Annotated in this window: 64 protein-coding genes and 1 pseudogene (1 of these 65 cut by a window edge); 20 read left to right on the top strand and 45 right to left on the bottom strand. The window is 67.6% G+C overall.

Annotation, left to right across the window (positions count from 1 at the left end; translation table 11 throughout):
• The 4 genes from N788_RS12600 to N788_RS12585 form a co-directional block, all read left to right on the top strand.
• Positions 1-333, top strand: the 3' portion of a protein-coding gene (locus N788_RS12600; RefSeq protein ID WP_051924644.1) for a DUF502 domain-containing protein. The gene continues 321 nt to the left of window position 1, outside the view; 333 of the gene's 654 nt are visible here — the last part of the coding sequence; the start codon falls outside the window, past its left edge; its stop codon occupies positions 331-333.
• A 173-nt stretch (positions 334-506) separates the two neighbouring features.
• Positions 507-1,049: a signal peptidase I gene (lepB, locus tag N788_RS12595; protein WP_084696044.1), complete on the top strand. Its 543-nt coding sequence runs from the start codon at positions 507-509 to the stop codon at positions 1,047-1,049.
• A gap of 89 nt (positions 1,050-1,138) precedes the next feature.
• Complete coding sequence (locus N788_RS12590) at positions 1,139-1,603, top strand: YybH family protein (protein ID WP_034225648.1); 465 nt, start codon at positions 1,139-1,141, stop codon at positions 1,601-1,603.
• A gap of 34 nt (positions 1,604-1,637) precedes the next feature.
• Entirely contained in the window at positions 1,638-2,072 is a 435-nt protein-coding gene (locus tag N788_RS12585; RefSeq protein WP_034225646.1) for a DUF1801 domain-containing protein, read from the top strand.
• A gap of 1 nt (position 2,073) precedes the next feature.
• Here N788_RS12585 and N788_RS12580 read toward each other — a convergent pair whose 3' ends face one another.
• From N788_RS12580 to N788_RS12570, 3 genes are all read right to left on the bottom strand, one after another.
• The gene (locus N788_RS12580) at positions 2,074-2,853 is read right to left on the bottom strand and encodes a DUF2189 domain-containing protein (protein WP_051924643.1); all 780 of its coding nucleotides are present in this window, start codon (positions 2,851-2,853) and stop codon (positions 2,074-2,076) included.
• A 7-nt stretch (positions 2,854-2,860) separates the two neighbouring features.
• A complete protein-coding gene (locus tag N788_RS12575) occupies positions 2,861-4,246 on the bottom strand; it encodes an MBL fold metallo-hydrolase RNA specificity domain-containing protein (protein WP_034225644.1) in 1,386 nt (461 codons plus the stop codon).
• A gap of 177 nt (positions 4,247-4,423) precedes the next feature.
• Positions 4,424-6,490 (bottom strand): S46 family peptidase, encoded by a 2,067-nt coding sequence (locus N788_RS12570; protein ID WP_211250730.1) that lies wholly within the window; start codon positions 6,488-6,490, stop codon positions 4,424-4,426.
• A 167-nt stretch (positions 6,491-6,657) separates the two neighbouring features.
• On the opposite strand from N788_RS12570, the gene N788_RS12565 reads away from it, so the two are divergent.
• From N788_RS12565 to N788_RS12555, 3 genes are all read left to right on the top strand, one after another.
• Positions 6,658-7,809 (top strand): autotransporter outer membrane beta-barrel domain-containing protein, encoded by a 1,152-nt coding sequence (locus N788_RS12565; RefSeq protein ID WP_084696042.1) that lies wholly within the window; start codon positions 6,658-6,660, stop codon positions 7,807-7,809.
• Between the two features lie 92 nt (positions 7,810-7,901).
• Positions 7,902-8,939 carry an L-threonine 3-dehydrogenase gene (tdh, locus tag N788_RS12560; RefSeq protein WP_211250727.1) on the top strand — a complete coding sequence of 346 codons (1,038 nt, stop codon included), beginning with the start codon at positions 7,902-7,904 and terminating at the stop codon, positions 8,937-8,939.
• 37 nt (positions 8,940-8,976) lie between these two features.
• Positions 8,977-10,359 (top strand): hypothetical protein, encoded by a 1,383-nt coding sequence (locus N788_RS12555; RefSeq protein ID WP_034225637.1) that lies wholly within the window; start codon positions 8,977-8,979, stop codon positions 10,357-10,359.
• A 53-nt stretch (positions 10,360-10,412) separates the two neighbouring features.
• Here the strand turns inward: N788_RS12555 and N788_RS12550 are convergent, their stop codons facing one another.
• Positions 10,413-11,141, bottom strand: a complete 729-nt coding sequence (locus N788_RS12550; protein ID WP_034225635.1) for a TorF family putative porin — start codon at positions 11,139-11,141, stop codon at positions 10,413-10,415.
• Between the two features lie 112 nt (positions 11,142-11,253).
• Between N788_RS12550 and kbl the strand changes: the two genes are divergently transcribed.
• Positions 11,254-12,453 carry a glycine C-acetyltransferase gene (gene kbl, locus N788_RS12545; protein ID WP_034225633.1) on the top strand — a complete coding sequence of 400 codons (1,200 nt, stop codon included), beginning with the start codon at positions 11,254-11,256 and terminating at the stop codon, positions 12,451-12,453.
• Between the two features lie 17 nt (positions 12,454-12,470).
• On the opposite strand, the gene N788_RS12540 is transcribed toward kbl, so the two are convergent.
• Positions 12,471-12,971 carry a GNAT family N-acetyltransferase gene (locus N788_RS12540; RefSeq protein ID WP_034225631.1) on the bottom strand — a complete coding sequence of 167 codons (501 nt, stop codon included), beginning with the start codon at positions 12,969-12,971 and terminating at the stop codon, positions 12,471-12,473.
• Positions 12,972-12,973: 2 nt separating this feature from the next.
• Positions 12,974-13,732: a pseudouridine synthase gene (locus N788_RS12535; RefSeq protein ID WP_051924642.1), complete on the bottom strand. Its 759-nt coding sequence runs from the start codon at positions 13,730-13,732 to the stop codon at positions 12,974-12,976.
• 88 nt (positions 13,733-13,820) lie between these two features.
• On the opposite strand from N788_RS12535, the gene N788_RS12530 reads away from it, so the two are divergent.
• From N788_RS12530 to N788_RS12500, 7 genes are read left to right on the top strand one after another with little or no spacing between them, the layout of a single operon-like run.
• Entirely contained in the window at positions 13,821-14,783 is a 963-nt protein-coding gene (locus N788_RS12530; RefSeq protein WP_051924641.1) for an acyl-CoA desaturase, read from the top strand.
• Complete coding sequence (locus N788_RS12525) at positions 14,780-16,024, top strand: NAD(P)/FAD-dependent oxidoreductase (RefSeq protein WP_034225629.1); 1,245 nt, start codon at positions 14,780-14,782, stop codon at positions 16,022-16,024. The genes N788_RS12530 and N788_RS12525 overlap by 4 nt, the downstream gene beginning before the upstream one ends.
• A complete protein-coding gene (locus tag N788_RS12520) occupies positions 16,015-16,788 on the top strand; it encodes a DUF1365 domain-containing protein (RefSeq protein ID WP_034225627.1) in 774 nt (257 codons plus the stop codon). Before N788_RS12525 ends, N788_RS12520 begins: the two co-directional genes overlap by 10 nt.
• A complete protein-coding gene (locus N788_RS12515; RefSeq protein WP_034225625.1) occupies positions 16,785-18,062 on the top strand; it encodes an SAM-dependent methyltransferase in 1,278 nt (425 codons plus the stop codon). The genes N788_RS12520 and N788_RS12515 overlap by 4 nt, the downstream gene beginning before the upstream one ends.
• A complete protein-coding gene (locus N788_RS12510) occupies positions 18,063-18,626 on the top strand; it encodes a DUF2878 domain-containing protein (protein WP_034225624.1) in 564 nt (187 codons plus the stop codon).
• The gene (locus N788_RS12505; protein WP_034225622.1) at positions 18,623-19,417 is read left to right on the top strand and encodes a DUF1295 domain-containing protein; all 795 of its coding nucleotides are present in this window, start codon (positions 18,623-18,625) and stop codon (positions 19,415-19,417) included. The genes N788_RS12510 and N788_RS12505 overlap by 4 nt, the downstream gene beginning before the upstream one ends.
• 4 nt (positions 19,418-19,421) lie before the next feature.
• On the top strand, positions 19,422-20,453 hold the full coding sequence (locus N788_RS12500; RefSeq protein WP_034225620.1) for an SAM-dependent methyltransferase: 1,032 nt from the start codon (positions 19,422-19,424) through the stop codon (positions 20,451-20,453).
• Positions 20,454-20,460: 7 nt separating this feature from the next.
• Here N788_RS12500 and N788_RS14085 read toward each other — a convergent pair whose 3' ends face one another.
• The 3 genes from N788_RS14085 to N788_RS12485 all read right to left on the bottom strand — a co-directional run bounded on the left by N788_RS14085 (position 20,461) and on the right by N788_RS12485 (position 23,736).
• The gene (locus tag N788_RS14085; protein WP_051924640.1) at positions 20,461-20,922 is read right to left on the bottom strand and encodes an HAD family hydrolase; all 462 of its coding nucleotides are present in this window, start codon (positions 20,920-20,922) and stop codon (positions 20,461-20,463) included.
• Between the two features lie 143 nt (positions 20,923-21,065).
• On the bottom strand, positions 21,066-22,136 hold the full coding sequence (locus N788_RS12490) for an OmpA family protein (RefSeq protein WP_034225810.1): 1,071 nt from the start codon (positions 22,134-22,136) through the stop codon (positions 21,066-21,068).
• Positions 22,137-22,287: 151 nt separating this feature from the next.
• Entirely contained in the window at positions 22,288-23,736 is a 1,449-nt protein-coding gene (locus tag N788_RS12485) for a bifunctional 2-methylcitrate dehydratase/aconitate hydratase (protein WP_034225618.1), read from the bottom strand.
• A 162-nt stretch (positions 23,737-23,898) separates the two neighbouring features.
• Between N788_RS12485 and N788_RS12480 the strand changes: the two genes are divergently transcribed.
• Together N788_RS12480 and N788_RS12475 are read left to right on the top strand one after the other, a co-directional pair.
• Positions 23,899-25,926, top strand: coding sequence for an NADPH-dependent 2,4-dienoyl-CoA reductase (locus tag N788_RS12480; protein WP_034225616.1), 2,028 nt, complete (start codon positions 23,899-23,901; stop codon positions 25,924-25,926).
• 310 nt (positions 25,927-26,236) lie between these two features.
• Positions 26,237-26,695, top strand: a pseudogene (locus tag N788_RS12475) (cell wall hydrolase); the annotation flags it as partial.
• Between the two features lie 129 nt (positions 26,696-26,824).
• Here the strand turns inward: N788_RS12475 and prpC are convergent.
• The 5 genes from prpC to N788_RS12450 all read right to left on the bottom strand — a co-directional run bounded on the left by prpC (position 26,825) and on the right by N788_RS12450 (position 31,728).
• Complete coding sequence (prpC, locus tag N788_RS12470; protein ID WP_034225614.1) at positions 26,825-27,973, bottom strand: bifunctional 2-methylcitrate synthase/citrate synthase; 1,149 nt, start codon at positions 27,971-27,973, stop codon at positions 26,825-26,827.
• A gap of 15 nt (positions 27,974-27,988) precedes the next feature.
• A complete protein-coding gene (gene prpB / locus N788_RS12465; protein ID WP_034225612.1) occupies positions 27,989-28,876 on the bottom strand; it encodes a methylisocitrate lyase in 888 nt (295 codons plus the stop codon).
• 52 nt (positions 28,877-28,928) lie between these two features.
• Complete coding sequence (locus tag N788_RS12460) at positions 28,929-29,912, bottom strand: malate dehydrogenase (RefSeq protein ID WP_034225610.1); 984 nt, start codon at positions 29,910-29,912, stop codon at positions 28,929-28,931.
• Positions 29,913-29,922: 10 nt separating this feature from the next.
• Complete coding sequence (locus N788_RS12455) at positions 29,923-31,122, bottom strand: aminotransferase class I/II-fold pyridoxal phosphate-dependent enzyme (RefSeq protein ID WP_034225608.1); 1,200 nt, start codon at positions 31,120-31,122, stop codon at positions 29,923-29,925.
• 99 nt (positions 31,123-31,221) lie between these two features.
• Positions 31,222-31,728: a peptidylprolyl isomerase gene (locus N788_RS12450; RefSeq protein ID WP_034225806.1), complete on the bottom strand. Its 507-nt coding sequence runs from the start codon at positions 31,726-31,728 to the stop codon at positions 31,222-31,224.
• 159 nt (positions 31,729-31,887) lie between these two features.
• On the opposite strand from N788_RS12450, the gene typA reads away from it, so the two are divergent.
• Positions 31,888-33,729, top strand: coding sequence for a translational GTPase TypA (gene typA / locus N788_RS12445; protein ID WP_034225606.1), 1,842 nt, complete (start codon positions 31,888-31,890; stop codon positions 33,727-33,729).
• Positions 33,730-33,761: 32 nt separating this feature from the next.
• Here the strand turns inward: typA and yczR are convergent, their stop codons facing one another.
• Positions 33,762-35,216, bottom strand: a complete 1,455-nt coding sequence (gene yczR / locus N788_RS12440; RefSeq protein ID WP_034225605.1) for a MocR-like transcription factor YczR — start codon at positions 35,214-35,216, stop codon at positions 33,762-33,764.
• Between the two features lie 60 nt (positions 35,217-35,276).
• Between yczR and yczE the strand changes: the two genes are divergently transcribed.
• Together yczE and N788_RS12430 are read left to right on the top strand one after the other, a co-directional pair.
• Complete coding sequence (yczE, locus tag N788_RS12435; protein WP_051924638.1) at positions 35,277-35,972, top strand: membrane protein YczE; 696 nt, start codon at positions 35,277-35,279, stop codon at positions 35,970-35,972.
• On the top strand, positions 35,969-36,829 hold the full coding sequence (locus N788_RS12430; RefSeq protein ID WP_034225603.1) for a PhzF family phenazine biosynthesis protein: 861 nt from the start codon (positions 35,969-35,971) through the stop codon (positions 36,827-36,829). The genes yczE and N788_RS12430 overlap by 4 nt, the downstream gene beginning before the upstream one ends.
• Here the strand turns inward: N788_RS12430 and N788_RS12425 are convergent.
• The 30 genes from N788_RS12425 to N788_RS12280 form a co-directional block, all read right to left on the bottom strand.
• The gene (locus N788_RS12425) at positions 36,819-38,213 is read right to left on the bottom strand and encodes a class II 3-deoxy-7-phosphoheptulonate synthase (protein ID WP_034225601.1); all 1,395 of its coding nucleotides are present in this window, start codon (positions 38,211-38,213) and stop codon (positions 36,819-36,821) included. The genes N788_RS12430 and N788_RS12425 overlap by 11 nt on opposite strands.
• A 93-nt stretch (positions 38,214-38,306) precedes the next feature.
• The gene (locus tag N788_RS12420) at positions 38,307-38,816 is read right to left on the bottom strand and encodes a disulfide bond formation protein B (protein ID WP_034225600.1); all 510 of its coding nucleotides are present in this window, start codon (positions 38,814-38,816) and stop codon (positions 38,307-38,309) included.
• 145 nt (positions 38,817-38,961) lie between these two features.
• A complete protein-coding gene (gene rplQ, locus N788_RS12415; RefSeq protein ID WP_034225599.1) occupies positions 38,962-39,345 on the bottom strand; it encodes a 50S ribosomal protein L17 in 384 nt (127 codons plus the stop codon).
• Between the two features lie 30 nt (positions 39,346-39,375).
• Entirely contained in the window at positions 39,376-40,371 is a 996-nt protein-coding gene (locus N788_RS12410) for a DNA-directed RNA polymerase subunit alpha (RefSeq protein WP_034225597.1), read from the bottom strand.
• Positions 40,372-40,394: 23 nt separating this feature from the next.
• The gene (gene rpsD, locus N788_RS12405; protein ID WP_034225595.1) at positions 40,395-41,024 is read right to left on the bottom strand and encodes a 30S ribosomal protein S4; all 630 of its coding nucleotides are present in this window, start codon (positions 41,022-41,024) and stop codon (positions 40,395-40,397) included.
• Between the two features lie 21 nt (positions 41,025-41,045).
• A complete protein-coding gene (gene rpsK, locus N788_RS12400; RefSeq protein WP_034225593.1) occupies positions 41,046-41,435 on the bottom strand; it encodes a 30S ribosomal protein S11 in 390 nt (129 codons plus the stop codon).
• Between the two features lie 12 nt (positions 41,436-41,447).
• Positions 41,448-41,804 carry a 30S ribosomal protein S13 gene (gene rpsM, locus N788_RS12395; RefSeq protein WP_034225591.1) on the bottom strand — a complete coding sequence of 119 codons (357 nt, stop codon included), beginning with the start codon at positions 41,802-41,804 and terminating at the stop codon, positions 41,448-41,450.
• A 251-nt stretch (positions 41,805-42,055) separates the two neighbouring features.
• On the bottom strand, positions 42,056-43,426 hold the full coding sequence (gene secY / locus N788_RS12390) for a preprotein translocase subunit SecY (RefSeq protein WP_034225589.1): 1,371 nt from the start codon (positions 43,424-43,426) through the stop codon (positions 42,056-42,058).
• A gap of 4 nt (positions 43,427-43,430) precedes the next feature.
• Positions 43,431-43,868, bottom strand: a complete 438-nt coding sequence (gene rplO / locus N788_RS12385; RefSeq protein ID WP_034225587.1) for a 50S ribosomal protein L15 — start codon at positions 43,866-43,868, stop codon at positions 43,431-43,433.
• A gap of 20 nt (positions 43,869-43,888) precedes the next feature.
• A complete protein-coding gene (gene rpmD / locus N788_RS12380) occupies positions 43,889-44,071 on the bottom strand; it encodes a 50S ribosomal protein L30 (RefSeq protein WP_034225585.1) in 183 nt (60 codons plus the stop codon).
• Positions 44,064-44,585, bottom strand: coding sequence for a 30S ribosomal protein S5 (rpsE, locus tag N788_RS12375; protein WP_051924637.1), 522 nt, complete (start codon positions 44,583-44,585; stop codon positions 44,064-44,066). Before rpsE ends, rpmD begins: the two co-directional genes overlap by 8 nt.
• A gap of 89 nt (positions 44,586-44,674) precedes the next feature.
• Positions 44,675-45,028: a 50S ribosomal protein L18 gene (rplR, locus tag N788_RS12370; RefSeq protein ID WP_034225583.1), complete on the bottom strand. Its 354-nt coding sequence runs from the start codon at positions 45,026-45,028 to the stop codon at positions 44,675-44,677.
• A gap of 32 nt (positions 45,029-45,060) precedes the next feature.
• Positions 45,061-45,588, bottom strand: a complete 528-nt coding sequence (rplF, locus tag N788_RS12365) for a 50S ribosomal protein L6 (protein ID WP_034225581.1) — start codon at positions 45,586-45,588, stop codon at positions 45,061-45,063.
• Between the two features lie 12 nt (positions 45,589-45,600).
• Entirely contained in the window at positions 45,601-45,996 is a 396-nt protein-coding gene (rpsH, locus tag N788_RS12360) for a 30S ribosomal protein S8 (protein WP_034225579.1), read from the bottom strand.
• Positions 45,997-46,064: 68 nt separating this feature from the next.
• Positions 46,065-46,370, bottom strand: a complete 306-nt coding sequence (gene rpsN, locus N788_RS12355; protein ID WP_034225578.1) for a 30S ribosomal protein S14 — start codon at positions 46,368-46,370, stop codon at positions 46,065-46,067.
• A 16-nt stretch (positions 46,371-46,386) separates the two neighbouring features.
• Positions 46,387-46,926 (bottom strand): 50S ribosomal protein L5, encoded by a 540-nt coding sequence (gene rplE, locus N788_RS12350; protein ID WP_034225577.1) that lies wholly within the window; start codon positions 46,924-46,926, stop codon positions 46,387-46,389.
• An 11-nt stretch (positions 46,927-46,937) separates the two neighbouring features.
• The gene (rplX, locus tag N788_RS12345) at positions 46,938-47,252 is read right to left on the bottom strand and encodes a 50S ribosomal protein L24 (protein ID WP_034225575.1); all 315 of its coding nucleotides are present in this window, start codon (positions 47,250-47,252) and stop codon (positions 46,938-46,940) included.
• A 14-nt stretch (positions 47,253-47,266) separates the two neighbouring features.
• A complete protein-coding gene (gene rplN, locus N788_RS12340; RefSeq protein WP_034225573.1) occupies positions 47,267-47,635 on the bottom strand; it encodes a 50S ribosomal protein L14 in 369 nt (122 codons plus the stop codon).
• 13 nt (positions 47,636-47,648) lie between these two features.
• Positions 47,649-47,912: a 30S ribosomal protein S17 gene (gene rpsQ / locus N788_RS12335; protein ID WP_034225571.1), complete on the bottom strand. Its 264-nt coding sequence runs from the start codon at positions 47,910-47,912 to the stop codon at positions 47,649-47,651.
• Between the two features lie 9 nt (positions 47,913-47,921).
• Positions 47,922-48,107, bottom strand: a complete 186-nt coding sequence (gene rpmC / locus N788_RS12330; RefSeq protein WP_034225569.1) for a 50S ribosomal protein L29 — start codon at positions 48,105-48,107, stop codon at positions 47,922-47,924.
• A 1-nt stretch (position 48,108) separates the two neighbouring features.
• Positions 48,109-48,522, bottom strand: coding sequence for a 50S ribosomal protein L16 (rplP, locus tag N788_RS12325; protein ID WP_034225567.1), 414 nt, complete (start codon positions 48,520-48,522; stop codon positions 48,109-48,111).
• Positions 48,523-48,528: 6 nt separating this feature from the next.
• Positions 48,529-49,230: a 30S ribosomal protein S3 gene (rpsC, locus tag N788_RS12320; protein WP_034225566.1), complete on the bottom strand. Its 702-nt coding sequence runs from the start codon at positions 49,228-49,230 to the stop codon at positions 48,529-48,531.
• Positions 49,231-49,246: 16 nt separating this feature from the next.
• A complete protein-coding gene (rplV, locus tag N788_RS12315; RefSeq protein ID WP_034225565.1) occupies positions 49,247-49,582 on the bottom strand; it encodes a 50S ribosomal protein L22 in 336 nt (111 codons plus the stop codon).
• Positions 49,583-49,594: 12 nt separating this feature from the next.
• Positions 49,595-49,864, bottom strand: a complete 270-nt coding sequence (gene rpsS, locus N788_RS12310) for a 30S ribosomal protein S19 (RefSeq protein ID WP_034225563.1) — start codon at positions 49,862-49,864, stop codon at positions 49,595-49,597.
• Positions 49,865-49,870: 6 nt separating this feature from the next.
• On the bottom strand, positions 49,871-50,698 hold the full coding sequence (gene rplB, locus N788_RS12305; protein ID WP_034225561.1) for a 50S ribosomal protein L2: 828 nt from the start codon (positions 50,696-50,698) through the stop codon (positions 49,871-49,873).
• Positions 50,699-50,709: 11 nt separating this feature from the next.
• Entirely contained in the window at positions 50,710-51,006 is a 297-nt protein-coding gene (gene rplW / locus N788_RS12300) for a 50S ribosomal protein L23 (protein WP_034225559.1), read from the bottom strand.
• Positions 51,003-51,605: a 50S ribosomal protein L4 gene (gene rplD, locus N788_RS12295; protein ID WP_034225557.1), complete on the bottom strand. Its 603-nt coding sequence runs from the start codon at positions 51,603-51,605 to the stop codon at positions 51,003-51,005. The genes rplW and rplD overlap by 4 nt, the downstream gene beginning before the upstream one ends.
• A gap of 11 nt (positions 51,606-51,616) precedes the next feature.
• Positions 51,617-52,264: a 50S ribosomal protein L3 gene (gene rplC / locus N788_RS12290; RefSeq protein ID WP_034225555.1), complete on the bottom strand. Its 648-nt coding sequence runs from the start codon at positions 52,262-52,264 to the stop codon at positions 51,617-51,619.
• Between the two features lie 10 nt (positions 52,265-52,274).
• A complete protein-coding gene (gene rpsJ, locus N788_RS12285) occupies positions 52,275-52,586 on the bottom strand; it encodes a 30S ribosomal protein S10 (RefSeq protein ID WP_022968186.1) in 312 nt (103 codons plus the stop codon).
• Positions 52,587-52,837: 251 nt separating this feature from the next.
• Positions 52,838-53,017: EF-Tu C-terminal domain-related protein (locus N788_RS12280; RefSeq protein ID WP_034225553.1), on the bottom strand; the 180-nt coding region annotated here is incomplete at its 5' end.

Below are 53,017 nucleotides of genomic sequence, written 5' to 3'. Positions count from 1 at the left end.
GTCTACGGCAGCGCGCGCAAGCTGCTGGACCTGCTGCAGACCAAGCCCGACGGCACCCAGCGGGTGGTGCTCATCGATTTCCCGCACCGCGAAATGAAGTGCGTTGGCTTCGTCACCCGCGTGATCCGCGAACGGGGAACCGGCCGCGAGCTGGCCGCGGTCTACGTGCCGACCACGCCCAACCCGACCTCGGGTTACCTGGAAATCGTGCCGGTGGACCGGCTCACGCCCACCGACTGGACGGTGGACGAGGCGATGGCCTTCATCATCTCCGGCGGCGCCGTCAGTCCGCAGGAAATGCCTTTCGATCCTCCGGCGCCGCCGGAACGGTGAACAGGGCCAGCCCGAACGGACCGACCAGCAGGCAGTCCGCCAGGTAGCCCAACGCAGCACTCCTACCCGGACGAGGTAACCCGCCCCATGCGCCATCGCCATCGTCACGCCCCCGCTTGCGTCCGGGTGTTCGTTTCGCCCCAGGCCCGCCCAGCGCGCTGCCGGGGCCGGGCATGAGCGCCCGGCGCCGGCGCTGGCCGCGACGGCTGTTGGCCGTGTTCGGGGTCGCGGCGCTTTGCATCGCCGCCGCCTGGGCCATCAATCCCTTCGACACCGCGGCCCGCGACCTCGGCGCCCGGCTCTGGGGCCGGCTGGCGATGCCCGTGCCGGATGCGGGCATGACGCCGACCTTGCCGGTGGGCTATGAACTGGTCGTGGATACCCGGGCCTACGGTCGCCGGGTGCCGGCGTCCGGCGACCTGCTGGTCTACCTGCACGACGGCCAGCCCCGGGTCGGTCGCGTGGTGGCCGGACCGGGGCAATCGGTGGCGCTGCGACTGGGCGACCTGTTCGTCAACGGCGCGCTGCAGCCACCCGTCGAGGGCCTGGACCTGGAAACCGGCGCAGGCCGCGGACGTGAGCTCGAAGACACGCCGGTGCCGCCCGGACACGTGTTCGTGCTCGGTGACGCCCGCGACCAGGCCACCGACAGCCGCCACCACGGCCCGGTGCCCCGCAAACGATGGGTCGGCAAAGTGGTGGCGGTGCGCAGATAGCGCCGCCGCGCGGCCGGCGTGACTTGTGGCCGGCGTGGCCACGACCGGGACCCGCCATGCTGGGCCCTCCACCCGTCCGGAGCCGCCTGATGCGCCCTGCCCTTGCCCTGCCCCTGCTGCTGCTCGCCACGGCCTGCGCCACCACGCAGGCGCCTGCGCCGTCCACGGCGCCCGACACCGACGCGCTGGCGCGCGAGGTGGCCGCCGCCGAAACCGCGTTCGCCCGAAGCATGGCCGAACGCGACTTCGAAACCTTCGCCAGCCACATCGCCGACGACGCCATCTTCCAGCCGGGTCCGGCGACCCTGCGCGGCAAACCCGCCATCCTCGCCGCCTGGTCGAAATATTTCGAAGGCCCCGAGGCTCCCTTCTCGTGGAAACCGGAAACCGTGGTGGTGCTCGACAGCGGCCAGCTCGCGCAGTCCAAGGGCCCGGTCTTCAACCCCGCCGGCGAGCCGATCCTCGAGTTCCGCTCGACCTGGCGCCGCGAGGCCGACGGGGAGTGGAAGGTGGTGTTCGACGACGGAACCTGCCTGTGCCCGCGGGGCGGCTAGACTGCCGGCGACCCTCCAACGGCAGGCACGCCACATGGCCCGAACCGAAAACAAGACCCAGCCCACGCACGCCGACGTGGATGCCTTCCTCGACGCCGTCGCCGATCCACAGCGCCGCGAGGACTGCCGGCGCATCCGTGCCCTGATGCAGGAAGCCACCGGTGCGCCGGCGGAAATGTGGGGGCCATCGATCATCGGTTTCGGCCGCTACCGCTACCGCTACGAGAGCGGGCGCGAGGGTGAGTGGATGCTGACCGGGTTTTCGCCGCGCAAGAACGACCTGACGCTTTACATCATGCCGGGCTTCGACCGTTTCGAAACCCTGTTGGCCAAGCTTGGCAAGCACAAGACCGGAAAGAGCTGCCTGTACGTGAAACGATTGGCCGACGTCGACCTGCACGTGCTCGAACAGATCGTGCGCGAGTCGGTGGCGGCCATGGCGCCACGGCGCATCGACCAGGCGGGCTAGCTCAGTCCAGCCGCGGCCAGGCGGATGCGTCCAGGGTTTCGCGATAGGCGTGCCAGGTGGCGTAGGCCAGCCACGGCATCACCAGCACCAGGCCGGCGAAGGCCGTCGCGAAGCCCAGGGCGGTCAGCAATGCGATCCACAGCGCCCACTGCGTCGCCACCCACTTGTTCCGTAGCACGGCGTTCACGCTCGAAACCCCGGCGGTGACCATGTCGACCTCGCGGTCGGCGATCATCGGCAGCGAAAACGCGGCGATGGCGAAGGTGAAGACCGCGAACACCGAGCCGGCGGCGGAGCCGATCAGCAGGAATTCGATCCAGGTACGCAGGTCGTCGCGCTCGATCGGCACCAGTGCATTGACCATCATGCCGGCGCGCGACCAGAGCATCAGCACGATGCCCTGCGCCAGCGCGAACACGCCGGCCTGCCCCACCACCCGTCGCGCCAGCACGAAGGAATCACGCAGCCGTGGTTGGCGCCCGGCCTCGAGTTCACGACTCACGCAATACAGGCCAACGCCGAGCAAGGGGGCGATGAACACGAAGCCGGAGACCAGCGCCGCCAGCAGGGCGAACCGGCCCAGGCTCCAGGCCAGGGCCGAGATCAACAGGCTGACCACCAAGACCACCCCGCCGAACACCAGGCTCAGGCCGGGCGCCCGCCGGTAATCGCGCCAGCCGGCCCGAAGCCAGCGCAAGGGGGCGCCGTGGTCGAGCGTGCTGCAGGGCACGGCGAACGGGCGCGCCTCGGCATCGGGACGCTGGCCGGGATCGTTTGCCAAGCGTGCCTCAGACCTCGCGGGTCTGTTCCGGGCGCGCCAGCTCGACCCGGGCATCGAGCTTTTTCTCCATCGCCCTGGCCAGCGCCTCGCGGGCGTCGTCTTCGCCGTGCACCAGCACGACCGGCGGCCGCCCTTCGATACCGGCGTACCAGTCCATCAGGCCGGTCTGCCCGGCGTGCGCAGACAGGCCGCCGACGGTGTGGCGCACGGCATTGACCTGGTAGTCCTCGCCGAAGATGCGCACGCTCCCGGCACCGTCGACCAGCCGCCGGCCCAGCGTGCCGCGGGCCTGGTAACCCACGAACATGATGTGCGACTGCTTGCGGCCCAGGTGCTGGCGCAGGTGATGGCGCACCCGGCCGCCGTTGCACATGCCCGAACCGGCGATGATGATCGCGCCGCCGCAGACATTGTTGATGGCCTGCGACTGGGCGACTTCGGCCGTGAGATGCAGGTTGGGCATCTTGAAAGGATGCGGGCGGCCCTTCCAGACGGCCTGGGCGTCCTCGTCGAACAGGCGTTCGTGGCGACCGTAGACGTCGACGACCTTCATGGCCATGGGGCTGTCGAGGAATATCTTCCAGCGCGCCATCTTCCATTCGTCCCACTGGCGCGCGAACCAGTAGAGCAGTTCCTGGCTGCGGCCCACGGCGAAGGCCGGGATGATGACATTGCCCCGGTCGGCCCAGGCGTGTTCGAGCACGTCGCGGATTTCGTCGAGCGTGGCCTGGCGTTCGCGGTGTTCGCGGCCGCCATAGGTGGACTCGAGCAAGACGAGGTCGGCCCCGGGCACGGGCACGGGATCGCGCAGGATGGGCGTGCCGCGCGGGCCGATGTCGCCGGAAAAAGCCAGCACGCGCCGGCCACCGGGTTCGTCGGCGGCCAATTCGACCGAGGCCGAGCCCAGGATGTGGCCGGCGTCGCGCAGGGTGACGGTGACGCCGCCGAGTATTTCCCGGGGCTGTTGGTAGTCGATGCCGCGGACCTGCTTGAGCACGGCGGCGACGTCGCCCTGGGTGAACAGCGGCTTGTGGTTGGTCTTGCCGTCGCGACGGTGGCGGTTGTCGCGGTCGGCGTCCATCTGGGCGAGGTTGGCGGAATCCTCGAGCATGACCTTGAGCAGGTCGGCGGTGGCATGCTGGGTCCAGATGGGACCCCGGTAGCCGCGCCGGACCAACAGCGGCAAGCGGCCACTGTGGTCGATATGGGCATGGCTGAGCACGACGGCGTCGATGTCGCCGACCTCGAACGGAAACGGATCCTCGTTGCGACGCTCGTCTTCGTCGCTGCCCTGGATCATGCCGCAGTCGAGCAGCACCCGATGGCCATTGGCTTCGACTTCGTGGCACGACCCGGTGACCTCGCCGGCGGCACCATGGAAACGAACGCGCATGTCGTTCTCCTTCGTCCTGCCCCCAACTCTAAACCAATCCCGCCGGCCGCCAGAACCCACCTGCATTCGCCCTGTGGAAGGGGCTTCAGTCCCGAATCTCCTGAAAAGAAAACGGCGCGGGGTACGCGCCGTTTTCCGGGACTGCGTTTCGGGACTGAAGTCCCTCCCCCAAGGGGATCAGCGCGCGCCCATTTCCTCGAGCAGATGATGGGCCGGATAGACCTTGTCCATGATCCAGAGCATGTAGCGGTGGTCCACCGAGATCATGCGGGTCATCGCCGGGTCGAACACCCAGTTCGAGCTCACCGATTCCCAGTTGCCGTCGAAGGCCAGGCCCACCAGCTCGCCCTTGCCATTGAGCACCGGCGACCCCGAGTTGCCGCCCGTGATGTCCAGGTCGGACAGGAAGTTCACCGGCACCGCCGCCTTCTCTTCCTCGCTCATCGCCGCGATCACATCAAGCTGCGCCTTGGGCGCGTCGAACGGATCTTCGTTCGTCGCCTTCGCGACCAGGCCGTCGAGCGAAGTGAAGGGCGTGTAGTACACACCATCCTTCGGCGCATAACCCATCACGTTGCCGTAGGTGATGCGCAGGCTCAGGTTCGCGTCCGGATACACGCCCTTGCCCTGGCCGCGCTTGTAACCCTGCACCGCAGCGAGGTAGACCGGACGGTAGCGGTTCTGGTCGCCCGCACGCGCATCGCTACGGTCTTCCATCGCCTTCATCGCCGGGTAGAGCGCCACGGCCAGCGACATCAGCGGATCGTCCATCGCCTCGATCGCCGCCTGGTCGGCGGTCAGCAGCGCCAGGCGTTCGTCGGTGCCCGCCAGCCGCGTGCCGGCGTAGGTGCGGTCCAGCGCGCGCCCAATGGCGGCCTGGTCGTTGCCGCCGAGCCAGCTGTCGATCGCCTCGATCCGCTGGTCGGCCGGCAGCTGGATGTACTCGGCCAGCCAGTAGGCCATCAGCTGCTTTTCCATCGCCGGGTGGTAGCGACGCTCGAGCTGGCGGATGGCGCCCTCGATGCGCGGCAGGTCACGCTGCTGGTAACCCGGGCTGCGTTCGGCATCGGGCTTGGCCGACTCGATCGCCAGGCGGTGCAGCATGCGCAGGTTGCCCAGCAATCCGCCGCCGGCCAGCTGGCCGACGATCAGGTCGCGATCGCGCGTTTCGCGGGTTTCGGCGGCCAGCTCCACCAGGCGCGCGTGCGCGGCCAGGCCGGCCTGGCCTTCGTCGCCCTGTTCACGCAGCCAGGCCAGCACGGCCTGTTCTTCGGCGCGTTTGGTGGCGGCGGCATCGATGCGCTCGAAGCCCTCGAGCTGGCCCTGCCAGTTCTTCATCGCGTTCTGGTAGCCACGGATCTGGCTGGCGTACTTCACCTCGATGTCGGCATCGTCCTTGCCGGCCGCCTCGATGATCCCCACCAGGTTCTGCAGGTGCTGGCCGACCTTGGGGTACTGCCAGTCGGCCACGGCCTGGAATTCGTCGTAGAGCGCGTAGCGGCTGGTGCTGCCCGGGTAACCGGCGACCATCACGAAGTCGCCCTTCTCCAGGCCTTCGGGCGCCAGCTTCAGGTGCTGTTTCGGCTCATAGGGAACGTTGTCTTCCGAGTACGCCGCCGGCTTGCCGTCCTTGCCGACGTAGGCGCGATAGAAAGCAAAGTCGCCGGTGTGGCGCGGCCACATCCAGTTGTCGATTTCGCCGCCGTAGTTGCCGATCGCACGCGGCGGCGCGTAGACCAGGCGCACGTCCTTGATCTCGACCTGGCGGAACAGGCGGTAGGTCTGGCCGCTGAAGAAGCTGTAGAGGGTGCAGCGGTAAGCTTCGCCTTCCTCGCACTGGGCGATGAGCTGCTTCTGGATGTCCTCAAGTGCCTTGTTGCGCTCGATGCCGCCGAGGTCGCCGGCGGCGCCGGTCACCTGGTCGGTGACGTCGGTGATGCGATCCATCACGTAGACCCGGGCGTTCGGGCCCGCCGACAGCTCGTCGGTACGCTTGGCGGCGGTGAAGCCGACCTCCATCAGGTTGTTTTCTGCGCTGGAGTTGAGCTGGATGGCGCCGTAGGCGCAGTGGTGGTTGGTGACCACCAGGCCTTCCGGCGAGACGAACGAGGCCGTGCAGTTACCCAGCGCCACCACCGCGCCCATCGGGTCGCCGGTCAGGTTGGCCAACTGCTCGGGCGCCAGCTCAAGGCCGGCTTCCTTCAGCGGACCGGCGATTTCCGGCAACTGCTGCGGGACCCACATGCCCTCGCGGGCCTGGACCGAAAAAGAGAGCGCCAGGGCGGCGGCCAGAATCGTCACTCGCATACGTTTGACCTCATGGGGGCGAAACCCCAAGCGTAGCAGCGGCGGCGCCGGCAGACAGCGGGGTGCGGCGTAGACTTTCGGCAGGGGACACGGGAGGCGTGGATATGCGTGCAAGGACCTGGATCGTGGCTTTTTGCCTGGCAATGGCGGGCCTGGCCGCAACGGCGCGCGCCCAGTCGCCCGACGATGCCCTCGCCAACCTCTGGACCACGCTGTGCCTGGGCGCGGCCCCCGGCAGCGAACTGGCCGCGCGCTGCACCGAAATCGCCAATGGCGGCCCGGGCAGTCGCGACAGTTCGGCCTCGGGCAACTTCCTGGGCGAGATCCCCGGCCAGGGACGGGCCGCGACGCGAGACGGCTCGCCAGACCAGGACGAACTGCGCACCGAGCTGGGCGCCGGCTGGTCGGCCTTCGCCAGCGCCGATGTCGGGCGCCTGGAACGCCGCAATGGCGTCAACGAAGCGCCCTTCGACGGCGACACCTGGGCCCTGAGCGCCGGTCTCGACTGGGCACCCCGGGCCGACTGGCGGCTGGGCCTGCTGCTCAACCACGCCCGGGAAGACCTCGACTTCCTCGGTTCCGGCGGCGACACCCGTACCCGCTACACCGGCGCGATGCTCATGGCCGGGTGGATGGCCACCGACGCCCTTTCGGTGGATGCCTATGGCGGCCGGCTGCAGGGAAACTACGACCTGCGACGGGCCATCGACTACACCTTGTTGAGCGGCGTGTCGGTGCAGGCGCTGGCGACCGCCCGCGCCGACGCCGATCGCACCCTTGCCGGCATCGGCGCCACCTGGTCGCGCCCGGCGGGTGCCTGGGAGTGGCAGCTGTCGGGCGGCCTGGACTGGCAGGAAACGCAGATCGAAGCCTATCGGGAGGCCGGCGGCGCAGGCCTGGCCCTGGTGGTGCCCGGCCGGACCATCACCAGTCGGCGCGGGCGCGTGGATGTCGGCCTGGCCCGCACGTTCTCGACGACCTGGGGCATCTGGCAGCCCCTGGCACGGCTGGGCTGGCGCCACGAGTTCGCCAATCCGGCGCGGCCGCTGGCGGTCAGCTTCGCCGCCGATGCCGGCAATACGCCGATCGTGTTCGACACCGACGACGCCGACGCCAACTGGGGCGAAGCCGGGCTGGGCGCGGTATTCGTGTTCACCGGCGGTCATTCGGCCTTCGTCGAGTGGCGCACGCGCTTTGGCCATGCGTTCCTGGACGAACGGATGCTGGCCGTCGGCTGGCGCATCGAACTGCCCTGAACGCCGGCTGGCCGCCTTGCCGGCCGATTCACGGCTGGCGGGTATAATTGGCGGCTTCACGGCCCGGCAAGGGCCTCGCGGACCGACAAGACATGGCACAGCAAACGATGAAGGCGCTGGTGAAGCGCCACCCCGAGAAAGGCATCTGGATGGAAGAGGTGCCGGTGCCTTCGCCCGGCCCCAACGAAGTGCTGATCAAGCTCGAGAAGACCGCGATCTGCGGCACCGACCTGCATATCTACAAGTGGGACGAGTGGAGCCAGCGCACCATCAAGCCCGGCCTGGTGATCGGCCACGAATTCGTCGGCCGCATCGTCGAGATGGGTCCGGGCGTCACCGGCTACGCGCTGGGTGACCGCGTTTCGGCCGAAGGCCACATCGTCTGCGGGCACTGCCGCAACTGCCGCGCCGGCCGCCAGCACCTGTGCCCCAACACCACCGGCATCGGCGTCAACCGCAACGGCGCCTTCGCCGAATACGTGGTGATGCCTTCGTCCAACCTGTGGCCGATCCCGGACAGCATCCCCTCGGAGCTGGCCGCGTTCTTCGACCCCTACGGCAACGCCGCGCATTGCGCGCTGGAGTTCGACGTGGTCGGCGAGGACGTGCTCATCACCGGTGCCGGCCCGATCGGCATCATCGCCGCCGGCATCTGCAAGCACATCGGCGCCCGCAACGTGGTGGTGACCGACGTCAACGACTACCGCCTCAAGCTCGCCGCCGACATGGGCGCCACCCGCGTGGTCAACGTCTCCAAGCAGTCGCTCAAGGACGTCATGAAGGACCTGCACATGGAGGGCTTCGACGTGGCGCTGGAGATGAGCGGCAACCCGCACGCCTTCAACGACATGCTCGACTGCATGTACCACGGCGGCAAGATCGCCCTGCTGGGCATCCTTCCCAACGGCGCCGGCATCAACTGGGACAAGGTCATCTTCAAGGGCCTGGTGCTGCACGGCATCTACGGCCGGAAGATGTACGAGACCTGGTACAAGATGACCCAGCTGCTGCAGTCGGGCTTCCCGCTGGGCAAGGTGCTCACCCACCAGATGCACGTGGACGACTTCCAGAAGGGCTTCGAGCTGATGGACAGCGGCCAGTGCGGCAAGGTCGTTTGCAGCTGGGGCTGAGCCCCTTCCCGACGACGCCGGATTCGCCGAACCCACCGTGAGCCGCTCCGTCGGCACGCTGCCGCTCGCCCTGGCCCTGGCGCTTGCCGGACTTGCCGCGATTGCCGTGGCACCGGCCCGGGCCGAGGACCCTGCCCGCGAAACGCCCCTACCGGCCGCATCGCTGGTGCAGGGCTCGCTGCTGGCGGGCCCCGGCTGGACGGTCGGGGAAGAGGCGCGGGTCCGGGGCGGGCTTGCCCGTTTCACCCTGCACACCGACTGGGGCAGCCTGTCCGTGGACGGCGTCGAGCAGCTGGCGGTCCGGGTCGGCGAAGTGCCGGCGCTGGCGGCCCTGGACGAGGCGACCGTGCGCGGCGTGGTCGCCGACGCGGCGCGGGAACGCGCCCTGGTGCCGGTGGCCGCGGTCGGCGACATCGCCGCCGAACCGGCCCGGGCCGGCATGGGACTGCCCGCGGGCGTGGGCCGGTACTTCTCGGAAAAGTGGCAGCGCCTGCGCGCGTCCGTGCGCCGCGTGGTCGACATGGGCAACGAACACTGGATGCACTCGGGCTCGCCCTACACCAATCCGGGCGGGGCACTGGGCGCGGCCGGTGACGATGCACCGGAGCGGCGGCGGGGGTTCTGGCGCCGCCTGGGCCGCGAAGCCGAGCGCCTGGCGGAGCAGGAAGTGGGTTACGCCTCGGCCCGCCGCGCGCTGGCGGTGCGGCTGGGCGTCGATCCCGGCACCCGCAACCCCTTGCTGGCACCGAAGCTCGATGGCCTGGCCTGGGCGGAAACCAGCGGCCGCTACGCGTCGGGTTACGTCCTGGGCCTGCTGGGCGGGCCGGCGACGATGGTGCTGGGTCGGGCGGTTCAAGTGGACCAGTGGGTGCTCAAGGCCCGGCCGGCCCAGGTCCGGCGCGTCAACGCCGGCATCCTCGAGCTGCACTGCACGGACGGCCTGCTCAGTCGCACCTTCCTGCGCGACCGCGCCTACGGCGCCCTGCTGCAATCGGAATTCGTCCGCCTGCTCGACGCGGTGGACCCGGACGACGGCTGCGAGCTGCTGCTCGAAACGGCGCTGATGGCGGGCGATGAACCGCAGGCCCGGTTCGTCGTCAATGGCATGCGACTGCTCGACGCCAGCCTGCCCGCGGAGGCGCGCCGTGGTCGTTTCGTCACGCAGGGCGCGTGGGTGGCCTACCTGGATCCGCAGGGCGGGCTCTGGCTGCCTCTGGGGCTCGACTGGCTGGACTGGGACGAGCAAATGGCGCGATGGCTGGACCAGGAGGTGTTCGCCCATGCCGGCGAGCGCCGGCTGCTGGTCGGGGGCCACGTCACCGACGCCGCACGCATCGAACTGCTGGCCCGTGGCTGGCGGCTCGTGCAGGTCCGCGACTACCCGGGCCGCCCGCCCTACGCCGAAGAACCCGGCTACTGAAACGACGAAGGCCGCCTTTGCCGGCGGCCTTCGTCCTGGCGGCGCGCGGAGGATCAGCCTCCGATCGACAGGGTCAGCATGAACCGGTTGTCGGCGGCGTCGCCGAAGTTGACGTCGCCCTCGCTGTCGGTGGCGTAGTAGCCGATGGCGGCGTTGACCGGCCCGAAGTCGCGGTTGAACGAGAACGAAAAGTCGCTGTAGTCCTCGATGCCGGTGGACGAGCCGAAGGTGCTGTGGCCGACGGTGACGTCCAGCCCCCAGTCGTAGCCCAGGTCGAAACTGCCGCCCACGGCGTAATAGAAACCGTCGTCGTCGAGCGCGTAGACGTCGTTGGTGTAGCCCAGGGTGAACGACCAGGTCTCGTCCAGGGCCAGGACGCCGATGAACTCGTTGTAGTCGATGTCGCCGTAGCCGTCCTGCTCGCCGATGTAGTTGTAGCGGTTGAGCATCAGGTCGAGGTTCCAGCGATCGGACAGGTCGACGTTCCAGCCGATGTAGGTATCGATCTCGACGTCCGGGCCACCGGCGCCGAAGTCGACGTTCGAGCCCCAAGCGCCGACATACAGACCGTTGTCGAAGCCCAGGTCGGCGCCGAGCTGCAGCGAGGCTTCGCCATCGGTCTGGGAAACGCCGCGGAACATGTAGTCGGTGGCGATGGCGGCGTTCCAGCTGAGCATGGACGCCTCTTCGGAAGCGTCGTCCTCGTCCTGGGCGGCGGCGGCCAGCGGCAGCGCGACCAGGGCGGCGGCCAGGGCGAAGGGCAGGAGTTTGCGGGTCTTCATCGGGACAGGTCCTTGTGGAAGGGGCAGCACTGGCTGGAGCATAGGGGATGCTGCAGCGCAACAAACAGGTCTTGGCATAATGCCGGCCCCAGTCCTTGCCAGAGCCCAGCCCATGCCCTCGTCCGACCTCGCCCGCTACGCCGCCGAACTCGACGCCATCCGCGACCAGGGCCTGTTCAAATCCGAGCGTGTGATCACCGGGCCGCAGTCGGCCGAAATCGCGCTGGCCGACGGCGCGAAGGTGCTCAATTTCTGCGCCAACAACTACCTGGGCCTGGCCGACCACCCGGACGTGATCCAGGCCGCGAAGGACGCGCTCGACAGCCACGGCTTCGGCATGGCGAGCGTCCGCTTCATCTGCGGCACCCAGGACCTGCACAAGGAGCTGGAGGCGAAGATCGCCGGCTTCTTCGGCAAGCAGGACACGATCCTGTACGCGGCCTGCTTCGACGCCAACGGCGGTCTGTTCGAGCCGCTGCTGGGCGAGCAGGACGCGATCATTTCCGATGCGCTCAACCACGCCTCGATCATCGACGGCGTGCGCCTTTGCAAGGCCAAGCGCTATCGCTACGCCAACTGCGACATGGCCGACCTGGAAAAGCAGCTGCAGCAGGCCAAGGCGGACGGCGCGCGCACGATCATGATCACCACCGACGGCGTGTTCTCGATGGACGGTTTCATCGCGCCGCTGGACCAGATCACCGCGTTGGCGGAGAAGTACGGCGCCCTGGTGCACATCGACGAGTGCCACGCCACCGGCTTCCTGGGCGAAACCGGCCGCGGCAGCGCCGAGGTCAAGGGCGTGCTGGAGAAGATCGACATCATCACCGGCACCCTGGGCAAGGCCCTGGGCGGCGCGCTGGGCGGTTTCACCACCGGCCGGGCGGAAGTGATCGAGATGCTGCGCCAGCGTTCGCGCCCCTACCTGTTCTCCAATTCGCTGCCGCCGCACGTGGTGGCCGCGGGCACCCGGGTGTTCGACATGCTGGCCACCGCGGGCGACCTGCGCGGGTGCCTGCAGGAGAACACCGCCTACTTCCGCGAGCAAATGACCGCCGCCGGCTTCGACCTCAAGCCCGGCGTGCACCCGATCGTGCCGGTGATGCTCTACGACGCACCGCTGGCGCAGGCCTTCGCCACCCGGCTGCTGGAGGAAGGCATCTACGTGATCGGTTTCTTCTTCCCGGTCGTGCCCAAGGGCCAGGCCCGCATCCGCACCCAGATGTCGGCCGCCCACACCCGCGAACACCTGGACCGCGCCATCGCCGCGTTCACCAAGGTCGGCCGGGAACTGGGCGTCATCGGCGGCTGAGGCCAGCCGCCGCGCCGTCAGCGCGGTTTCACCCGGGCCAGGCTCAGCGCGTCCACGTAACTGCCATCGCGGAAGGCGAAATCGCGATGGCGGCCTTCCTCGACGAACCCGTGGCGCGTGTAGAGCGCGATGCCAGCCGCGTTGTCGGCGTAGACCTGCAGCTCCAGCCGGCGCAGCTGCAGCCAGCCATCGGCGAGCCCAAGCGCTGCCTTCAGCAGCGCGGTGCCGACCCCCCGCCCCTGGAAATCATCGCGCACGCCCATGCCCAGGTCGCCGACGTGGCGCCGGCGCGGGTTCGTCGACAGGTAAAGACCCAGTTGCCCGGCCACCTCGCCGCCGACGCAGGCCAGCAGCAGGTGCGCGTTGGGGTCCACGGCCTGCAGCCGCTGCCGCCATAGGTCGAGCGAGGGGAACGGCAACTGCAGGGTGCCCGCCTGCGCGATGGGCGCGGCGTAGATGGCCTGCACCGCGGCGAAGTCTTCGGGCTCGGCGCGGCGTATGGATATCGGATCGGACATGCTCATCTCCGGCCCACCGGGGCCAATGCCGATAGTTCCGCGTCGTCGAGGCGACGCCAAGCCCCCTTGGCCAGGGTGCCCAGCGGCAGCGTGCCGATGGCGACCCGGATCAGGCGCCGGGTCTGCAGGCCTTCAGCCGCCAGCAGCCGGCGGATCTGCCGGTTGCGGCCTTCGTCGAGCACGATCTCGAGCCAGGCGGTGCGGCCGCCGCTGCGCAGCAGGCGGGCCGATTTCGCCGCCAGGCGCTCGCCGTCGCAGTCGACACCCACGACCAGTCGCGCCAGCCGGGAGTCGTCGGGCACCGCATCCACCTGCACGTGGTAGGTCTTGTCGGGGCCGGTCGCCGGGTCGGTGATCGCGGCCGCCCAGGCCGGGTCGTTGGCCATGAGCAGCAGCCCCTCGCTGGCCTGGTCCAGACGCCCGACGGGTGCCAGCCAGGGCAGGCCGCTGCCTTCCAGGCAGCGGTAGACGGTGTCGCGTCCGCGCTCGTCGCTGGCCGTGGTGACCAGGCCGCGTGGCTTGTTGAGTGCGATGACCACCCGTCCGGCGGCGGCCAGCGGTTTGCCGTCCAGCGAAAGGCGATCACGTCCCTGGACGACGGGGAATTCCGGATCGCCGACCGGTTTGCCATTGACCGCGACGCGTCCGGCTTCCACCCAGCGCGCCGCTTCGGTTCGCGAGCAAAGGCCCAGCTTCGAGAGCACGCGGGCGACGCCGTGTCGTGGCGTGTTGCCCGTGGATTTTCGCGTCGGCGCGTTCATGCGTGAAGCATGGCGCAGGCCGGGCGCGTGGCGCCAGCCCGGGGCCCGGTTCACCGACCCATCACCGCGTGAAGCCGACCATTCGCCCATGCCGACTACGCCGCCCTCCCCTACCCACGCCACCGGCTGGCGCCGCCCCCTGCAGGCGCTGGCGCTATGGTTCGACACCGGCGCCGCGCCCGTCGAGGACGGCCGCGACCCCGACCGCATCGACTGGCTGCGGGTGCTGCCCTTCGTCGGCCTGCACCTGGCCTGCCTGGGCGTGGTCTGGGTCGGGTTCTCCTGGTTCGCGCTCGGGACGGCGGTGGCGCTTTACGCGGCACGCATGTTCGCGATCACCGGCTTCTACCACCGCTACTTCTCGCACAAGGCCTTCCGCACCTCGCGACCGGTGCAGTTCGTCTTCGCCCTCGTCGGCGCGGCCTCGGTGCAGCGCGGGCCGCTGTGGTGGGCCGCGCATCACCGTCACCACCATCGCCACGCCGATACCGAACACGACGTGCATTCGCCGCGCCACGGCTTCCTGCACAGCCACATGGGCTGGTTCCTGACCCGGCGATCCTTCCGCACGGACCTCGATTCCGTGCGCGACCTGGCGCGCTTCCCGGAACTGCGCCTGCTCGATCGCTACGACATCCTGGTGCCGGTGCTGCTGGCCACGGGCCTGTTCGGCCTGGGTGCCTGGTTGGAAACGGCTTTCCCGGGACTGGGCACGAACGGGCCGCAGCTCCTGGTCTGGGGTTTCTTCGTGTCCACGGTGGTGCTCTTCCATGTCACGGTCACCATCAACTCCCTGGCCCACCGATGGGGCAGCCGCCGCTTCGCCACCCGCGACGACAGCCGCAACAATGCGCTGCTGGCGCTGCTCACCTTCGGCGAAGGCTGGCACAACAACCACCACCACTTTCCCGGCTCGGCCCGCCAGGGCTTTGCCTGGTGGGAGCTGGACCTGACCTACCTGGGACTGCGCGCCCTGGCGGCGCTGGGCCTGGTGAGCGACCTGCGGCCGGTTCCGGCGGCGCTGCGCAACGTCCGCCGGGAGCCGGCATGAAGATCGCCGTCGTGGGCAGCGGCATCGCCGGCCTCGGCGCCGCCTGGCTGCTCTCGCGCGCGCACGAGGTGGTGCTGTTCGAGCGCGAGTCCCGGCTCGGCGGCCACACCCACACGCACCGCGTCGAACAGGCCGGCCGCAGCTATCGCGTGGATTCCGGTTTCATCGTCTTCAACCCGGGCAACTATCCGCTGCTGACCCGGCTCTTCGATGAGCTGGCCATCCCCAGCCAGCCGACGACCATGAGCTTCTCGGTGCACGACGAGGGCAATGGCCTGGAGTACAACGCCACCGACCTGGACGGCCTGTTCTGCCAGCGCCGGAACCTGGTCTCGCCGCGATTCTGGCGGATGGTGGGCGACATCCGGCGTTTCTACCGGGAAGCGCCGGCGCTGCTGGCCGAAGCCGGCGAAGGCCCCACCCTCGGCCAATACCTGCAGGACGGCGGCTATTCGGAACTGTTCACCCGGGACCACCTGGTGCCGATGGCCTCGGCGCTGTGGTCGTCCCCATCGCAGTCGGTCCTCGCGTTCCCGGCCAAATACCTGGTGGCGTTCATGGCCAACCACCACATGCTGCAGATCAGCGACCGGCCGCAGTGGCGGGTGGTGTGCGGCGGCTCTTCGCGTTATGTCGAAGCCATGCAGAAAAATTGGTCGGCTCAGGTGCGGCTGTCGAGCCCCGTGCGCCGGATCCGTCGCGGCGAGACCGCGGTGGAGATCGATACCGACCAGGGCAGCGAACGATTCGACCAGGTCGTGCTGGCCTGTCACAGCGACCAGGCCCTGGCCCTGCTGGCCGACCCCAGCCCGGCCGAGCGCGAGGTGCTGGGCGCCATTCCCTACCAGGCCAATGAAACGGTGCTGCACACCGACGCCCGGCTGCTACCGAAGCGACGCAAGGCCTGGGCGGCCTGGAATGCCCACGTGCCGCGCGATCAAAACGCCCACTGCACCGTCAGCTATTGCATGAACCACCTCCAGTCGTTCGACAGCCCGGAGCCCTTCGTCGTCACCCTCGGCCGCGGCCAGGCGATCGACCCCGCCAAGGTGCTGGCGCGCATGAACTACCATCACCCCGTGTACACGCATGCCAGCGTCGCCGCCCAGGCCCGCCGGGCCGAGGTCAATGGCGTCAACCGCACCTGGTACGCCGGCGCCTACTGGGGTCATGGCTTCCACGAGGACGGCCTGCGCAGCGGCATCGACGTCGCGCGTTCGCTGGGCGTGCAATGGGCCTGAATTCGGCCATCTACGAAGGCTGGGTGCGGCATCGGCGGCATGCGCCGGTGGGTCATGCCTTCCGCTACCGCATGTTCCAGCTGTACCTGGACCTGGCCGAACTCGACCAGGTGTTCTCGGGCCGCTGGCTCTGGTCGGTGGACCGGCCGAACCTGGCGCAGTTCCGCCGGCGCGACTATTTCGGCGACCCGTCGCTGCCGCTCGACGTCGCCGTGCGCGACCACGTGCAGGGGCAGCGCGGCCAGCGACCGACCGGCCCGATCCGGTTGCTGACCCATGGCCGCTATTTCGGCAAGACCATGAACCCGGTCAGCTTCTACTACGGCTACGGCGACGACGGGGTGACCCTGGACTGGGTGCTTGCCGAGATCACCAATACGCCCTGGAACCAGCGCCACGCCTACCTGCTCGACGTCGCCGACGCCCAGGACCACGGCGGCGTGTTGCACTGGGACTTTGACAAGGCCTTCCATGTCTCGCCCTTCATGCCCATGCAGCGGCGTTATCGCTGGATCCTGCAGCCGCCGGATGAATCGCTGCGCGTTCACATGGACGTGATGCGGGATGACCAGCGGGAATTCGACGCCACGCTGGTGCTCGAGCGCCGGCCACTGACCGGAAACACGCTGGCTTCATGCCTGGCGCGTTATCCATTGCTTACCGCGAAGGTGGGCGCCGCGATCTACTGGCAGGCCGCGCGCCTTTGGCTCAAACGCACGCCCTTCCATCCGCATCCCGATTCACTGCCCCGGAGTCCCCGATGAGTTCAACCGCCGACAGCCTGGCCAGCCCCGCGCAACGTGCCGCCCGCTACGGCGCGCTCGACCGCGCGCTGCGCCAGCGCCTGCTGGCCACCCTCGACGGCCTCGCGGGCGGCCGCGTGCAGGTGGTGGACGCGCTGGGCACGGTCAACCTGGGCAGCGACCCGGGCCTGGCCGTGCGCATCGAAGTGCTGGACCCGGGTTTTTACCGCGCGGCCGCTGCCCAGGGTTCGGTCGGCGCCGGCGAGGCCTACATGGACGGCCTGTGGCGTTGCGACGACCTGGTGGCGCTGGTGCGCCTGCTGGTCATCAACCGCGACCGCCTGGACGCCATGGAAACCGGGCTGGCGCGTGTCGGCGGCTGGCTGCTGCGCGGCTGGCACGCCCTGCGCCGCAACACCCGCGCCGGCAGCCGGCGCAACATCGCCGCGCACTACGACCTGGGCAACCCGCTGTTCGAACTGTTCCTGGATGAGTCGATGATGTACTCCTCGGCGATCTTCGCCGACGAGGACGAAAGCCTGGAGCAGGCGCAGTGGCGCAAGCTCGAGCGCATCTGCCACAAGCTCGACCTCAAGCCGAGCGATCACCTGGTCGAGATCGGCACCGGCTGGGGTGGCCTGGCGGTGCACGCCGCTTCGCGCTTTGGCTGCCGCGTCACCACCACGACCATTTCCAGGGAACAGCACGCCCTGGCCCTGGAGCGGGTGGCCGCGGCCGGCCTGTCGGACCGGGTGACGGTGTTGCTCAACGACTATCGCGACCTGCAGGGCGAATACGACAAGCTGGTCTCGATCGAGATGGTGGAGGCCATCGGCCACCAGTACCTGGAAACCTACCTGGCCAAGTGCGCCTCGTTGCTCAAGCCCGACGGCCTGGCGCTGATCCAGGCGATCACGATCGAGGACCACCGTTACCAGCAGGCGCTGGGCTCGGTGGACTTCATCAAGCGATTCATCTTCCCGGGCAGCTTCATACCGAGCGTCAGCGCCCTCACCGGCGCCGCCGCCAAGGCCAGCGACCTGCGCCTGGTCAACCTCGAGGACATCGGACCGAGTTATGCGCTGACCCTGCGCCACTGGCGCCTTCGCTTCCTCGATCGCCTCGACGAAGTGCGCCGCCAGGGTTACGACGAGCGTTTCATCCGGATGTGGGAGTTCTACCTTTGTTACTGCGAGGGCGGCTTCATCGAGCGCTCCATTGGCGACGTGCACCTGCTGATGGCGCGCCCGGGCAATCGTCGTCCGCAGTACCTGCCCGCCCCCGAGGCAGCCTGAATGAAGGGCGCCTGGCTCACCCTCGCCAACGTGGTCGGCTTCCAGGCCGTCTGGCTGGCCAGCGTCGCCGGCGCCGGTGCCGGACTGGCCTGGGCCGGCCCGCTGGCCGCGCTGGCCTTCGCGGCGGCGATGCTGGCCTGGGGTGGCCGCGCACGCGACGACCTGCGCCTGTTGGCCGTGGCCCTGCCGCTGGGCATCGCACTCGACAGCGCCTTCGCCGCCTCGGGCTGGTTGGTGTATGCCGAAGCCTGGCCGTGGACGGGCGTCGCGCCGGCCTGGATCGCGTCGCTGTGGGTCGGTTTCGCGCTCACGCTCAATCATTCGATGGCACGCCTGCGGCAATGGCCGCTGGCCGCCGCGGCCCTGGGCCTGGTTGGCGGCCCGCTGGCCTACTGGACCGCCGCCGGCGCCTTCGACGCCGTGAGTTTCGGCGCCCCGGTGGCCAGCGTGCTCACGGCGCTGGCGCTGGGTTGGGCGGTGGTGCTGCCCCTGCTGTTCGCGATCGACGGACGGCTGGCCGTCGCCGGTGACGCCGGCGCCCGACGCAGGAGGACGACGGCATGAATCCCTGGATGACGGTGGGCCTGGTCTGGCTGGGCTCGGCGCTGGCCATGGTGGCGCTCTGGGCCTTCGCGATGCGCGTGCGCAACGTGGGCTACGTGGACGTGGGCTGGGCCGGGCTGATGGCGCTGGCGGCGCTGTTGGTGGGCGTGGTCGGCGAGGGCTCGCCGATGAGCCGCGGCCTGGTGGCGATGTTCGGCAGCGTCTGGGGCGCACGCCTGTGCCTGCACCTGCTGCACCGCGTACTCAACGAAGAAGAAGACGGCCGCTACCGCGCGCTGCGCGCGGAATGGAACGGCAGCCCGGCGAAATTCTTCGCGTTTTTCCAGCTCCAGGCGGTGGTCGTGGCCCTGTTCGCCCTGCCCTTCATCGCCGCGGCCGACAACGGGGTCTACCATCTCACGGGCTGGACGGCTTTGGCCGTGCTGGTCTGGCTGGGCGCGATGGCCGGGGAAAGCCTGGCCGACCGCCAGCTGGCGCGATTCCGCGCCGACGCGTCCAATGCCGGCAAGACCTGCCGGATCGGCCTGTGGGGCTGGTCGCGGCACCCGAACTATTTTTTCGAGTGGCTGCACTGGTTCGCCTATGTCTGCCTGGCGGTGGGCGGCGACCTGTTCTGGCTGAGCCTGGTCGGCCCGGTCCTGATGTTCGCCTTCCTCTACCGGGTCAGCGGCATCCCCTGGACCGAAAAACAGGCCGAACGCAGCCGCGGCGAGGACTACCGCCGCTACCAGCGCGAGGTCAGCGCCTTCTTCCCCTGGCCGCCGCGCAAGTCTTCCCCTTCCCTGGAGTGACCGGATGTCCCTGATCGAACTTTGCGAGCGCGGGCTGGTGCCCGACGCGCTGACCCGCCTCGGTATCCGCCGGCTGTGTGCCCAGCGGCTTCGCGAGGAAGGCGGCGGCGACCTGGACCGTGCCGATGCCCGCTTCCGCGAACTGCTCGCCGAACTGCGCCTGAGCCCCATCGCGATCGAGACGGCGGCCGCCAACGAACAACACTACGAAGTGCCGGCACGATTCTTCGAACTGTGCCTGGGCGCACGGCTGAAATACTCCAGCGCCTACTATCCGACCGGCCACGAGAGCCTGGACCAGGCCGAGGAGGCCATGCTGGCCCTGTACGGCGAGCGGGCGGAGCTTGCCGACGGCCAGCACATCCTGGAACTGGGCTGCGGCTGGGGGTCGCTGACGCTCTGGATGGCGGCCCGCTATCCGAACGCGCGCATCACCGGCGTCTCCAACTCGGCCAGCCAGCGCGAACACATCATGGCGCAGGCGGCGGCAAGGGGGCTGGGCAACGTCGAGATCCTGACCCGTGACGTGGTGCAGCTGGACATGCCCGAGGCGGCCTTCGACCGCGTCGTGTCCATCGAGATGTTCGAACACATGCGCAACTACCAGCACCTGCTGGCCAAGATCGCGCGCTGGCTCAAGCCCGGCGGCAAGCTGTTCGTGCACATCTTCGCGCACAGGTACCTGATGTACCCCTTCCTCACCGAGGGCGACGACAACTGGATGGGCCGGTACTTCTTCACCGGCGGCCTGATGCCGTCGGCGGACACCCTGCTGCACTTCCAGCAGGACCTGGCCATCGAACAGCGCTGGCTGCTGCCCGGTTCACACTACCAGCGCACCGCCAACCACTGGCTCGAGAACCAGGACCGCAACCACCGCGAGGTGCTGACCGTGCTCGAATCGGCCTACGGTGCCGAAGCGGCACCGCGATGGGCCCAGCGCTGGCGGATGTTCTGGATGGCCTGCGCCGAACTGTTCGGCTATGACGACGGGCGGCAGTGGCTGGTGGCGCACTACCGCTTCCGGAAGCCCTGAGGCCGGGTCAGTCGTCTTCGCGCGGCGGCGGCGGCGACGGCTTGGTGTCCGGGGCCGGCGTGACCGGGTTGGCCGCCGACGTGCCCTGCGTGGCCGAACGATGGCCACTGGCTGCGCCGGGCTGGCCGGTCGCGACGCGGATACCCTTGGCCTGCATCCAGGCGTCGAACTCCTCGGCGGTCATGCGCTTGCCGTTCTGGTTCATGTCGAAGCGGTACGGCGAGTTGTCGTGCGCGGTCTTGGGCACGTAGGCCGGCTCCACCGGCGCCGCAGCCGCCGTCGTATCCACGCACGGCAGTGCCGGGGCCTCGTCCTGGCCGGACGCCGTCGCCGGCCCGGCCGTCCCGGTCGGGGCGCAGTCCGGTTCGGCGGCCAGCGTGGTTTGAGCCGGCTCGGCGGCCTGCATCGGCTCGGCGGCAAGTGCAAGCATCGGGGCGGACAGCATCAACGAAATCAGGGTGCGTTTCATTCTTCACCGTGGGGGCGATCGGGACTGCGCAAAGCTTAGGCTTCGCAACCACGATGCGCAACGCGGTTTCCTGAACGACGTCCGCCAAAAAAACGAAGCCCGGCACTAGGCCGGGCTTCGGTATTACCTTCGAACCGTGTTGCTTAGTTCTGCACGTTCAGCTCGGTGCGGCGGTTGCGCGCACGGCCTTCGGCGGTGTCGTTGGTGTCGATCGGGCGGCTCTCGCCGTAACCGTTCGGACCGACCAGGCGATCAGCGCCGATACCGGCGTTGGTCAGGTAGTCGTACACGGTCTTGGCGCGACGTTCGGACAGACCCTGGTTGTACTGCTCGGTGCCGATGGCGTCGGTGTGACCGGCGACTTCGACCTTGAGCTGCGGGTACTTCTTCAGGATCGCGATGGCTTCGTCGAGGATCACGACCGCGTCGGGACGCAGGGTGGCCTTGTCGAAGTCGAAGTTCACGCCCTTGAGGTCGATCGTCAGCGGAACCGGGCAACCGTCCGGACCAATGGCCTGGCCGGCAACCGAACCCGGGCACTTGTCGTCGCAGTTGTTGACGCCGTCGCCGTCGTCATCGAGGTCGGCGCAGGTGGTCTGGACCACCGGCTCTTCCGGGATGACCGGGGCCGGCAGGTTGCCCAGCTTCACCAGCACGGACATCGAGGCCAGGATGTCGCCGAAGGAGTTGGAGTCCGGCGCGACCACCGAGGTGTCGTCGAAGGAGACGCGGGTGCCGAGCTCGCCACGCAGCGCGTAACGGTCGTAGTCGGCCTGCAGGCCGACGCCCAGGTTGGCGGCGAGGAAGGAATCCTCACGCTGGCCCGGGGAGTTCGGGCTCGGGAAGTTGTCGAACTCTTCCTCGGCGCGCTGGTAGCCCAGGCCCATGCGGATGTACGGCCACCAGTTGCTGCCTTCGCGCAGGAAGTGGTAGCGCGAGTCGACCGACAGGCCGTACTGGCTGAACAGCAGGTCAGAGCCGCGCAGCATCGGGTTCTGGTAGTTGGCTTCGACGTCCAGCGACCAGTTCGGGGTCAGGAACTTGCCCAGGCCGATCGTGCCGAACGCGACGTCTTCAGTGCCGCGGTCGTCGTCCTGGAAGTTGAAGCCCAGGCCGCCGGAGACGTACCAGCGGTCGTCAAAATCCTGCGCCATCGCGGAGGTTGCAGTCGCCATGGCGCCCAGGAGGGCACAGCACAGGAGTTTCTTCTTCATGATTTGCTCCATAGTTCTAATTAGGGAAACAGCTCAAACGGTGCGGACCGATGGGGTCGTTTGCAGTCCCGCCAGAGTCGGACAAACCTTAACGACTGGATTGTTAACGGGAATCTAACAAACCCCCCCGATCTTCGCAAGAAGATGTTTTTCAGGGCGTGAAGAGGTCCATGAACCGGTGGATGGGGGTGGCCTCGAACCGGGAGGTGTCCCCGGTCAGGTCCAGCAGCTGGCGGACCCGCTTGGCCGGCAGCTGGCCCGCCATGGCGGCCTCGAACTTGGCCAGCAGGGCCGGGATGCCCTCGCCGCGGCGGTCCCGGTGGCCCAGGGGGGTGTCGATGCTGACCTTGCCGCTGGAGCTGCCGTCCTTGAAGAAAACCTCCACGGAATTGCCGATATAGCGCTTTTCCGGGTCGAAGTAGTCGCGGGTGAAGTCCGGGTTCTCGCGGACCTCCATCTTTTCCCGGAGCGCGTCGATGCGCGGGTCGGCGGCGACCGCGTCCTGGTAGTCCTCGGCGGTGAGCCGGCCGAAGATCAGCGGCACCGCCACCATGTATTGCAGGCAGTGGTCGCGGTCGGCGTAGTTGTCCAGCGGCCCGGTCTTGTCGATGATCCGGACACCGGCCTCCTGGGTTTCGATGGCGATGCGCTCGATCTGGTCGAGCTTGTCCGCCACCTTGGGATGCAGCTGCATGGCGCATTCGACCGCGGTCTGGGCGTGGAACTCGGCCGGGTAGCTGATCTTGAACAGGATGTTCTCCATCACGTAGCTGCCGAACGGCCGTTCGAACTCGAACTCCTTGCCCTTGAAGGCCACGTCCGCGAAGCCCCAGGTTTTGGCGCTGACCACGCTCGGGTAGCCGACGCAGCCCTTCATGGCGTTGAGCGCATGGGTGACCGCGCGGCGGCAGGCATCGCCGGCCGCCCAGCTCTTGCGCGGCCCGGCATTGGGCGCGTGGCGATAGGTGCGCAGGGCGCCGCCGTCGGCCCAGCTATGGCTGACCGCGGTGATGATTTCCTCCTTGCCGCCGCCCATCATGTGGGTGGCGATGGCGCTCGAGGCCAGCCGCACCAGGATGACGTGGTCCAGGCCAACGCGGTTGAAGCTGTTCTTGAGCGCGTAGCAGCCCTGGATCTCGTGGGCCTTGATCGCCCAGGTGAGGATGTCGCGCACGGTGACCGGCTTGCGGCCCTCCCGCTCGGCCTTGCGGCTGAGGTAATCGCCCACCGCCAGGATGGTGCCGAGGTTGTCCGAGGGGTGGCCCCACTCCGCCGCCAGCCAGGTGTCGTTGAAGTCCAGCCAGCGCACCTGGACGCCGATGTTGTAGGCGGCCTGGGCCGGATCGAGCTCGTGCTGGGTGCCCGGTACGCGGGCCCCGCCCGGCATGGACGCCCCCGGCACCAGCGGCCCGAGGTGCTTGACGCATTCGGGATGGCGCATGGCCAGCATGGCGCAGGCCAGCGAGTCGAACAGCATGTAGCGCGCCGTCGTGTAGGCCTCGGACGAACCGATGTAGTAGTCGGTGACGTAGTTGGCGATGTCGACCATCGACGGGTCGGGCTCGGGGCGCTTGGCGGAGCGGATGTCGGGGTTGCTCATGGGCGGGCGGTCCGTGCGTGGGCGAACAATCGGTATGGTGCCAGAAGCATGAACGGATGTCGGGGACCGACGCGGCCGTTCCGGTCGCCTCGCGCGCCACGGCGCCTTGTCCGCGCCCGCTGTTACGGGCAATGTGACCGGAGTCGTTCATTGCCACCGCCCATGTCCAGCCAGCCCTACCCCAACCTCTTCCAGCCCCTCGACCTGGGCTTTTGCACCCTGCCCAACCGGATCCTGATGGGTTCGATGCACACCGGGCTGGAGGACCACGCCCGCGATTTCCCCAAGCTGGCGGCCTATTTCCGGGAACGCGCCGAGGGTGGCGTCGGCCTGATGGTCACCGGCGGCATCTCGCCCAACCTGGTCGGCTGGCTCAAACCCTTCGCCGGCAAGCTCAGCTGGCCCTGGGAGATCCACAAGCACCGCATCGTCACCGGCGCCGTGCACGAGGCCGGCGGCCGCATCTGCCTGCAGATCCTGCATGCGGGCCGTTACGCCGCGCATCCGCTGCTGGTGTCGGCGTCGAAGGTCAAGGCGCCGATCAGCCCGCTGACGCCGCGTGCCCTGACCGCCTGGGGCGTCGAGCGGCAGATCAAGGCGTTCGTCACGACCGCGAAGCTGGCGCGCGACGCCGGCTACGACGGCGTCGAGGTGATGGGCTCCGAGGGCTACCTGATCAACCAGTTCCTCAGCGCGCGCACCAACCGGCGCAAGGACAACTGGGGCGGCACGCCGGAAAACCGCATGCGCTTCGCGGTCGAGATCGTGCGCCGCATCCGCGAGGCGGTCGGGCCCGACTTCATCCTCATCTACCGGCTGTCGATGCTCGAGCTGGTGGAAAACGGCTCGGGCTGGGACGAGATCGTGATGCAGGCCAAGGCGATCGAAGCCGCCGGCGCGACCATCATCAACACCGGCATCGGCTGGCACGAGGCGCGGGTGCCGACCATCTCCACCTCGGTGCCGCGGGCCGCGTTCGCCGGCGTCACCGCCAAGCTCAAGCCGCTGGTCGGCCTGCCCCTGGTGGCGACCAACCGCATCAACATGCCCGACGAGGCCGAGGCCATCATCGCCGGCGGCCAGGCCGACATGGTGTCGATGGCGCGCCCGCTGCTGGCCGACCCGGCCTGGGCACGCAAAGCCCGTGAAGGCCGCCGCGACGAGATCAACACCTGCATCGCCTGCAACCAGGCCTGCCTGGACCATGTTTTCGTCGGCAAGAAGGCCAGCTGCCTGGTCAATCCGCGCGCCTGCGCCGAGACCGAGCTCAACTACACGCCGACGGCGACCCCAAGGCGGGTCGCGGTGGTGGGCGCCGGCCCCGCCGGGCTGGCCTGCGCGACGGTCGCGGCCGGTCGTGGCCACCGGGTCACCCTGTTCGATTCGGCCGGCGAGATCGGCGGCCAGTTCAACCTGGCCAAGAAGATCCCGGGCAAGGAAGAGTTCCACGAGACCCTGCGCTATTTCGGGCGCCAGCTGGCCCTGACCGGCGTGGACCTGCGCCTGGGCCAGCGGGTGGACGCCGCGGCGCTGGCGGCGGGCGGCTACGACGACGTGGTGCTGGCCACCGGCATCCGCCCCCGCAAGGTCGATTTCCCCGGCGCCGACCACCCCAAGGTGGTTTCCTACCTGGACGTCCTGCAGGGCCGGGTCGTGCCCGGCCACCGGGTGGCGATCATCGGCGCCGGCGGCATCGGTTACGACGTCGCCGAGTTCCTCGTGCAGGAAGGCCCTTCGCCCAGCCTCGACCCCGCCCTGTGGATGGCCGAATGGGGCGTCTCCCCCGACTTCGAAGGTCCGGGCGGGCTGGCCAGGCCCCGGCCCGAACCGCCGGCCCGCGCGCTCTGGCTGCTCCAGCGCAGCCCGGGCAAACCCGGCGCCCGGCTGGGCAAGACCACCGGCTGGATCCACCGGGCCGCGCTCAAGGCCAAGGGCGTGCAGGCCCTGGGCGGCGTTGAATACCTGCGCGTGGACGATACCGGCCTGCGCATCCGCGTGGACGGCCAGGAGCGGCTGCTCGAGGTGGACCACGTGGTCGTCTGCGCCGGCCAGGTGCCGCTTCGCGAACTGGTCGAGCCGCTCGAAGCCGCCGGCCTGGCCACGCACCTCATCGGCGGTGCCGACGTGGCCGCGGAACTCGACGCCAAGCGCGCCATTGCCCAGGGAAGCCGGCTCGCCGCGTCCCTCTGAGCAATTACTCCAATAAGAATCAAAGGCTTGGCCAGGCCCGTTCAGGCAAGGTTCGGGACCTTCGAGTAGTATGCGCGGCTGGAATCGACGCCCGGCCCCTGGCCGCGTCGACTAATCGGCCCCGGAGCACATGGCTCCCAGGGGATTCCGGCGGGTCGCCCACCTGACGCCAGCGACCCCGGAGTGCGAGCCTCGCTCGTCCATCCCCAAAACGCCAGGCCGCACCTTCACCCCCAATCCGTTGGTCCCTTGCGGGAGCCGCCGTCTGGCGGATGGAAAAGTGCGGCGCAACGGAGCAAGGAGTTCCGCCATGAAGCTGTCTTTCGTCCTTTGGCTAGCCTCGGTGCTGCCCCAGCCCGCCGCCGACCCGCTTTGCCTGGCGACCACCATCTACCTCGAAGCCCGCGACCAGTCGTCGCTGGGCCAGCGCGCCGTGGCCGAAGTGGCCCTGCGCCGCCGGGAGTCGGGCCAGTGGGGCGAGTCGGTCTGCGACGTCGTGACCGCCCGCAAGCAGTTCGCCCCGACCATCGTGAACCCCGGCCTGCGCATGAAGAACCTGCGGGCCTGGGAACGCGCCGTGCAGGTCGCCTTCGAGGCCCAGGCCGACTGGCAGTTGCCGGCCGGCGAGCGCAAGGAGGTGGTGCCCGGCGCCAGCCACTTCGCGGCCCTGGACCTGGCCAACCCCAGCTGGGCGACCTACCCCCAGGTGGCGACCATCGGCGACCACACCTTCTTCCGGGTCCAGCGCCTGACCCCGCCCAAGGCCGCGCCGGTGCCGACGGTCAACGTCGCCGCCCTGCCCTCCGCGACCCAGCGCATGGCGCCCTGACCGGACCCATGGCACGAAAAAAGGCCGCGCAGTGATGCGCGGCCTTTTTCTTTGGGCGAACCGGAGGGGTCAGCGCTTGTTGATGGCGACGAAGTCGCGGTCTTCGGGGCCGGTGTAGTTGGCGCTCGGGCGGATGATCTTGCCGTCGATGCGCTGCTCGATGACGTGCGCCGACCAGCCGCTGGTGCGGGCAATGACGAAAAGCGGCGTGAACATCGGCGTCGGCACGCCCATCATGTGGTAGGCCGAGGCGCTGTACCAGTCGAGGTTGGGGAACATCTTCTTCATGTCCATCATCAGCGTCTCGATGCGCTCGGAGACGTCGAACAGGACCTGGTTGCCGCCTTCCTTGCACAGCTTGCGGCTGATTTCCTTGATGATCGGGTTGCGCGGGTCGCCGACGGTGTAGACCGGGTGGCCGAAGCCGATGACGATTTCCTTGCGCTCGACCCGGGCGCGGATGTCCGCCTCGGCCTCGTCGGCGCTGGCGTAGCGCGCGATGATGTCCATCGCGACCTCGTTGGCGCCGCCATGCTTGGGACCACGCAGCGCGCCGATGGCGCCGGTGAGGCAGCTGAACATGTCGCTGCCGGTGCCGGCGATCACGCGCGCGGTGAAGGTGGACGCATTGAACTCGTGCTCGGCGTAGAGCACCAGCGACTTGTCCAGGGCCTCGGCGTGGGACGCGCTCGGCGGCTCGCCGTGCAGCAGGTGCAGAAAGTGCGCGGCGATGGTGTCGTCGTCGGTTTCGACGTCGATGCGACGGCCGTTGCGGGTGAAGTGCCACCAGTACAGCAGCATCGAGCCGAAGCTGGCCATCAGCCGGTCGGCGATGTCGCGCGCCTCGGCGGCCGGGTGGCCTTCACGCTCGGGCAGCACGGTGCCCAGCACTGAACAGCCCGTGCGCATCACGTCCATCGGGTGGGCGTTGGCCGGCACCAGCTCCAGGGCGTCGGTGACGATCGCCGGCAGGCCGCGCAGGCGCTTGAGCTTGGTCTTGTAGGCGGCCAGCTGGCTGGCGGTGGGCAGCGCGCCGTGCACCAGCAAGTGCGCCACTTCCTCGAAGCCGGCCTTGGTCGCCAGGTCCTTGATGTCGTAGCCGCGGTAGTGCAGGTCGTTGCCGCTGCGGCCGACGGTGCACAGGGCGGTGTTGCCGGCGGCGGTGCCGCTCAGGGCGACCGACTTCTTCGGCTTGGGCAGTTGGGTGTCGTTGCTCATCGTCTGGCTCCTTGCTCAGTCTTTTTTCTGCGAGAACAGCTCGTCGAGCTTGTCTTCGTAGGCGTGGTAGCCCAGGAAGTCGTAGAGCTCGGCGCGGGTCTGCAGGGTGTCGATGATGTTCTTCTGGGTGCCTTCGCGGCGCACGGTTTCGTAGAAATGCAGCGCGGCCTTGTTCATCGCGCGGTAGGCGCCGCAGCAATAAAGCGCGATGTCCACGCCGGCCCCGCGCAGTTCGTCGGTGGTGAAGAACGGGGTCGAGCCGAACTCGGTGAGGTTGGCCAGCACCGGCACCTTCACCGCGGACTTGACCTTGCGGTAGTCGTCGAGCGAGCGCATGGCTTCGGGGAACACCATGTCGGCGCCGGCCTCGACGTAGGCCACGGCGCGTTCGATGGCGGCGTCCAGGCCTTCGACGGCAGCCGCGTCGGTGCGGGCCATGATTACGAAGTCATCGTCGGTGCGGGCGTCGACGGCCGACTTCACGCGGTCGACCATTTCCTGCATGGAGACCACTTCCTTGCCCGGGCGGTGGCCGCAGCGCTTTTGGCCGACCTGGTCCTCCATGTGCACGGCGGCGACGCCGACGCGCTGGAAGTTCTTGATGGTGCGGCCGATGTTGAAGGCACCGCCCCAGCCGGTGTCGATATCCACCAGCAAGGGCATGCCGGTGGCATCGACGATGCGGCGGGCGTCGGTGAGTACGTCCTCCATCGTGGAAATGCCCAGGTCGGGCATGCCCAGCGAGTTGGCGGCGACGCCGCCACCCGAGAGGTACAGGGCCTTGTAGCCGGTGCGCCTGGCCATGAGGCCGGCGTAGGCGGTGATCGCGCCCATCACCTGCAGCGGGGATTCTTCCCTGACGGCGGCGCGGAAACGCGCGCCGGCGGATACGATTGCGGTCATTCTCGGAACCTTCAAGCAAGAAGGCGGCCCGGAGGCCGCCTTCGTGGTGTCATCAGAGCAGGTGGGCGACGCCGGCGCGCTCTTCCTCGAGCTCGGCCAGGGTCTTGTCCATCATCGAACGCGAGTACTCGTCGATTTCCAGGCCCTGGACGATTTCGTACTTGCCGTCCTTGCAGGTCACCGGGAAACCGTAGATCACGTCCTTGGGGATGCCGTAGCTGCCGTCGGACGGCACGCCCATGGTGGCCCACTTGCCGTCGGTGCCCAGCGACCAGTCGCGGATGTGGTCGATGGCGGCGTTGGCGGCCGAGGCGGCCGAGGACAGGCCGCGCGCTTCGATGATGGCGGCGCCGCGCTTGCCGACCTTGGGGATGAAGGTCTCGCGGTTCCAGGTCTCGTCGCCGATCTTGTCCTTGAGCGAGGCTCCGTTGGCGGTGGCCAGGCGGTAGTCCGGGTACATGGTCGGGCTGTGGTTGCCCCAGACGACCAGCTTCTCGATGTCGGCCACGTCAACGCCGGCCTTGATCGCCAGCTGCGACAGCGCCCGGTTGTGGTCGAGGCGGAGCATCGCGGTGAAGTTCTTCGGGTCGAGGTCGGGCGCCGACTTCATGGCGATGTAGGCATTGGTGTTGGCCGGGTTGCCGACCACCAGCACCTTGACGCCGCGCGAGGCGACGGCATTGAGCGCCTTGCCCTGCACGGTGAAGATCTCGGCGTTCTTGAGCAGCAGGTCCTTGCGCTCCATGCCCGGGCCGCGCGGCATCGCGCCGACCAGCAGGGCGACGTCGGCGTCCTTGAAGGCGACCATCGGGTCGTCGGTGCCGACCATGCCCGCCAGCAGCGGGAAGGCGCAGTCTTCGAGTTCCATCATCACGCCCTTGAGCGCGGCCTGGGCCTTTTCCATCGGCAGCTCGAGCATCTGCAGGATGACCGGCTGGTCCTTGCCCAGCATTTCGCCGGAGGCGATGCGGAACAGCAGGGAATAGCCGATCTGGCCAGCGGCGCCGGTGACGGCAACACGGACGGGGGTCTTCATGCGGATCTCCTTACTTCAATTCTGCGAAAAATTCCTGGATCCGCTGCAGGCCCTTGGGCAGCTGCTCGGTCGGACAGGTGTAGCTGATGCGCAGCGCGCGCGGCTCGCCGAAAGCCGAGCCCGGCACGCAGGCCACGCCCTTGGCTTCGAGCAGCGCGCTGCAGAAGTCGACGTCGTTGGCGATGGTCACGCCGTTGTGCGATTTGCCGAAGGCGCAGCTGATGTCGGGGAACACGTAGAACGCGCCGCGGGGCGTCGGGCAAACCACGCCGGGGATCGCGTTCATCGTCGCCACCACCTGGTCGCGCTTGGCCTGGAACTCGGCGCACTTGCCGGCGGGCACGTCCTGCGGGCCGGTCAGCGCGGCCACGGCGGCGGCGGTGACGACCTCGGGCAGGTTGGTGATGTGGGTGGAGTTGAGCACCGTGACCGCCTTGGCCACGACCTCGGGGCCGGCCAGGAAGCCGACGCGCCAGCCGGGCATGCCGTAGGTCTTGGACAGCGAATCGACGAACACCACCCGCTCGCGCAGTTCAGGCCGGGCCTGGACGAAGTTGTGGTAACCCAGGCCGTCGAACACCATGGTGTTGTAGATGTCGTCGGTGATCACCCAGGTGTCCGGGTGCTTGACGATGACGTCGGCCAGCGCCGCGATTTCCTCGCGGGTGTAGACCATGCCGGTGGGGTTGTTCGGGTTGTTGAACAGGAACACCTTGGGCTTGCTGGCCAGGGCCTTGTCGAGCTGCGCCGGGGTGAGCTTGTAGTCCTGGCTCGCCGGGCACGGCAGCTCGAGGATCTTCGCGTCCAGCACCTCGGCGATGTCGGCGTAGGTGGTCCAGTAGGGCACGGCGTAGGCGATGGTGTCGCCTTCGTCGAGCAGGGCCTCGGCCAGGTTGTAAAGGATGTGCTTGGCGCCGACGCCGGTGGCGCAGTTCAGGCGCGTGTAGCCGGTCAGGCCCAGGGCTTCGATGTGGTGCAGGAAGGCATCGAGCAGCGCATCGGCGCCGCGGTTCGAGCCGTACTGGCCACTGTCCTTTTCGAGCGCCTCGCGGGCGGCGGCGTAGACATGCTCGCCGGGCAGGAAGTTGGGTACGCCGATGGAGAAGCTGACGATGTCACGGCCTTCGGCCTTGAGCTTCTTTGCCTTTTCGGCGACGGCCATGATGGCGCTGGGCTTGGCACGGCCCATGCGCTTGGCGAGCTGGGGCATCACGATCCTCGCGGGGTTGGGGTGGCGGGATGGGAAACCCCGGAAGGATACCATGCCGCCCCCTCCAGAGCCCCGTCCCGCCGCCCTGCCCGGCCCCGGTCAGGCGGCGTCGAGGGCCTTGTTCCAGTCGGCCACGCGCTCGGCCTGGGCGGCCAGCAGCGGGGCGGTATCGCCCTCGATCTTCAGGCTCTCGATCTTGTCGCCGCCGCGGACGGCGTCCACCACCGCCTGGTCGTCGGCACCCAACACTTCACCGAACACGGTGTGCTTGCCGTCCAGCCACGGGGTGGCGACGTGGGTGATGAAGAACTGGCTGCCATTGGTGCCCGGGCCGGCATTGGCCATGGACAGCACGCCGGGCTTGTCGTGGCGCAGGTCGGCGCGGCACTCGTCCTCGAACCGGTAGCCGGGGCCGCCGGTGCCGGTGCCGCGCGGGCAGCCGCCCTGGATCATGAAATCGGGGATGACGCGGTGGAAGGCCAGGCCGTCGTAGAAGCCGCGCTGGGCCAGGTTGACGAAGTTGGCGACGGTCAGCGGCGCCTTGTCGGCGTGCAGCTTGACGCGGATCGGGCCGCGGGACGTGGTGAAAACGGCGGTCAGGGACATGCGGTGCTCCAGGGGGTCGGGCCGGTCGAACCGGTGGGCCGCCAAGGATGCCACAGCCCTCCGTGCCGATGGAGGCTGAACGGGCATTCAGGACCGCTTTGCGGCTATAATTGCCGGCTTACCCAGCCAAGAGCAGCGCGCCGCCCGGCGCCCATCCGCATGTCCATCGAAAAGCTCCGCAACATCGCCATCGTGGCCCACGTCGACCACGGCAAGACCACCCTGGTCGACCAGCTGCTCAAGCAGTCCAACACGCTGGGCGAACGCCAGCAGCTGGCCGAGCGCGCGATGGACAGCAACGACCTGGAAAAGGAACGCGGCATCACCATCCTTTCCAAGAACACCGCGATCCGCTGGACCTCGCCGGAAGGTGAGGAATACCGCATCAACATCGTCGACACCCCGGGCCACGCCGACTTCGGCGGCGAGGTCGAGCGCGTGCTGTCGATGGTCGATTCGGTGCTCATCCTCGTCGACGCGATGGACGGCCCGATGCCGCAGACCCGCTTCGTCACCCAGAAGGCCTTCGCGATGGGCTTCAAGCCGATCGTGGTGATCAACAAGGTCGACCGCCCGGGCGCGCGTCCGGACTGGGTGCTCAACCAGACCTTCGACCTGTTCGACCGCCTGGGTGCGACCGACGAGCAGCTCGACTTCACCACCGTCTACGCTTCGGGCCTCAATGGCTACGCCGGCATGGACGAATCCGTGCGCTCGGGCGACATGACCCCGCTGTTCCAGACCATCGTCGACAAGGTGGCGCCGCCGCCGGTGGACATGGACGGTCCGTTCCAGATGCGCATCACCTCGCTCGACTACAACAACTACGTCGGCATCATCGGCGTGGGCCGGGTGCAGCGCGGCACCATCCGCACCAACCAGCAGGTCACGGTGGTCGCGCGCGACGGCAAGACCCGCAACGCCAAGGTGCTGCAGGTGCTCGGCTTCATGGGCCTGGAGCGCCATGAGGTGAAGGAAGCGCGCGCCGGCGACATCATCGCGATCTCCGGCATCGAGGGCCTGGGCATTTCCGACACGGTTTGCGACCTCGGCGCGGCCGAGCAGCTGCCGGTGCTGACCGTCGACGAACCGACGATCTCGATGACCTTCCAGGTCAACGACTCGCCCTTCGCCGGCAACAAGGACCGCAGCGGCGGCAAGTTCCTCACCTCGCGCCAGCTGCGCGACCGCCTGATGCGCGAGACCCAGCACAACGTCGCGCTGAAGGTCGAGGACACCGCCGACGCCGACAAGTTCAAGGTCAGCGGCCGCGGCGAACTGCACCTGTCGATCCTCATCGAAACCATGCGTCGCGAAGGCTACGAGCTGGCCGTGTCGCGCCCCGAGGTGATCATCCGCGAAGTCGACGGCGTCAAGCAGGAGCCGTTCGAGTCGCTGGTGGTGGACCTTGAAGAGCAGTACCAGGGCGGCGTGATGCAGCGCCTGGGCGAGCGCCGCGCGATCCTCCAGAACATGGAGCCGGACGGCAAGGGTCGCGTGCGCATCGACTTCATCATCCCGGCCCGTGGCCTGATCGGCTTCCAGACCGAGTTCCGCACCATCACCGCCGGCACCGGCCTGCTGTTCCACGTCTTCGACCACTACGCGCCGAAGCAGGAAGGCGACATCGGCCAGCGCCAGAACGGCGTGCTGATCTCCAACGGCACCGGCCCGTCGCCGGCCTACGCGCAGATCGCCATGCAGGAGCGCGGCCGCCTGATGGTCGAGCCGGGCGAGGAGATCTACGAAGGCCAGATCGTCGGCATCCACTCCAAGGACAACGACCTCACGGTCAATGCCCTGCGCGGCAAGCAGCTCACCAACTTCCGCGCCTCGGGCACCGACAAGGACGAAGGCCTGATCCCGCCGGTGAAGTTTTCGCTTGAGCAGGCGCTGGAGTTCATCGACGACGACGAACTGGTCGAGATCACCCCGGTCGCCATCCGCCTGCGCAAGAAGCACCGCACCGAGAACGACCGCAAGAAGGCCTCGCGCGGCTGACCTGACCTGGCCCGGCGCCTGCGCCGGGCCGATCAGGCGATCAGGACCGGCGACGCCTTGCCGGCCCCGCGCGTCGCCCGCTTCTGCGCACCCCAGGCGGCGGCGAGCCGCCCCACCGCCTGCACCAGTTCGTCGGCGGGCCGCGTGTAGGGCAGGCGCAGCCATTCGTCCTGCCCGCCCTCGACCGCGAAGACCGGCCCCGGCGCCAGATACAGGCCCGCGTGTTCGAGTTCGGATGCCAGCCGCGTCGCGCTTGCCCGCGGCAGGCGCACCCACAGGGACAGCCCACCGCTGGGCAGGCGAAAGCGCCAGTCCGGCAATTCGCGGGCCAGGGCCGTCGCCAAGGCATCGCGCTGCTGGCGCAGGCCCCGTCGCCGCCGGACCAGGACCTGCGGGTCCTGCAGCAGCTGCATGACCACCAGCTGGTCGAACAGCGAGCCACCCAGGTCCACCTGCACGCGGGAGCGGATAAGCCGACCCACGAGTTCGTGCGGCGCCCGGATCCAGCCGACGCGCAGCCCTCCCCAGAACATCTTCGATGCGCTTCCGACGGTGATTACGTCGGCGCCGAAACGGGCGAACGGCGGGGGCATCGAATCCTCATCATCCAGCCAGGTCGGCTGCAGGGTTTCATCGACGATGGCGGTGACCCGGGCGCTTTCCAGCGCCCGCGCGATCCGCTCGCGGCCCCGTGCATCCATCAGGAAGCCGGTGGGGTTCTGGAAGTCGGGGATCAGGTAGGCCAACCGGGGGGCCGCCTGCCTGAGGGTGGCCTCGATGCCTTCGTAGTCCCAGCCCTGTTCGCCCAGCGGGTCGGCCATCGGGGCGGCGACCAACTGGCCGCCGCCGCAGCGAAGCGCTTCGATCGCATTGGGATAGACCGGTGACTCGAGCATGATCCGGTCCCCGGGCCGCGCCAGCGCACGGGCGATGATGGCCGTCGCCGACAGCGCCCCGGACGTGATCAGCACCTGCCCCGGATCGGTCGCCAGGCCGCGGCGTTCGTACATCCGGGCGATGCCGGCACGCAGCTCGGGCAATCCTGACGGCAGGTAACCCTCGCTCGCCAGGTAGGAAGGCAGCGTCGCCAGGGCCTTTTCGTACGCCGCCGCCACCCCGGGGGTGGCGGCGCTGGCCGCGCAGTTGAGGTCGATCGCATCGCGACCCGGTGGCGGCCGGTCGGCCGGGCTCAGGGCATGGTCGTGGGCCCGCCGCCGATCGATCGGAACCGTCGCGAACGTACCCGCCCCCTGCCGCGCCTCCACGAAACCCGCATCCGCCAGCGCGGCGTACGCGCGGGTGATGGTGATCCGGGACAAACCCAGCGCTTCCGCCACCGCCCGTTCGCTGGGCAGGCGGGTCCCGAGCGGGATGCGGCCGTCACCGATCAGTTCCTGCAAACCGTCGCGCAGCCCGAGGTAGGCGGGCGACCGCGGGAATTCACCGAGCAAGGTGGCAAGGCGGCGGGGATCGAGGGTCCGGGTCATGAGTCCACCATCGGGAAATTGGCTATATGCCGTGATTCCAATTGCCGGAAGACTAGCGCCATGGACAAGACCAATCAAATGCACGGCCTGGCCAATATCGGTCCGCTCGCCCAGCTCCGGGCGGGGCGCCTGCCCGAACGCCTGCTCAGGCTGTTCGTCGGCCTGTGGCTCTACGGCCTCTCGGTCGCACTGATGGTCCAGGGCGCACTGGGCACGTCGCCGTGGGACGTCTTCCACCAGGGTGCCCTGCAGCACGTCCCCCGGGGCCTGGACATGAGCCTGGGGAACATCATGGTGCTCACCTCGATGGCGGTGCTGCTTGCCTGGGTTCCCTTGCGGCAGATGCCCGGCCTGGGCACCCTGGCCAATGCCTTCTGCGTCGGTCCGTTCACCGACCTCAACCTGTGGTGGCTCGGCGCGCCGGAGGGCCTGGCGCTACGCGCGGTCTACATGCTGGCCGGCGTTGCCTGCTGTGGCCTGGCAACCGCGCTGTACGTCGGCGCCCAGCTGGGTCCGGGTCCCCGGGACGGCCTGATGACGGGGCTGGCCCGTCGCACCGGCCGTTCAATCCGTTTCGTGCGTACCGGCATCGAAGCTTCGGTGGTCGTCCTGGGCGCCACCCTGGGTGGCCCTGTCGGCCTGGGCACGGTGGTCTTCGCGCTGGCGGTGGGGCCACTGACCCAGCGATTCCTTCCCTGCTTCGTCGTCCGCCTGGGTGACGACAAACCCGTCAAAATCGCCCGGGAGGCGACATGAACACCGAAATCCTGCACTACAGCGCTTTCACCAACGATCCTGCCGGCGGCAACCAGGCCGGCATCGTGCTCGACGCGCGCGACTTGTCCGACGCGGCCATGCAAGCCATCGCCGCCGACCTGGCCTATTCGGAAAGCGTTTTCCTGTCGCCACGCAGCGACGGCGACTTCGACGTGCGCTATTTCAGCCCGAAAGCGGAGGTGAGCTTCTGCGGCCACGCCACGATCGCCGCCACGGTCGCGCTTGCCGACCGACAGGGCCCCGGCGAATGGGACCTGCACACCGTGTCGGGCCGGGTCCGGGTGTCGGTCGACGCGCGTCGCCAGGCCACGCTGGTCAGCGTGGCACCCCGGGTCGAGCCGATCGCCGATGCCGACCTCGAGGCCCTGCTCGCGCTCCTGGGCTGGCAAGCCCGGGACCTGGACCCGTCGCTGCTTCCCGCGGTGGCTTATGCCGGGGCGTGGCATCCGGTGCTGGTGGCCACGAGCCGCGACCGGCTGGCCGACCTGGCCTACGACTTCGATGCGCTGGCGGCGTTGATGGCACGCAGGCAATGGACCACGGTCAGCCTGGTCTGGCGGGAAACGCCGGCCAGCCTGCACGCCCGGAACCCGTTCCCGCCCGGCGGGGTCGTCGAGGATGCCGCCACCGGTGCCGCCGCCGCGGCCCTGGGTGCCTACCTGGCCAGCCGCGATGCCCTGCCCCCGTCCCGCGAATTCACCATTCGCCAGGGCGAGGACATGGGCCGCCCCAGCCGCCTGCACGTGCACGTGCCGCCCAACCCCGCCGAAGGCATCCGCGTGAGCGGCAGCGCCGTGGAATTGCCGGCTCCGGAACGCCCTGGCCTCAGGGCGTGAGGGGTCGCGCCAGGCTCGACTGCTTGCGCACGATCAGCATGGCGATTTCCAGCGACTGCTCGTAGTTCAGTCGCGGATCCACGGTCGAACGGTAGGCGCGGGCCAGGTCGGTGTCGGTGAGCTCGCGGGCGCCGCCGGTGCACTCGGTGACGTTTTCGCCGGTCAGCTCCAGGTGCGCGCCGCCCAGGCGGGTGCCAGCGGCGGCGTGCAGGTCAAAGGCGGTTTCGAGTTCGCCGCGGATCTTGTCGAAGCGCCGGGTCTTGTAACCGTTGCTGGTGCTTTCGGTATTGCCGTGCATCGGGTCGCAGATCCAAAGCACGCGGTGGCCTTCGCGGCGCACGGCGTCGAGCAGCGGCGGCAGTTTTTCGGCGATCTGGGCGGCGCCCATCCGATGGATCAGCGCCAGGCGACCGGGCTCGTTCGAGGGATTGAGCACGTCCACCAGCTTGAGCAACTGCTCAGGCGTGACCGAGGGGCCGACCTTCACCGCGACCGGATTGCGCAGGCCGCGGAAATACTCGACATGGGCGCCTTCCAGCGCGGCGGTGCGCATGCCGATCCAGGGGAAGTGCGTGGACAGGTTGAACCAGCCCCACTGGCGCGGCACCTGCCGGGTCAGGGCTTCTTCGTAGGGCAGCAGCAGGGCTTCGTGCGAGGTGTAGAAATCGGCGCGGTTGAGGTTGTGCAGGGCCGTGCCGGAAATCGTCTCCATGAAGCGCACGGCGTCACCGACGGCGGCGACCATGCGCCGGTAGTCGTCCGACAGCGGCGAATGGCCGACCCAGCCCAGGTCCCAGTACTCGGGGTGGTGCAGGTCGGCGAAACCGCCGTCGACCAGCGCACGCACGAAGTTCATGGTCATCGCCGAACGCGCGTGGCCCTTGACCATGCGCCGCGGGTCCGGCGTGCGCGCCTGGGCCGTGAACTCGGGCTGGTTGATGAAATCGCCGCGGTAGCTGGGCAGCGTGACGCCGTCGCGCTCTTCCATGTCGGCCGAACGCGGCTTGGCGTACTGGCCGGCGAAGCGACCCACGCGCACGACCGGCAGCCGCAGCCCGTGCACGAGCACCAGGCTCATCTGCAGCAACACCTTCAGGCGGTTCGACACCAGGGCCGATTCGCAGTCGGCGAAGGACTCGGCGCAGTCGCCGCCCTGGAGCACGAAGCGCTTGCCTTCCTGGGCTTCGGCCAGCTGCTTCTTGAGCGTCAGGATCTCCCAGGACGTCACCAAGGGCGGCAGCCGGCGCAACTCTTCCACGACGCCGGCCAGTTCGGCCTCGTCGGGATAACGCGGCTGCTGCGCGGCCGGCCGCGCGCGCCAGCCCGCCGGCGTCCAGTCGGACGGGACGGAAACGGTCTGCAGGCTGCGGTCGGAAGAGCTCATCGTTGTTCCAGTGGGTCGGTCGAAGGAGTGCTGCACAGCATCATGCCACAGGGCCAACGTTGCCCCGTGCAAGCCACGCGAAACCCGTTTGCGTCAGCGGCGGCGCCAGCCCGCCCACAGGGCGCCCAGGCCCAGCCCGATGAACCAGGCCAGGGTCCAGGCCGGCATCGACAGGCCCAGGAAGCTCCAGTCCACCTTGGCGCATTCGCCGGAGCCTTCGAGCACCTTGGCCAGGGCCTTGAACGGGCCCATGGCCTCGACCATGTAGTCCAGTCCCATGGACGTGCACAGCGGCACCTCGCTGGGCGGCAGCGACTGCAGCCAGACATGGCGGGCGGCGACGACGCCGCCGGCAGCGGCCGGGACGAAAGCCAGCAGGCCATAGATGGCCCGGCCCACCCTGCCCTTGGGCGAATGCAGGCCCCCGACCAGGAAAACGACGGCCATGGCCGCGAAGGCGACGCGCTGCAGGATGCATAGCGGGCACGGCATCATCAGCATGCCGAACTGCACGTACAGGGCATAGGCCAGCAGCGCCACGCAGAGCGCGAAGCCGGTGAGGAACTGGGCCCGGAAGCCCCAGGCGAAAGGATTGGTCGTCATCGTGGGGCGCATTCGGGCAGGAAACACAGGCTAACCGACCACGGCCGCGGCGCGAAGTTCATCGCGGGCACGGCCAGTAGCGCCTGAAAGCACAGGACCCCGGCCTGGGCCGGGGTCCTGGGGTATTGCATGTCCCGCGCCGGAGTTACTCGGCGGCGTCGGCCTCGGCCTGCGGACGGTCCACGAGTTCGACATAAGCCATCGGGGCGTTGTCGCCCGGACGGAAGCCGCACTTGAGGATGCGCAGGTAGCCGCCGGGACGGGCCTGGTAACGCGGGCCGATCTCGACGAACAGCTTGCCCACCGCTTCCTTGTCACGCAGGCGCGACATGGCCAGGCGGCGGTTGGCGACGCCGTCGACCTTGCCGATGGTGATCAGCGGCTCGGCGACGCGGCGAAGCTCTTTGGCCTTCGGCAGGGTGGTACGGATCAGTTCGTGCTTGATCAGGGACGCAGCCATGTTGCTGAACATCGCTTCGCGATGGGCGCTGGTGCGGCTGAACTTGCGGCCGGATTTCTGGTGGCGCATGGTCGTGTTTCCTTAAGTGAATTCCGGGCCTTAGCCCAGCATGCCCTGCTGCAGGCCGGCCGGCGGCCAGTTCTCCAGCTTCATGCCGAGGGAAAGGCCGCGCTGGGCCAGCACTTCCTTGATCTCGGTGAGCGACTTCTTGCCCAGGTTCGGGGTCTTGAGCAGCTCGACCTCGGTACGCTGGATCAGGTCGCCGATGTAGTAGATGTTCTCGGCCTTGAGGCAGTTGGCCGAACGCACCGTCAGCTCGAGGTCGTCGATCGGGCGCAGCAGCACCGGATCCACGCCCGTGGTCGAGGCCTTGGCCGGACCACGCTCGCGCTGGGTGAAGTCGCCGAACACCGACAGCTGGTCCGTGAGGATGTCAGCGGCGGTGCGGATGGCGTCTTCGGCGTCGATCGTGCCGTTGGTCTCGATTTCCAGGACCAGCTTGTCAAGGTCGGTGCGCTGTTCGACGCGGGCGGACTCGACGGCGTAGGCAACGCGGCGGACCGGCGAGAACGTGGCATCAAGCACCAGGCGACCGATCGCACGGGACTCTTCGTCCGGGCGGCGGCGATCGGCGGCCGGCTGGTAGCCGAAACCGCGCTCGATCTTCAGGCGCATGTTCAGCGCCGTGTCCTTGGTGAGGGTGCAGATCACGTGGTCGGGATTGATGATCTCGACGTTGTGGTCGGTCTTGATGTCGCCGGCGGTGACGACGCCCGGGCCCTTCTTCTGCAGCGACAGCGTGGTGTGGTCCACGTTGTGCATGCGGATGGCCACGTCCTTGAGGTTGAGCAGGACTTCGAGCACGTCTTCCTGCAGGCCTTCGACGGTGGTGTACTCGTGGAGCACGCCGTCGATCTCGACTTCGGTGATCGCGAAGCCGGGGATCGAGGACAGCAGGACGCGCCGCAGGGCATTGCCCAGCGTGTGGCCGTAGCCGCGCTCGAGCGGCTCGATGACCACCTTGGCGCGGTTGGAACCGAGGCGTTCGATGTGCGGGCCGCGGGGGCGCAGCACCTGGGTGGCGGTAACCGTCATGGTCAAGGTGTCTCCTGGATGGATTACTTCGAGTACAGCTCGACGATCAGCGCTTCATTGATGTCAGAGGGCAGGTCGGCACGGTCCGGGACGGCCTTGAAGACGCCGGCGAACTTCTTCGCATCGACTTCGCACCAGTTCGGCACGAGGTCCATCTGCTGGGAGAGGTTCACCGCTTCCTGGACGTTGAGGTGCTTTTGGGCACGCTCGGTCAGCGCGATGTTGTCGCCGGCCTTGACCTGGTAGGACGGCAGGTTGACGGCCTTGCCGTTCACCAGCACGCCCTTGTGCGACACCAGCTGGCGCGCCTGCGGACGGGTCACTGCGAAGCCCATGCGGTACACGACGTTGTCGAGGCGCTGCTCGAGCATCTGCAGCAGGGTCTCGCCGGTGTTGCCCTTCCGGGTCGAGGCTTTCTTGTAGTAGTTGCGGAACTGCTTCTCGAGCAGGCCGTAGATACGCTTGACCTTCTGCTTTTCACGCAGCTGGTTGGCGTAGTCGGACAGCTTGCCGCGACGGGCAACCGGGCCATGCTGGCCGGGCTTCTGTTCGAGCTTGCACTTGGAGTCGATCGCGCGAGCGGGCGACTTCAGGGAGAGGTCGGCGCCTTCGCGGCGGGCGAGCTTACAGGTGGGACCGATGTAACGAGCCATTCTATTAGTCTCCTGTTCCCGTTAGACGCGGCGCTTCTTCGGCGGCCGGCACCCGTTGTGCGGGATCGGGGTGACGTCGATGATGTTGGTGATCTTGTAGCCGCAGGCATTGAGCGAACGCACGGCCGACTCACGGCCCGGGCCGGGGCCCTTGATGCGGACTTCCAGCGTCTTCACGCCGTACTCGAGTGCGACCTTGCCAGCCTTCTCCGCGGCGACCTGGGCGGCGAACGGGGTCGACTTGCGGGAACCGCGGAAGCCCGCGCCGCCCGAAGTGGCCCACGACAGCGCATTGCCCTGGCGATCGGTGATGGTGACGATGGTGTTGTTGAAAGAAGCGTGGACGTGGGCGATGCCGTCGGTGACGACCCGCTTGATCTTCTTCTTCGTCTTGGTTGCCGGCTTATTCATTGGGCCAGGTCCTTACTTCTTGATGGCTTTGCGCGGACCCTTGCGGGTACGGGCATTGGTACGGGTGCGCTGGCCGCGCATCGGCAAGCCGCGACGGTGACGCAGGCCGCGGTAGCAGCCCAGGTCCATCAGGCGCTTGATCGACATGCCGACCTCACGACGGAGGTCACCCTCGACGATGTACTTCGCCACTTCGGCGCGAATGCGCTCGACTTCTGGCTCGGACAGGTCCCGGATTTTGGTGGACGGGGCGACGTCAGCCGCCTCGCAAACAAGCTTCGACCGGGTACGGCCGATGCCAAAGATACTCTGCAGGCCTACCCAGACATGCTTCTGGACAGGCAGGTTGACACCCGCGATGCGCGCCATCAGGCGTTCTCCAAAACTAAAATTGAGCGCAGTGAATCGGAAATAATACCTTAGCTTGGGGTAAATTTGTAGCCCCCCGGGCCAATGGCCCAGGAAACCCGGCATGGGGAGTGTGCCCATGCTCCGGCGACGAACCCGCCCCTGCCCTTCCCGTTGCCGGTCCAGGCGCCCCGCGCTACTCCAGCGCAGGGACGGGGGCTGGTTCATCCACGCGCCAAGCTGCCGCGCGGACCGCCCATTGTCGTGGTCCCTCAGCCGCGGGCGAAGCCGCCGCGGGAACCACCCTTCAAATTGGCCTTCTTCATCAGGCCCTCGTACTGGTGCGACATCAGGTGCGCCTGCACCTGGGCCGTGAAGTCCATGACCACCACCACGACGATCAGCAGCGAGGTGCCGCCGAAATAGAACGGAACCTGCCAGAACATCCGGATGAACTCGGGCAGCAGGCAGACCAGCACCAGGTAGATCGAGCCGATCAGGGTCAGGCGGGTCAGCACGCCGTCGATGTAGTCGGCGGTGGCCTTGCCCGGCCGGATGCCCGGCACCAGGGCGCCGGACTTCTTGAGGTTGTCGGCGGTTTCCTGGGAATTGAACACCAGCGCCGTGTAGAAGAACGCGAAGCCCATGATCATGGCGCCGTAGAGCAGCATGTGCAGCGGCTCGCTCGGGGCCAGGGCCTGGCTGAGGTTCTGCAGGAACAGGTTGAGCTGGTCGCGCCAGCCCTCGCCCGTCGGGGCGCTGCCCTGGCCGAACCACTGCACCATGGTCGCCGGGAACATGATCAGGCTGGAGGCGAAGATCGCCGGGATCACGCCCGCCATGTTGAGCTTGAGCGGCAGGTGCGAGCTCTGGTTCATGTAGGCCTGGCGGCCACCCTGGCGACGGGCGTAGTTCACGGTGATGCGGCGCTGGCCGCGTTCCATGAACACCACGAAGTAGGTGACGCCCAGCACCAGCGCGGCGATCACCAGGATGGCGAAGGCGCTGATTTCGTTGTTGGCCACCTGCTGCAGGGTGCCGAAGACGGCGCCCGGCAGGCTGGCGACGATGCCGGCGAAGATGATCAGCGAGATGCCGTTGCCGACGCCGCGCTCGGTGATCTGCTCGCCCAGCCACATCAGGAAGATGGTGCCGGCGGTGAGCGCCACGATCGCGGTGAAGACGAAGGCCGGGCCCGGCTGGTAAACCACGCCGCCCTGCTGCTGCAGCATCGAGGCGATCGAACCGGCCTGCACGATGGCCAGCACCACGGCGCCGTAGCGCGAGTACTGGGTCAGCTTGCGGCGGCCGGACTCGCCTTCCTTCTTCATCGCCTTCCAGGGCTCGTAGATCTGGCCCATCAACTGCACGATGATCGAGGAAGAGATGTACGGGATGACGTTGAGCGCGAACAGGCTGAAGCGGTTCAGGGCGCCACCGGAGAACATGTTGAACATGTCCACGATGGTGCCTTCCTGCTGCTCCATCAGCCGCAGCATGGCCTCCGGGTCGATGCCCGGCACCGGGATGTAGCTACCGATGCGGTAGACAATCAGCGCCAGGAGGACGAAGACCAGACGCTGGCGGAGCTCGGTGAACTTACCGAGCCCACCCAGGGCCGAAGCTGCGGAAGACTGAGCCAATGCCTTACTCCGTCACGCTGCCGCCGGCAGCCTCGATGGCGGCCTTGGCACCGGCCGTGGCCAGCACGCCCTTGAGCACGAACTTCTTGGTCAGTTCGCCCTTCTTGACGATCTTGGCCTGCTTGGCGTTGGACGACACCAGCTTGGCGGCGCGCAGCGCGGCGAAGTCGATGTCACCGGCGTCGAGCTTGTCGAGCTGGTACAGCAGCACTTCGGCGGTGTCGTGCTTGAGCTTCGAGCGGAAGCCGACCTTCGGCAGGCGCTTGTACATGGGCATCTGGCCGCCTTCGAAACCGGCCTTGATCTTGCCCTTGCCCGAGCGCGCGAACGAGCCCTTGTGGCCGCGACCCGCGGTCTTGCCGAGGCCGGAGCCGATGCCGCGACCAACGCGGACGCGATCCTTGCGGGCGCCGTCGGCGGGCTTGAGAGTATTGAGCTTCATATGGGTTCTCCTTGGCTCGCTCAGGACTCGACGCGAACCAGGTAATGCACCTGGTTGATCAGGCCGCGCACGGACGGGGAGTCCTTGAGCTCGCGGACGTCATTGATCTTGTTCAGGCCGAGGGCCTTCACGGAAAGACGGTGGCGGGCCTGGCAGCCACGAAGGCCCTTGACCAGGCGAACCTTGACGGTCTTGTCAGCCATTGAGGATCTCCTCGAGCTTCTTGCCACGCTTGGCGGCGATGCGGGCCGGCGACTGGGTCGCGGCCAGGCCCTTGACGGTGGCGCGCACCAGGTTGATCGGGTTGCGCGAGCCGACGGCCTTGGCCAGCACGTTCTTCACGCCCACGGCCTCGAGCACGGCGCGCATGGCACCACCGGCGATGACGCCAGTACCTTCGGAGGCCGGCTGCATGTACACGCGGGCGGCGCCGTGGTTGGCCTTGACGGCGTGGAACAGGGTGCCGTGGTCCAGGTCGACGTTGACCATCGCCTTGCGGGCGTATTCCATCGACTTCTGGATGGCGACCGGGACCTCGCGGGCCTTGCCGTAGCCGAAGCCGACCTTGCCGGCGCCGTCGCCGACGACGGTCAGCGCGGTGAAGGTGAACTGGCGACCGCCCTTGACGGTCTTGGACACGCGGTTGACGGCGACCAGCTTCTCAATGAAGCCGTCGTCGCTGTCGTCGCGGTTGCGATTGCGATCGTTGCTGCTCATGTAGGTTCCTGGGGTTGCTTACGACCTATGGCCGCTTATGGTTGTGGTTGGATCTGGAAAACCCAAGCCCTGCCCTTGCGGGAAGGTGCTTAGAACTGCAGGCCACCCTCGCGGGCGGCGTCGGCCAGGGCCTTGATGCGGCCGTGGTAGCGGTAACCGGAACGGTCGAAGGCAACCTTCTCGATGCCAGCGGCCTTCGCCTTTTCGGCGATGACGCGGCCCACCTTGGAGGCGGCCTCGATGTTCTTGCTGCCCTTGAGGCCGTCCTTGACGTCGGCCTGCACGGTGGAGGCAGAGGCCAGCACCTTGGAGCCGTCGGCGGTGAACAGCTGGGCGTAGATGTGCTGGCCCGTGCGCAGCACGGACAGGCGGGCGACGCCCAGCTTGCGGATGTGCGAGCGGGTGGTCTTGGCGCGGCGGAGGCGAGCGATGTTCTTGTCCATGGTCTTTTACCTTTGGAAAGCTGAAGAGCCCATCAGGCCTTCTTGGCTTCCTTCATGTTGATCTTCTCACCGGAATAGCGGACACCCTTGCCCTTGTAGGGCTCGGGCTTGCGGAAAGCGCGAATCTTGGCCGCCACTTCGCCCACCTGCTGCTTGTCGGCACCAGCGACCAGGACCTCGGTCTGGGTCGGGGTCGTCAGGGTGATGCCCTCAGGGGCCTGGAACACCACCGGGTGCGAAAAGCCCAGGCTCAGGGTCAGTTCCTTGCCCTGCATGGCGGCGCGGTAACCGACGCCAACCAGCTCGAGCTTGCGGGTGAACCCCTCGGACACACCGGTGACCATGTTGGCCACGATGGCGCGCGCGGTGCCGGCCATCGGCACGTTGGCGGCCTCGGCGGCGGACAGCTGCAGCACGCCGTTGTCGAGCTTGAACTCGACGCCGGCCGGCTTGGCCAGCACCAGGGTGCCCTTCGGGCCCTTGACGGTGACCTGGTCGTTGGAAACGTTGAACTCGACGCCCTTGGGCAGGGTGATCGGCTTCTTGGCTACGCGGGACATGTGTGCGTCTCCTTAGGCCACGAGGCAGATGACTTCGCCGCCCACGCCCGCAGCGCGGGCCTGGCGATCGGTCATCAGACCCTGGGAAGTGGAGATGATGGCGACGCCGAGGCCCGCCAGGATCTTCGGAAGCTCGTCCTTGCCCTTGTACTGGCGCAGGCCCGAACGGGAGACGCGCTCGAGGCGCTCGATCACCGGCTTGCCTTCGTAGTACTTCAGGGAAATTTCCAGCTTGGCCTTGGCGCCTTCGCCGTTCACGCGGAACTCTCCGATGTAACCCTCGGACTTCAGCACGTTGGCGATGGCCAGCTTCATCTTGGAGGCAGGCATTGCAACCTGCGGCTTGCCGACGGCGAGTGCGTTCTTGATGCGCACCAGCATGTCGGCGATGGGATCAGTCATGCTCATGTTCTTTTACCTTGTATCCAGGTGTTGGGAGCACCGATATCCGCTGGTCCCCCAGGGGGGACCGGCGATTACCAGCTGGCCTTGCGCAGGCCGGGCACGTCGCCACGCATGGTGGCCTCGCGCAGCTTGTTGCGGCCAAGGCCGAACTTCTTGTACACGCCGCGGGAACGGCCGGTCAGCTCGCAGCGGTTGGTCACGCGGCTCGGGCTCGAGTCGCGCGGCAGCTTCTGCAGGCGGGTGGAGGCGTCCATCTTCTCCTCGTAGGAGGCGGACGGGTCGGCGAGGACCTTCTTGAGTTCCTCGCGCTTGGTGGCGTACTTGGCGACAAGCTTCTTGCGCTTGATGTCGCGGTTCACCATAGACGTCTTGGCCATTGTTGGGTCCTTGGTCTTAGCTGCGGAACGGGAAGTTGAAGGCCTCGAGCAGCGCCTTGGCTTCGTCGTTGGTCTTCGCCGTGGTGGTGATGGCGATGTCCATGCCGCGCATCGCGTCGACGGTGTCGAAATCGATCTCCGGGAAGATGATCTGTTCCTTGACACCCATGTTGTAGTTGCCACGACCGTCGAACGACTTCGGCGACACGCCGCGGAAGTCGCGGACGCGCGGCAGCGAGACGTTGATCAGGCGATCAAGGAACTCGTACATCTTGGCGCGGCGCAGGGTCACCTTGGCGCCGATCGGCCAACCGTCACGGATCTTGAAGCTGGCCACCGAAACGCGCGCGTTGGTGGTGATCGGCTTCTGGCCCGCGATCTTGGTCATGTCGGCGACGGCATTCTCCAGGATCTTCTTGTTGCCCACGGCCTCGCCCACGCCCATGTTCAGCGTGATCTTGGTGACGCGCGGCACCTGCATGATGTTCTCGTAACCGAACTTCTCGACGAGCTTCGGTACGACGGATTCCTTGTAAAACTTCTCAAGCCGGGTCATGACATAAGTCCTTAGGCGTCAACCGCCTCATTGCTCGAGCGGAACACACGCACTTTGCGTCCATCCTCGAGCACCTTGAAACCAATGCGCTCACCCTTGCCCGAGGCCTGGTTGAACAGCATCACGTTGGAAATGTGGATCGGCGCCTCGCGCTCGATGATGCCGCCGGCGACGTTCGCCTGCGGATTCGGCTTGGTGTGGCGCTTGATGATGTTGACGTTCTGGACGACGACCTTGTCGCCGGCCACGCGCACAACCTCACCCTTCTTGCCCTTGTCGGCACCGGCGATGATGATCACCTGGTCGCCCTTGCGAATACGGTTCATGTCTGTTCCTTCCCTCAGATCACTTCGGGAGCGAGCGACACGATCTTCATGAACTTCTCGGAGCGAAGTTCACGGGTCACGGGCCCGAAGATGCGGGTGCCGATCGGCTCCTGCTTGTTGTTGAGCAGGACGGCGGCGTTGCCATCGAAGCGGATCAGCGAGCCATCCGGGCGGCGCACGCCAGAACGGGTACGGACGACGACGGCGTCGTAGACCTCACCCTTCTTGACCTTGCCACGCGGGATCGCGTCCTTGACGGTGACCTTGATGATGTCGCCGATGTGGGCGTAACGGCGCTTGGAGCCGCCGAGCACCTTGATGCACATCATTTCCTTGGCGCCGGAATTGTCGGCGGCGTCGAGGTAGCTTTGTACCTGGATCATTGACCTGGCCTCCTTACTTCACGGCGCGCGTGATGACTTCCACCACGCGCCAGTTCTTGGACTTCGACAGCGGCCGGCACTCGGCGACGCGGACGACGTCGCCTTCGTTGCAGGCGTTGTCCTCGTCATGGGCGTGCAGCTTGGTCGAGCGCTTGATGTACTTGCCGTACAGCGCGTGCTTGACCTGGCGCTCCACGAGCACGGTGATGGTCTTGTTCATCTTGTTGCTGACGACGCGGCCTTCGACCGTGCGCAGCTGGTTGTCATTATCGCTCATGGCTCGCCCTTACTTCTTCTGGGTCAGCAGGGTCATCGTCTGCGCGATTTCGCGACGGACCCGCTTGATGTTGTGGGGCTGGCCCAGCTGCCCAGTCGCCTTCTGCATGCGCAGGGCGAACTGTTCCTTGTGCAGGTCCAGCAGGTGGGCCTTCAGCTCGGTCTCAGACTTCGAACGCAGTTCCTTGAGTTCCATATCAGCGCACCGTCCGGGTCACGAAAGTGGTGGTGACCGAGAGCTTCGCGGCCGCCAGGCGGAACGCCTCGCGCGCGGTGACTTCGTCCACGCCCTCGATCTCGTAAATCATGCGACCGGGGGCAATCTGGGCCACCCAGTATTCAACGTTGCCCTTACCGGCGCCCATTCGCACTTCGATCGGCTTCTTGGTGATCGGCTTGTCCGGGAACACGCGGATCCACATCTTGCCGCCGCGCTTGACGTAGCGGCTGATCGAGCGGCGGGCCGCTTCGATCTGGCGCGCGGTCAGCTGGCCGTGCGAGGTGGCCTTGAGGCCGAACTCGCCGAAGCTGACGGCGTTGCCGTTCCAGCTAAGGCCGTCGTTGCGGCCCTTGAAGACCTTGCGGTACTTGGTTCGCTTGGGTTGCAGCATGGCAGGTTACCTCGCTTCCTTGGCCGGACGGGACGGGCGCTCGGAGCGCTCCTCCACCTTCTCCTGGCCGACCTGGCTGAAGTCAAAGACCTCGCCCTTGTAGATCCAGACCTTCACGCCGATGATGCCGTACGTGGTCAGGGCCTCGGCGAAGCCGTAGTCGATGTCGGCGCGCAGGGTGTGCAGGGGCACGCGGCCCTCGCGGTACCACTCCGAACGCGCGATCTCGGCGCCGTTGAGGCGGCCGGCGACGTTGACCTTGATGCCCAGGGCACCCAGGCGCATCGAGTTGCCGACGGCGCGCTTCATCGCGCGGCGGAACATGATGCGACGCTCGAGCTGCTGGGCGATCGACTCGGCGACCAGCTGGGCGTCGAGCTCCGGCTTGCGGACCTCGGACACGTTGATGTGCGCAGGCACGCCCATGATGGCCGAGACTTCCTTGCGCAGCTTCTCGATGTCTTCGCCGCGCTTGCCGATCACCACGCCCGGACGCGCCGAGTGGATGGTGACGCGGGCGCTCTTGGACGGCCTCTCGATCAGGATCTTCGAGATGCCGGCCTGGGCGAGCTTCTTGCGCAGCATCTCACGGACCTTGAGGTCGGAGGTGAGGTACTGGGCGTAGTCGCGCTTGTTGGCGAACCACTTGGAATTCCAATCCTTGGCGATGCCGAGGCGGATTCCGGTCGGATGAACTTTGTGACCCATATTCGTCGTCCCTGCCTTACTTGCCCGAGCCCACAACCACAGTGATGTGGCTGGTGCGCTTGAGGATGCGGGTGCCGCGGCCCTTGGCGCGGGCCATGAAACGCTTCAGGACAGGGCCCTCGTCGACCATGATGGTCGAAACCTTGAGCTCGTCGATGTCAGCGCCGAGGTTGTTTTCGGCATTCGAGATGGCGCTCCACAGGACCTTGCGGATCATGTGGGCGGCCTTCTTGTCCGAGAACTGCAGCAGGTCGGCGGCGCGGGCCACCGGCATGCCACGGACCTGGTCAGCAACCAGGCGGGCCTTCTGCGGCGAGATCCGGGCCGTGCGGAGAATGGCTTTGGCTTCCATAGTCATATCTCCTTACTTCGACTTCTTGTCGCCGACGTGACCCTTGAAGGTCCGGGTCAGGGCGAACTCGCCGAGCTTGTGGCCAACCATGTTCTCGTTCACGAGCACGGGGATGTGCACCTTGCCATTGTGGATGGCGATGGTGAGACCCACCATGTCCGGCGAGACCATGGAACGACGCGACCAGGTCTTGATCGGCTTCTTGCTGCTGCCCTGGGCGGCCTCCACCTTCTTGACGAGGTGGTGGTCGATGAAGGGACCTTTCTTAAGAGAACGTGCCATGGCCTATCAACCCCTGCGATCGCGCACGATGAACTTCTGGGTGCGCTTGTTCTTGCGCGTCTTGTAACCCTTGGCCGGCGTGCCCCACGGGGACACCGGATGCGGGTTGCCCTGGCCAGCCTTCGCCTCGCCACCACCGTGCGGATGGTCGACGGGGTTCATGGCGGCGCCGCGGACGGTCGGCTTGATGCCGCGCCAGCGCTTGGCACCCGCTTTGCCGAGCTTTTCGAGGTTGTGCTCGACGTTGCCGACTTCGCCGATGGTCGCGCGGCAGTCGGCCGGCACCTTGCGCATTTCGCCGGAGCGAAGGCGCAGGGTGGCGTATCCGCCGTCGCGGGAGATCAGCTGCGCACCGGCGCCAGCGGCGCGGGCCAGCTGGGCACCCTTGCCCGGCTTCATCTCGATGCAATGCACGGTCGAACCGACCGGCATGTTGCGCAGCGGCAGGCTGTTGCCGGTCTTGATCGGCGCATCCTTGCCCGCGATCACCTGGTCGCCGTTGGCCAGGCCCTTGGGAGCGATGATGTAGCGGCGCTCGCCGTCGGCATAGCACAGCAGCGCGATGTGCGCGGTGCGGTTCGGATCGTACTCAAGCCGTTCGACGCGGGCGGGGATGCCTTCCTTGTCGCGCTTGAAGTCGATGATGCGGTAATGCTGCTTGTGGCCACCACCGATGTGACGGGTGGTGATGCGGCCGTAGTTGTTGCGGCCGCCGCTCTTGCTCTTCTTCTCGACCAGCGATTCCAGCGGGCCGCCCTTGTGCAGGCCGGCGGTGGAGACGCGCACCATGGCGCGGCGGCCAGGCGAGGTCGGCTTGAAAGTCTGTAGTGCCATGGGTACTTACCTCAGGCCTTTGCCATTACGTCGATCGACTGGCCTTCGGCCAGGCGAACGTAAGCTTTGCGCCAGTCGCCGCGGCGGCCGGCTCGATTGCGGAAGGACTTCTGCTTGCCCTTCACGTTGACCACGTTCACGCCTTCAACCTTGACGCTGAAGAGCGATTCGACGGCGGCCTTGACGTCTGCCTTGGTCGCGGTGGTCGCGACTTCGAAGACGTACTGGTTGCTCTGCTCCTGGATGCGGGCGGTCTTTTCGGACACGCGCGGCGCACGCAGGACGCTGAGGATCTTGATCTCGTTCATGCCAGCCACTCCTCGATCTTCTTGACCGCGTCGGCAGTCATGATCACCGTGCGGGCGCCCACCAGGGCGACCGGGTCCAGGCCCTGGACGTCGCGCACTTCCACGTACGGAAGGTTGCGGGCGGCCAGGTAAAGGGCCTCGGTGGCCTCTTCGGTGACGATCAGCGGATGGGCGATGCCCATCTCGTCGAGCTTGGCGATCAGGGCCTTGGTCTTGGGCTCCGACACATCGAAGCTGTCGACGACCTTCAGGCGGTCCTGGCGGTTGAGCTCGGAGATGATCGCGCAGATGGCCGCGCGGTACATCTTGCGGTTGACCTTCTGCTCGAAGCTGCGCGGCTTGGCGGCGAACGTGACGCCACCACCGATGAAGATCGGGGCGCGGTAGTCGCCGTGACGCGCGCCGCCGCCCTTCTGCTTCTTGAACTTCTTGGTCGTGCCCCGCACTTCCGAGCGGGTCAGCTGGGCCTTGGTGCCAGATCGGCCGGCGTTGCGGAAAGCAACCACCACCTGATGCACCAGGTCCTCGCTGAATTCGCGGCCGAAGACGGCGTCGGAAACCGACAGCGCCTTACCGCTTCCAATGACGGCGAGTTCCATTATCTAACTCCTCAACCTTTGCTCGCGGGGCGGACGACGACGTCGCCGCCCGGCGCACCCGGGACGGAACCCTTGACCGCGATCAGGCCGCGCTCGGCGTCGACCTTGACCACTTCCAGGTTCTGCATGCTCTGGCGCTCGGCGCCCATGTGGCCGGACATCTTCTTGCCCGGGAACACGCGACCCGGCGTCTGGCGCTGGCCGATGGAACCCGGCGAGCGGTGCGACAGCGAGTTACCGTGGGTGGCGTCGCCCATCTTGAAGTTCCAGCGCTTGATCGTGCCCTGGAAGCCCTTGCCCTTGGTCACGCCGGCAACGTCGACCAGCTGGCCGACCTCGAAGACGTCGGCCTTGATCTCGCCGCCCACTTCGTAGTTGCCCGCGTCCTCGTCGGCGATGCGGAATTCCCACAGGCCACGGCCGGCTTCGACCTTCGCCTTGGCGAAGTGGCCCGACAGCGGCTTGTTCACCAGGGCGGCGCGCTTGGCGCCGGCGGTCACCTGCACGGCGGTGTAGCCGTCGGTCTCGGTGGTCTTGATCTGGGTGATGCGATTCGGGCTAGCCTCGATCACGGTCACCGGGATGGAACGGCCATCCTCGGTGAACATGCGGCTCATGCCCGCCTTGCGGCCCACGATTCCAATATTTTTGGTCGTCATGGCGGTTGCCTCAGGTCAGCTTGATCTGGACATCGACGCCGGCCGCGAGCTCAAGCTTCATGAGCGCGTCAACGGTCTTGTCATTGGGGTCTACGATGTCCAGCACGCGCTTGTGGGTGCGGGTCTCGTACTGGTCGCGCGCGTCCTTGTCGACGTGCGGCGACACCAGCACGGTGTAGCGTTCGATCTTGGTCGGCAGCGGGATGGGGCCGCGCACCTGCGCGCCGGTCCGCTTGGCCGTCTCCACGATTTCGGATGCCGAACGATCGATCAAACGATGATCGTAGGCCTTGAGCCGAATCCGGATCTTCTGGTCCGCCATGGCGATGTCCTTGAATACGGTAAAGAGCGTCGGAATCAGGGGCCTGGGGCCCTGGTTCCCGTGGAAAACAAGCTCGGCGGACCAGTTCTGGTCCACCGAGCCGAAAAGTATAGCTTGTGTTAAGCCGACCTGTCAAACAGGTCGCTTTCCACCAGCCTCGCCCGTCCTGGGCGCGAACACGAGGGGCGTCCTGCCCCTCATTTCGTTATGTCAGCCGCCCTGGGGGGCGACTCAGAAGCGGAATTATGGGCTTACTTGACGATCTTTGCAACCACGCCGGCGCCGACCGTGCGGCCGCCTTCGCGGATGGCGAAACGCAGGCCCTCGTCCATCGCGATCGGGGCGATCAGGGTGACCGCCATCTTCACGTTGTCGCCCGGCATCACCATCTCCACGCCTTCCGGCAGCTGGCAGGCGCCAGTCACGTCGGT

The organism is Arenimonas donghaensis DSM 18148 = HO3-R19, from assembly GCF_000743535.1.
In the GTDB taxonomy this organism is placed as follows: Bacteria; Pseudomonadota; Gammaproteobacteria; order Xanthomonadales; family Xanthomonadaceae; genus Arenimonas; species Arenimonas donghaensis.
The sequence above is the reverse complement of the archived record's forward strand: the minus strand, read 5'-3'. Positions and strand labels throughout refer to the sequence as shown.

Excerpts from the sequence above, each read along its gene's own strand:
- lepB (WP_084696044.1), top strand. The coding sequence starts at position 507 with ATGAGCGCCCGGCGCCGGCGCTGGCCGCGACGGCTGTTGGCCGTGTTC.
- N788_RS12590 (WP_034225648.1), top strand. The coding sequence starts at position 1,139 with ATGCGCCCTGCCCTTGCCCTGCCCCTGCTGCTGCTCGCCACGGCCTGC.
- N788_RS12585 (WP_034225646.1), top strand. The coding sequence starts at position 1,638 with ATGGCCCGAACCGAAAACAAGACCCAGCCCACGCACGCCGACGTGGAT.
- N788_RS12575 (WP_034225644.1), bottom strand. The coding sequence starts at position 4,246 with ATGCGCGTTCGTTTCCATGGTGCCGCCGGCGAGGTCACCGGGTCGTGC.
- N788_RS12570 (WP_211250730.1), bottom strand. The coding sequence starts at position 6,490 with ATGTGGGTCCCGCAGCAGTTGCCGGAAATCGCCGGTCCGCTGAAGGAA.
- N788_RS12565 (WP_084696042.1), top strand. The coding sequence starts at position 6,658 with ATGCGTGCAAGGACCTGGATCGTGGCTTTTTGCCTGGCAATGGCGGGC.
- tdh (WP_211250727.1), top strand. The coding sequence starts at position 7,902 with ATGGCACAGCAAACGATGAAGGCGCTGGTGAAGCGCCACCCCGAGAAA.
- N788_RS12550 (WP_034225635.1), bottom strand. The coding sequence starts at position 11,141 with ATGAAGACCCGCAAACTCCTGCCCTTCGCCCTGGCCGCCGCCCTGGTC.
- kbl (WP_034225633.1), top strand. The coding sequence starts at position 11,254 with ATGCCCTCGTCCGACCTCGCCCGCTACGCCGCCGAACTCGACGCCATC.
- N788_RS12540 (WP_034225631.1), bottom strand. The coding sequence starts at position 12,971 with ATGTCCGATCCGATATCCATACGCCGCGCCGAGCCCGAAGACTTCGCC.
- N788_RS12535 (WP_051924642.1), bottom strand. The coding sequence starts at position 13,732 with ATGAACGCGCCGACGCGAAAATCCACGGGCAACACGCCACGACACGGC.
- N788_RS12530 (WP_051924641.1), top strand. The coding sequence starts at position 13,821 with ATGCCGACTACGCCGCCCTCCCCTACCCACGCCACCGGCTGGCGCCGC.
- N788_RS12525 (WP_034225629.1), top strand. The coding sequence starts at position 14,780 with ATGAAGATCGCCGTCGTGGGCAGCGGCATCGCCGGCCTCGGCGCCGCC.
- N788_RS12520 (WP_034225627.1), top strand. The coding sequence starts at position 16,015 with ATGGGCCTGAATTCGGCCATCTACGAAGGCTGGGTGCGGCATCGGCGG.
- N788_RS12515 (WP_034225625.1), top strand. The coding sequence starts at position 16,785 with ATGAGTTCAACCGCCGACAGCCTGGCCAGCCCCGCGCAACGTGCCGCC.
- N788_RS12510 (WP_034225624.1), top strand. The coding sequence starts at position 18,063 with ATGAAGGGCGCCTGGCTCACCCTCGCCAACGTGGTCGGCTTCCAGGCC.
- N788_RS12505 (WP_034225622.1), top strand. The coding sequence starts at position 18,623 with ATGAATCCCTGGATGACGGTGGGCCTGGTCTGGCTGGGCTCGGCGCTG.
- N788_RS12500 (WP_034225620.1), top strand. The coding sequence starts at position 19,422 with ATGTCCCTGATCGAACTTTGCGAGCGCGGGCTGGTGCCCGACGCGCTG.
- N788_RS14085 (WP_051924640.1), bottom strand. The coding sequence starts at position 20,922 with ATGAAACGCACCCTGATTTCGTTGATGCTGTCCGCCCCGATGCTTGCA.
- N788_RS12490 (WP_034225810.1), bottom strand. The coding sequence starts at position 22,136 with ATGAAGAAGAAACTCCTGTGCTGTGCCCTCCTGGGCGCCATGGCGACT.
- N788_RS12485 (WP_034225618.1), bottom strand. The coding sequence starts at position 23,736 with ATGAGCAACCCCGACATCCGCTCCGCCAAGCGCCCCGAGCCCGACCCG.
- N788_RS12480 (WP_034225616.1), top strand. The coding sequence starts at position 23,899 with ATGTCCAGCCAGCCCTACCCCAACCTCTTCCAGCCCCTCGACCTGGGC.
- prpC (WP_034225614.1), bottom strand. The coding sequence starts at position 27,973 with ATGAGCAACGACACCCAACTGCCCAAGCCGAAGAAGTCGGTCGCCCTG.
- prpB (WP_034225612.1), bottom strand. The coding sequence starts at position 28,876 with ATGACCGCAATCGTATCCGCCGGCGCGCGTTTCCGCGCCGCCGTCAGG.
- N788_RS12460 (WP_034225610.1), bottom strand. The coding sequence starts at position 29,912 with ATGAAGACCCCCGTCCGTGTTGCCGTCACCGGCGCCGCTGGCCAGATC.
- N788_RS12455 (WP_034225608.1), bottom strand. The coding sequence starts at position 31,122 with ATGCCCCAGCTCGCCAAGCGCATGGGCCGTGCCAAGCCCAGCGCCATC.
- N788_RS12450 (WP_034225806.1), bottom strand. The coding sequence starts at position 31,728 with ATGTCCCTGACCGCCGTTTTCACCACGTCCCGCGGCCCGATCCGCGTC.
- typA (WP_034225606.1), top strand. The coding sequence starts at position 31,888 with ATGTCCATCGAAAAGCTCCGCAACATCGCCATCGTGGCCCACGTCGAC.
- yczR (WP_034225605.1), bottom strand. The coding sequence starts at position 35,216 with ATGACCCGGACCCTCGATCCCCGCCGCCTTGCCACCTTGCTCGGTGAA.
- yczE (WP_051924638.1), top strand. The coding sequence starts at position 35,277 with ATGGACAAGACCAATCAAATGCACGGCCTGGCCAATATCGGTCCGCTC.
- N788_RS12430 (WP_034225603.1), top strand. The coding sequence starts at position 35,969 with ATGAACACCGAAATCCTGCACTACAGCGCTTTCACCAACGATCCTGCC.
- N788_RS12425 (WP_034225601.1), bottom strand. The coding sequence starts at position 38,213 with ATGAGCTCTTCCGACCGCAGCCTGCAGACCGTTTCCGTCCCGTCCGAC.
- N788_RS12420 (WP_034225600.1), bottom strand. The coding sequence starts at position 38,816 with ATGACGACCAATCCTTTCGCCTGGGGCTTCCGGGCCCAGTTCCTCACC.
- rplQ (WP_034225599.1), bottom strand. The coding sequence starts at position 39,345 with ATGCGCCACCAGAAATCCGGCCGCAAGTTCAGCCGCACCAGCGCCCAT.
- N788_RS12410 (WP_034225597.1), bottom strand. The coding sequence starts at position 40,371 with ATGACGGTTACCGCCACCCAGGTGCTGCGCCCCCGCGGCCCGCACATC.
- rpsD (WP_034225595.1), bottom strand. The coding sequence starts at position 41,024 with ATGGCTCGTTACATCGGTCCCACCTGTAAGCTCGCCCGCCGCGAAGGC.
- rpsK (WP_034225593.1), bottom strand. The coding sequence starts at position 41,435 with ATGAATAAGCCGGCAACCAAGACGAAGAAGAAGATCAAGCGGGTCGTC.
- rpsM (WP_034225591.1), bottom strand. The coding sequence starts at position 41,804 with ATGGCGCGCATCGCGGGTGTCAACCTGCCTGTCCAGAAGCATGTCTGG.
- rplO (WP_034225587.1), bottom strand. The coding sequence starts at position 43,868 with ATGAAGCTCAATACTCTCAAGCCCGCCGACGGCGCCCGCAAGGATCGC.
- rpmD (WP_034225585.1), bottom strand. The coding sequence starts at position 44,071 with ATGGCTGACAAGACCGTCAAGGTTCGCCTGGTCAAGGGCCTTCGTGGC.
- rpsE (WP_051924637.1), bottom strand. The coding sequence starts at position 44,585 with ATGAGCAGCAACGATCGCAATCGCAACCGCGACGACAGCGACGACGGC.
- rplR (WP_034225583.1), bottom strand. The coding sequence starts at position 45,028 with ATGGACAAGAACATCGCTCGCCTCCGCCGCGCCAAGACCACCCGCTCG.
- rplF (WP_034225581.1), bottom strand. The coding sequence starts at position 45,588 with ATGTCCCGCGTAGCCAAGAAGCCGATCACCCTGCCCAAGGGCGTCGAG.
- rpsH (WP_034225579.1), bottom strand. The coding sequence starts at position 45,996 with ATGAGCATGACTGATCCCATCGCCGACATGCTGGTGCGCATCAAGAAC.
- rpsN (WP_034225578.1), bottom strand. The coding sequence starts at position 46,370 with ATGGCCAAGACGTCTATGGTGAACCGCGACATCAAGCGCAAGAAGCTT.
- rplE (WP_034225577.1), bottom strand. The coding sequence starts at position 46,926 with ATGACCCGGCTTGAGAAGTTTTACAAGGAATCCGTCGTACCGAAGCTC.
- rplX (WP_034225575.1), bottom strand. The coding sequence starts at position 47,252 with ATGAACCGTATTCGCAAGGGCGACCAGGTGATCATCATCGCCGGTGCC.
- rplN (WP_034225573.1), bottom strand. The coding sequence starts at position 47,635 with ATGATCCAGGTACAAAGCTACCTCGACGCCGCCGACAATTCCGGCGCC.
- rpsQ (WP_034225571.1), bottom strand. The coding sequence starts at position 47,912 with ATGAGCGATAATGACAACCAGCTGCGCACGGTCGAAGGCCGCGTCGTC.
- rpmC (WP_034225569.1), bottom strand. The coding sequence starts at position 48,107 with ATGGAACTCAAGGAACTGCGTTCGAAGTCTGAGACCGAGCTGAAGGCC.
- rplP (WP_034225567.1), bottom strand. The coding sequence starts at position 48,522 with ATGCTGCAACCCAAGCGAACCAAGTACCGCAAGGTCTTCAAGGGCCGC.
- rpsC (WP_034225566.1), bottom strand. The coding sequence starts at position 49,230 with ATGGGTCACAAAGTTCATCCGACCGGAATCCGCCTCGGCATCGCCAAG.
- rplV (WP_034225565.1), bottom strand. The coding sequence starts at position 49,582 with ATGGAAGCCAAAGCCATTCTCCGCACGGCCCGGATCTCGCCGCAGAAG.
- rpsS (WP_034225563.1), bottom strand. The coding sequence starts at position 49,864 with ATGGCACGTTCTCTTAAGAAAGGTCCCTTCATCGACCACCACCTCGTC.
- rplB (WP_034225561.1), bottom strand. The coding sequence starts at position 50,698 with ATGGCACTACAGACTTTCAAGCCGACCTCGCCTGGCCGCCGCGCCATG.
- rplW (WP_034225559.1), bottom strand. The coding sequence starts at position 51,006 with ATGAACGAGATCAAGATCCTCAGCGTCCTGCGTGCGCCGCGCGTGTCC.
- rplD (WP_034225557.1), bottom strand. The coding sequence starts at position 51,605 with ATGGAACTCGCCGTCATTGGAAGCGGTAAGGCGCTGTCGGTTTCCGAC.
- rplC (WP_034225555.1), bottom strand. The coding sequence starts at position 52,264 with ATGACGACCAAAAATATTGGAATCGTGGGCCGCAAGGCGGGCATGAGC.
- rpsJ (WP_022968186.1), bottom strand. The coding sequence starts at position 52,586 with ATGGCGGACCAGAAGATCCGGATTCGGCTCAAGGCCTACGATCATCGT.